This window comes from Thalassobacillus devorans MSP14 (assembly GCF_000496835.1).
Taxonomy (GTDB): Bacteria; Bacillota; Bacilli; order Bacillales; family Halobacillaceae; genus Thalassobacillus; species Thalassobacillus devorans_B.
In genome coordinates, this window is record NZ_AWXW01000027.1 from 1 (window position 1) to 56,607 (window position 56,607).

Here is a 56,607-nt window from a genome sequence, read left to right on the forward strand (position 1 = left end):
AGCTGGATTGATTCGTGAACAATCGTTGAGCCGTTGAATGTTACTTATCTAGTTTTGAGGGTTTACCTCAATTGCATCATAAAGGTCTAGTGGCGATAGCGGAGAGGTCACACCTGTTCCCATGCCGAACACAGCAGTTAAGCTCTCCAGCGCCGATGGTAGTCGGGTTTATCCCCGTGAGAGTAGGACGCCGCTAGGCAACCAAGAAACCCGGAAGTCTTCCAAGGCTTCCGGGTTTGTTTTGTATTAAAAAAAATCTTGCATACAATGCTATACTATTCATACTTATATATAATCAGCTGATGGATAGTAGTCGGAGGTGATGGGTGATAATGGAAGCAATAACATTTTTAGATGACGACTTTAATATATATTTAGTCCGACTGTTAATTGCCCTCTTGTTATCTGGATTAATTGGTTTTGAAAGGGAATTGAAAAATCATTCCGCTGGATTCAGGACTCATATTTTAGTAGGAGTCGGAGCGTGTTTGATGATGCTCCTATCCTTATATGGTTTTGAACAATTTATGGACGCATATAAAAATGTACGGTTCGATCCTGCAAGGATTCCTTCTTATGTAATCAGTGGCATTGGTTTTTTAGGTGCAGGTACGATCATTGTCAATGGTATGACCATCAAAGGGTTGACTACGGCAGCTTCGATATGGACCGTAGCGGCTATTGGATTGGTAATTGGGGCTGGTATGTATGATGCTGCCATTTTGACGACCATATTAGTACTGCTCAGCTTAGTCGTATTAAACCAAATAGAAGAGAAAATCATGGCCGGGCGGGGAAAGAACTTTGTACGTCTGAATGTAGATGGAGAAGTGAATATTGGGGAAATTGTCGCTACCTTTGATGAATTCGGAATTAATGTAAAACGTTTGTCGATTGAAAACGAGCGGACAGGAGAACGGACGCTGTTTATAGAATTAGAAAGAGGGCAAAAGTTTGATCAAGCTGTCTTATTTGATTGTCTTTCTAAAATAGATCATGTCAAATTGGTATATGAGCGTAAAACATGACTTTTCATCTTAAGCTGTACTGCATAACTGTAGTACGGCTTTTTTCTACATAATCCCCTATAAATTTGTGTTTTAAAATCTCCTTGTTTAGGGGAACATGGATGATAGGAAAAAATTATAAACATTTTAGTTGCGTCCAGACAAAAATTGAGTATAATAAAATTAAAGTCAAAGATAGTCAAAGTCAAAAGAGGAGGAGGGAAGATGCGGAATATATCCGACATCATTGAAGCATATTTAAAACAGATACTTGAAGCTAATCAACAAGAAGTCATTGAGATTAAGCGCAGCGAAATAGCAGAACAGTTTCAATGTGTTCCCTCTCAGATCAACTATGTGATTAAGACTAGGTTTACTGTGGAAAAAGGTTATATAGTGGAAAGTAAACGTGGCGGCGGAGGCTATATCCGTATAATGCGGGTCAAACATCAGGATTATACGAAATTATTAGATGAAATCCTGGAAATCATTCAGCCAAAAGTTACACAGACTGCTGCCATTGACATCATAGAACGATTACTAGAAGACGAAATTATTACTGACCGGGAAGCTAAGCTGATGGTCAGCGCAATGACTCGTGAGGTATTGGCATTTCATCTGCCATTACGCGATGAAGTGAGATCGAAAATATTAACGGCGATGCTCACTACTTTAAGGTATAAAATGTCATAAAGGGAAAGGGGAGAAGTTAAGATGGAGTGCCAGGAATGTCATCAACGGCCGGCGACCGTCCATTTGACGAAAGTGATCAATGGAGATAAAACCGAAGTTCATGTATGTGAGCAGTGTGCCAAGGAAAAAGGTTACGGCGAAAGTTCTTTTTCACTTAACGACTTACTGTCTGGTTTATTCAACTTTGATCATGCATCTTCTCTTGGCAGCGGGACAGCGCCATCGTCCAAACAACCAGCCCAACAGCTGCAATGCCCTAAATGTGGACTCACCTATCAGGAATTTACAAGGATCGGTAAATTCGGGTGTGCAGAATGTTATAAAACATTTGATGATAAACTTAATCCGATTTTCCGTCGGGTACACAGTGGCAACACCGAGCATAACGGTAAGATTCCAAAACGTGAAGGTGGGAATCTCCACTTAAGAAAAGAAGTTGAACAGAAAAAGCATTTGTTGCATCAGTTAATTGAAAAAGAAGAGTTTGAAGAAGCAGCAAAGGTACGCGATCAAATTCGGAAGTTGGAGAAAAAGCTTCAAAACGAACAAGGGGGGGATGAATGATGTCTCTCCAGAATTTTATGAATGAAGCGATCAGCCCCTGGATGAAAGAAGAAGGTCCTGATAGTGACATTGTGTTAAGCAGCCGGATTAGGCTGGCGAGAAACTTCGCTCAAGTAACTTTTCCAATTATCGCTAAAGAAGAAGACCTTAAACCAATTCTTGATTTTTTTGAGCAGAAATATGCCCATCAATCATTCAAGGAATATAAAAACTTTGAATTAGTGGCAATGAATAACCTTAAGCCGATTGAAAAGCGGGTACTGGTAGAAAAGCATTTGATCAGTCCTCATCTTGCAGAGCATTCCGATCATTCTGCGGTGTTGATTTCAGAAAATGAGCAGATATCTGTCATGATTAATGAAGAAGATCATCTTCGCATCCAGTTATATTATCCCGGCTTTCAATTAGAACAAGCCTTAAAACGTGCTTCAGAGCTGGATGATTGGCTGGAAGAAAAAATAAACTATGCATTTGATGAGAATCGCGGTTATTTGACCGCTTGCCCTACAAATGTAGGCACAGGGATGCGTGCTTCTGTGATGATGCACCTGCCTGCGCTTGCAATGACCCAGCAAGTGAATCGTATGATTCCTGCTATTAACCAGCTCGGGCTGGTAGTAAGGGGCATCTATGGGGAAGGAAGCGAGGCTTTAGGTAATATCTTTCAAATTTCCAATCAGATTACCCTTGGTAAATCAGAAGAGGATATTGTAGAAGATTTGCAAAGCGTTGTAAGACAGTTAATCGATCAGGAACGGCGTGCACGTGAGACACTGATGCAGCGTTCTGGTATTCAGCTGGAAGACCGGGTCTTCCGTTCTTATGGAGTCCTAAAGAATAGCCGAATTATTGAGTCTAAAGAGGCTGCGAAATGTTTATCCGATGTTCGTCTTGGAATCGATTTAGGTTTTATTAAAAATATATCCAAAAATATATTGAATGAGTTGATGATTTTAACACAACCTGGCTTTTTACAGCAGTATGCTCAGGAAACACTTACACCAGACCAAAGAGATATACGCAGAGCATCCTTGATACGAGAGCGACTACAACTGGAAAAAAAGTAAACTATTAATAAGGAGGTCATGTCCCATGATGTTTGGACGATTTACAGAAAGAGCACAAAAAGTATTAGCACTTGCACAAGAAGAAGCAGTACGGTTAGGTCATAACAATATTGGAACCGAGCATATCCTTCTCGGTTTAGTTCGAGAAGGAGAAGGGATTGCAGCGAAAGCCTTAACAGCTTTAGGTTTAGAAGCGGAAAAAATCCAAGGGGAAGTAGAACAGCTGATTGGCCGAGGAGAAAAGGTTTCTCAAACGATTCACTATACGCCACGCGCTAAAAAGGTAATTGAACTTTCTATGGATGAAGCTCGTAAGCTTGGCCATTCCTATGTAGGAACCGAGCATATCCTGCTTGGACTGATACGTGAAGGTGAGGGCGTCGCAGCACGTGTGCTGAATAACTTAGGAGTAAGCTTAAATAAAGCACGTCAGCAAGTATTGCAACTGCTAGGCAACAATGAATCATCAAACGGACAAAACCGCCGGGGCGGATCCAGCCAGGCTGCCAATGCCAACACCCCGACGCTTGATTCTTTGGCCCGTGATTTAACGGCAATTGCTAAAGAAGGAAATATCGATCCGGTCATCGGCCGTGGGAAAGAAATTGAACGCGTTATCCAAGTATTAAGTCGCCGTACCAAAAACAACCCGGTTCTTATTGGTGAGCCTGGTGTTGGTAAAACTGCTATAGCAGAAGGGTTAGCACAACAGATTATCAGTAATGAAGTACCTGAGATTCTTCGTGATAAACGAGTAATGACGCTTGATATGGGAACCGTAGTTGCTGGAACGAAATATCGTGGGGAATTCGAAGACCGTTTGAAAAAAGTGATGGAAGAAATCCGCCAGGCTAATAATATCATTTTGTTTATTGATGAGTTGCATACGTTGATTGGTGCTGGTGGTGCAGAAGGCGCAATTGATGCTTCAAATATCCTTAAGCCATCACTGGCCCGAGGAGAACTACAGTGCATTGGTGCCACTACACTGGATGAGTATCGTAAATATATTGAGAAGGATGCCGCACTTGAACGACGTTTCCAGCCGATTCAAGTGGATGAGCCGACTTCTGAGGAATCCGTTCAAATTTTACAAGGGCTCCGTGACCGTTACGAAGCACACCATCGTGTAACGATTACGGATGAAGCGATCGAATCTGCAGTCAAACTATCTGATCGTTATATCACGGATCGCTTCTTGCCGGATAAAGCGATTGACTTGATTGATGAGGCTGCTTCTAAAGTCCGCTTGCAATCCTATACTGCTCCGCCAAACCTTAAAGAATTGGAGCAGAAACTGGAAGAGGTACGCAAGGAAAAGGATGCTGCCGTACAAGGACAGGAGTTCGAAAAAGCAGCTTCCCTTCGAGACAGTGAACAACGTCTGCGTGATGAACTGGAGCAGACTAAAAATGAATGGAAAGAAAAGCAAGGTCAGGAAAGCTCTGAAGTATCTACAGAAGACATTGCAGCGGTCGTTTCTACCTGGACCGGTGTTCCAGTTTCTAAGCTGGCGAAAGATGAAAGTGAGCGCCTGCTGAACATGGAAGATACGCTTCACAAGCGTGTAATCGGACAGGAAGAAGCGGTGAAATCCATTTCTAAAGCCATTCGCCGTGCACGCGCTGGCTTGAAAGATCCTAAACGTCCGATTGGTTCCTTCATTTTCTTAGGACCAACTGGGGTAGGTAAGACAGAACTTGCCCGTGCGCTTGCTGAAACGATGTTCGGCGACGAAGATGCGATGATCCGTATCGACATGTCTGAATATATGGAAAAACACAGTACGTCTCGTCTGGTAGGTTCACCTCCAGGATATGTCGGACATGAAGAGGGCGGACAGCTGACAGAAAAAGTCCGCCGCAAGCCATATTCCGTCGTGTTATTGGATGAAATTGAAAAAGCTCATCCAGAAGTGTTCAATATCCTGTTACAAGTATTAGAAGATGGACGACTGACAGATTCCAAAGGCCGTGTCGTTGACTTCCGTAATACGGTTCTGATTATGACTTCCAACGTAGGTGCCCAGGAGTTGAAACGCAATAAATTTGTCGGATTCAGCCTGGGTGATGAGGATCAAAGCCATGCTGATATGAAATCTAAAGTTCTGGATGAATTGAAGAAAGCATTCCGTCCAGAATTCCTTAACCGTATTGATGAAACAATCGTCTTCCATTCTCTGGAGAGAAAACACATGACAGACATTGTAACGCTTATGGCTGAGGAGCTGCGTAAGCGTCTCAAAGAACAGGATATTGACTTCACCTTATCTCAAAAGGCAATCGAAAAAATTGCCAGCGAAGGTTTCGATCCAGAGTATGGTGCACGACCATTGCGCCGTTCGATCCAGAAAAATGTCGAGGATCTATTATCTGAAGAACTATTAAAAGAAAATATTGAAAAAGGGCAGAAAGTAGATATCGATATTAGTGATGAAGATAAATTTGTCGTTCATGCCAAATAATAGTATTTTAAAAATCGGAAGGTGTTTGCCTTCCGATTTTTTTCTGTTTTCGCTATGCTTTCATTATGGATATTTAAAAAAGTTTAGCTTCTCTGTAACTTTCTCATAATCATTTTCGTATACAATAATTGAAGTAAGGGGAGATCACCTTGGCAAAAAAGAAAAGTAAATTTGTTTGCCAGGAATGCGGCTATGAATCAGCGAAATGGATGGGCAAATGTCCGGCCTGTCACCAATGGAATACCTTAGTGGAAGAGGTAGTTTCTAAGGATCCATCACGTCACGTATTCCAGGCAGACAGTGGCAGCAAGTCTAAAAAACCAGAAAAAATCACTGCTATCCATTCTGAAAAAGAGCCGCGTATCACCACAAATATGCCCGAGCTGAATCGTGTGCTCGGCGGTGGAATTGTGCCGGGGTCTCTGGTTTTAATAGGGGGAGATCCGGGAATTGGTAAGTCAACTTTGTTGTTACAAGTATCTTCACAACTAGCCGACAAAGGTATGCCGGTTTTATATATATCCGGGGAGGAATCAGCACGGCAGACAAAATTACGGGCTGACCGGCTGTCCATAAATTCGGAAGAACTTTATGTCCTCCCTGAAACAAACCTGGTTGAAGTGGTCAATCAGATTGAAGCGATTGAGCCTGATTTTGTGGTCATCGACTCCATTCAGACGATTTACCGGGAAGAAGTGACATCCGCTCCCGGGAGTGTTTCCCAAGTGCGTGAATGTACCAGTGAGCTGATGCGGGTCGCCAAAAGCAAAGGCATTCCGATTTTTATTGTAGGACATGTAACAAAAGAAGGTTCTATCGCAGGACCGAGATTGTTAGAACATATGGTGGATGCTGTTTTATATTTTGAAGGGGAACAGCACCACACTTTCCGAATCTTGCGAGGAGTAAAGAATCGTTTTGGCAGTACACATGAGATGGGTATTTTTGAAATGAAAGAAAAGGGGTTGGAGGAAGTCGATAATCCTTCTGAAATTTTTCTGGAAGAACGCTCTCAGGGTGCAGCCGGATCAACGATTGTAGCATCCATGGAGGGTACAAGACCCGTTTTAGTTGAAATCCAGGCCCTTATATCCCCCACCACCTTTGGTAACCCTAGACGTATGGCTACCGGGCTTGATCACAACCGTGTACCATTACTGATGGCGGTACTGGAAAAGCGGGTAGGTCTTCTTCTACAGAATCAGGACGCTTATTTAAAGGTAGCGGGAGGCGTGAAGCTGGACGAGCCGGCTATCGACCTCGCTGTCGCTATCAGTATTGCATCGAGTTTCAGGAACCAGGCTTCTAAAGCTGATGATGTGGTGGTAGGGGAAGTGGGACTGACTGGTGAAATCCGGCGTGTCGCCCGTATTGAACAACGTGTACAAGAGGCTGCTAAACTAGGCTTTAAGCGTGTGATCATACCTCAAAAAAATCTTGATGGCTGGACGCCTCCAGCCAATATTGATGTGATAGGAGTCAACACGGTACAAGAAGCATTAAACGTAACGTTAGGGGAGAGATAGATGGAATGGCATGAAATGAAAGAGTCGGTTATCGGGGATATCCTGCAGTTTGTCGCCCCGGGGACTCCAATTCGTGAAGGGATTGATAACGTCCTGCGAGCGAACACGGGGGGACTGATCGTAGTAGGATATGATGAAAAGATGCACAATATTGTCGATGGCGGTTTCCACATCCACTCTGTTTTTACTCCTGCCCATCTGTATGAGCTGGCAAAAATGGACGGGGCTATCATACTGGATGATGAAGGTGAATATATTTTATATGCTAACGCACAGTTAATTCCGGATTCTGACATCACTTCCACGGAGACCGGAATGCGCCATCGGACTGCGGAGCGGGTAGCCAAACAGACTGGTCATCTGGTCATCGCCATCTCTCAGCGGAGAAATGTCATCACGCTTTACCAAGGCAATCTGCGGTATTCGTTAAAAGATATCGGTGTAATTTTGACTAAAGCGAACCAAGCCATTCAGACGCTTGAAAAGTATAAAAAAGTACTGGATCAGGGGATTACAAACCTTGGAGCGCTTGAATTCGAAGAGATGGTCACTTTTTCAGAGGTAATTCAAGTCATTCATCGTATTGAAATGGTGCTTCGAATCAAGACAGAAATATTAAATTATGCAAACGAACTGGGAACTGAAGGACGATTGGTCCAATTACAATTGACTGAGCTGGTGTCTAATATTGAAGAAGAAGCGACACTTCTTCTCAAAGATTACAGTAAGAACCCGGATTATGAACCTTCCTATTTACTGAAGAAAATGCAAGAAGCTACAGATTCAGAATTGATGTCGGGGGAGCAGATCCTTAAACTGCTGGGGTATCCTGCTACTCAAAAAATGCAAGATTCCATTATTCCAAGAGGGTACCGTATTTTGAAAAAGATTCCCCGTCTTCCTCCTTTAATCATTGAACATCTTGTAGAACGTTTTACGACACTTAATAACATAGTGATGGCTTCTACTAAAGAGTTAGTCAAGGTCGATGGTATTGGAGATGTTCGTGCAAGTAAAATAAGAGATGGGCTGGAACGTGTGCAGGAACAGTTATTCGTAGACAGACACATTTAGGGTTTGACATGCATCTAGTCAATGTGGTAGAATTTTATGTTAAAAAATTGACTATATTTGTAAATTATGCTACGTTAGAAAATATATATTTGTTGAAGATTATATGGTTATAGGAACCCAAATTTGGTCATACTGTTGGCTAGGAGGTGAAGAGAGTGCTTAAAAGAATTGTGCAATTATTTATTATTATTGCAGGTGCTACATTAGGGTATTTGTATATTCCTGACTTGATGAAGCTTTTTACTGACCAGGGCTGGGTGCAATCTGCTTATGTGGGCGCTGTTTTAGGAGCACTTATTTTATTTTTATTAACATTTTGGCTGGTAGATTATATTGTGAATTTATTGAGGTGGTTTGAAGATACGCTTGTCAAAGCCCCACTGGCTGACTTGTTATTAGGCAGTTTCGGTTTAATCATCGGCCTTGTTATTGCATTCCTGATCAACATGATTATCCAGGATATCCAAATCCAGGTGGTCAGTCAGGTTGTGCCGATTTTCCTGACCTTTTTCCTTGGGTACTTCGGGTTCCAGGTAGGTTTTAAGCGGAAGGATGAGATACTGGCTTTATTCAATAATACGGGAAAGAAAGAAAAGAAAAGGCCGGAAGATGAAAGTTCTTACGATCCGAATGCAGAGATTCCTAAACCAAAAATACTGGACACAAGCGTGATCATTGATGGGCGGATTGCTGATATCTGTCAAACCAGCTTTCTTGAGGGGACCATTGTCATTCCGCAATTTGTTCTCGAAGAACTCCAGCATATTGCTGATTCATCTGATGGGTTGAAACGGAATCGCGGTCGACGCGGGCTAGATATACTGAATCGCCTGCAGAAAGATCTGCCTGTCAATGTCGAAATTTATGAAGGCGACTTTGAAGAAATCCAGGAAGTGGACAGTAAACTTGTAAAGCTTGCTAAAGTGATGGATGGGGTTGTCGTTACAAACGATTTTAATTTGAATAAAGTTTGCGAGTTTCAGAACGTGGCAGTTTTGAACATCAATGACCTTGCTAATGCCGTCAAGCCGGTTGTACTGCCTGGGGAAGAAATGAAAATCCAGGTAATCAAAGATGGTAAGGAGCAGAATCAGGGAGTGGCATATCTGGATGATGGTACCATGATCGTTGTCGAAGAAGGCAAGAATTACATTGGTGAAACCATCGATGTCATTGTCACCAGTGTTTTACAGACATCCGCCGGCCGAATGATTTTTGCTAAACCTAAACCACTTGAAAAAGCCTTGTAAAAAGGGTATAAACAAATAAGGATAAACAAAAGTGATAACAGCTATGTTATCGCTTTTGTTGTTTACAAACGGTTAGGATGGATGCGTGATGATCAACTATACAGCCATCGTACTTGCGGCTGGCCAGGGGAAGCGGATGAAAGCAGGAAGAAATAAACAATTCCTGCTGTTGAAGGAAAAACCTCTGATTATACATACTTTATCTGTCTTTGATACAGATGAGTGGTGCAAGGAAATTATTTTGGTCATTAATAAAAATGAACGGGAAAGCATGCAGTCATTGATTAGATCTTACCCCTTCCACACAACGATCCGGTTTGTTGAAGGCGGAAAAGAACGTCAGGATAGTGTCTACGAAGGCCTGCAATATGTTTCGGATAAAGGTATTCCTGTCCTTATCCACGATGGAGCCCGGCCTTTTGTAGAACATCTGCATTTACATGAATTGGCAGAAATGACACGTCAGCACGAGGCTGCTTTGCTTGCTGTACCAGTTACCGATACGATCAAGCAGCGGGATGGAAATAAACTTAAGACGCTGGAACGGGATAGTCTGTGGGCTGCACAGACGCCGCAAAGCTTTTCCTATCCATTGATACTCGAGGCTCATGAACAGGCGAAAGCTACTGGCTATTACGGTACGGATGATGCCTCACTTGTGGAGCGGATGGGAAGAGATGTAGCGGTGGTACAAGGAAGCTATGATAATATGAAATTGACAACACCGGAAGATAAGGTGAAAGCCCAGTCGCAGCTGTCAAAATACAACCAGACAGGGGATGAAGGAATGTTTCGGATAGGACAAGGGTTTGATGTACATCAATTAGCCGAAGGAAGAAAATGCATCATAGGCGGAGTGGAAATTCCTCATGAGAAAGGCTTGCTTGGACATTCCGATGCTGATGTATTACTTCATACCGTTGCTGACGCTTGTTTAGGGGCGATAGGAGAAGGGGATATCGGGAAACATTTTCCTGATACAGATGAAGCATTCAAGGATGCTGATTCCTCCGAACTGCTTCAACAAGTTTGGGGCTTTGTACAGGATAAAGGCTATCGACTTGGTAACCTGGATTGTACGGTCATTGCCCAGGCTCCAAAAATGGCCCCTTATATTTATGAAATCAGAGAAAATATAGCAGCTTTACTATCGACGGATATAACCCGTATTAACGTAAAAGCGACTACCACGGAAAAACTTGGTTTTCCTGGAAGAGGAGAAGGAATTGCTGCCCAGGCAGTTGTACTTTTGCAGAATGATAACTAATCAGCAGGAAAAAATGATAAAATAGGACAAGGTAACGAACGTCCTTTAGTGGAGCGGAAATCAGAAAGGGGTAAACATACTATGAGTAACGAAGTACGTGTGCGTTATGCACCAAGTCCGACAGGGAACCTTCATATCGGGAATGCTCGTACGGCATTGTTCAATTATTTATATGCACGTCATTTAAATGGAAAATTCATCATCCGGGTGGAAGACACCGATGAGAAGCGTAATGTCGAAGGCGGCGAAAAAAGCCAGCTGGACTATTTGAAGTGGCTTGGCATCGAGTGGGATGAAGGTGCCGATGTTGGAGGGGAATACGGTCCATACCGTCAAATGGAACGTCTTGATATTTATCGTAAATATATTGATGAACTATTGGAGCGCGATCTTGCGTATAAGTGCTATATGACCGCTGAGGAGTTAGAGCAGGAACGTGAAGAGCAGCGTTCGAAAGGACAAGTCCCTAAGTATTCTGGTGCTCATGCTAATTTGACCCAGGAACAATGTGAACAATTCGAATCGGAAGGACGCGAGCCAAGTATCCGACTTCGTGTGCCGAAAGATCATACCTATAAGTTTGATGATATTGTACGTGGTGATATCAGTTTTGATTCCAGTGATTTCGGTGATTGGGTCATCGTGAAGAAAAATGGCATACCGACCTATAATTTCGCCGTTGCTATTGATGATTATCTGATGGGCATATCTCATGTACTGCGTGGAGAAGAGCATATATCTAACACACCGAAACAGATGATGGTCTATGATGCGTTCGGATGGGAGCCGCCTAAGTTCGGGCATATGACTTTAATACTGAATGAAAACCGTAAGAAGTTGAGTAAGCGCGATGAGCATATTCTGCAATTCATCGAACAGTATAAGAACCTTGGTTATTTGCCAGAAGCATTATTCAATTTCATTACGTTACTGGGATGGTCTCCAGTAGGGGAAGAAGAAATTTTCACCAAAGATCAATTCATCCAGATGTTCGATCCTGAGCGCCTGTCGACTTCGCCGGCGGTATTTGATCCAGCTAAATTGAAATGGATGAACAATCAATACATCAAATCAGCTGATTTCGACCAGGTGGTCGACCTTACGTTGCCTCATTTGATCCAGGCTGGACGTCTTCCGGAAGATATGGATGGGGAAGAGCGGAAGTGGGCGCTGGAACTAATCAGCCTTTATCATGAACAATTAAGCTACGGTTCTGAAATCGTCGAACTGACAGAGTTATTCTTCAAACAGGAGATCGAGTATGACAGTGAAGCGATGGAAGTCCTGGAAGGAGAACAGGTTCCTGAAGTTCTGGAAACGTTCAAGCAGAAACTTGCAGAGCTTGAGGAAGTGAACCCGCAGAATATCAAAGCCCAAATCAAAGCGGTACAAAAAGAGACTGGTCACAAGGGCAAAAAGCTATTCATGCCGATTCGTGTTGCTACGACAGGACAGACCCATGGACCAGAACTTCCAGACGCTATTCATTTACTTGGCATCGATACCGTAACAGTACGTTTGAACGACGTACTGAAAAAGCTGGAAGCCTAAATGATTCACAAAGGATCAGGATTGTAATATAGTAATAATACATTTAAAGGCTTCGTATGATATAAAACGTTGATGAGGAAAAGTAGAAAACGGACACCTTACACAGAGATGACCACCTTGGCTGAAAGTGGTTTTAAGGGCTGTTTTTGAAAATGCCCCTCTGAGTCTTTCGTCGAAATAATAAGTAGACGAAAGCGGGTTCTCCCGTTACAGGGATCAAGTTGGAGAAAGTTATTTTCTCAAACAGAGTGGAACCGCGCCTGAAGCGTCTCTGTGCTGATAAGCATAGAGACGCTTTTTTATACTTTAAGAAAGTTTAAGTTTTAAAGGATTAAAGTATAAGAAAATGCTAAGGCTTTCGCCAAAAGTACCTGGCGACAGACCAAGTTTTCTAATATTAGTCAAGGAGGTCAAGTATGGGGCTATTCAAGATGTTCAAGGAAGATGTCGAAGTCGTGTTTGATCAGGACCCGGCTGCACGTACGTATTTTGAAGTCATTCTTACCTATTCCGGGTTGCATGCTATTTGGTCACACAGGGTGGCCCATGCTTGTTATAAGCGGAAGTTTTTCTTCATCGCCCGCGTCATATCCCAGGTAAGCCGTTTCTTTACCGGGATTGAGATACATCCAGGAGCAACAATCGGACGCCGCTTTTTCATCGACCATGGTATGGGTGTAGTTATTGGGGAAACCTGTGAAATAGGGGATAATGTGACCATTTTCCAGGGAGTTACTCTTGGCGGCACAGGAAAAGAAAAAGGGAAAAGGCACCCTACGCTGCTTGATAATTCCCTTGTTGCTACAGGTGCAAAAGTGCTCGGTTCGATTACAATCGGGGAAAATTCCAAAGTCGGGGCAGGTTCTGTAGTGCTGAAAGATGTACCTGATAATTCTACTGTTGTAGGAATCCCGGGACGTGTCGTCATCCAGGACGGAGTAAAAGTAAGGGAAAAAGACTTGGATCACCATAAGCTTCCTGATCCTGTTTATGATCGGTTGAAGTTGATGGAGGAAGAAATCATGCGGCTAAGAAAACAGATTGACGATAGCGAAGGAGCGATTCACGATGGCCATAAAAATTTATAATACCCTTAAGCGGAAGAAAGAGGTATTCACCCCCCTGGAAGAAGGGAAGGTGAAAATGTATGTATGCGGTCCGACCGTATATAACTACATCCATATCGGGAATGCCCGCCCGGCTATCGTATTTGATACCGTGCGCCGGTATTTTGAATATAAAGGATATGAGGTAGACTACGTCCTCAACTTTACGGATGTTGATGATAAATTGATAAAAGCGGCAAATGAATTGGGAGAAGAAGTACCGACTATTGCTGACCGATTCATTTCTGCCTATAAGGAAGATGTCAAAGCGTTCGGTGTTAAAGAGGCGGTCCATCATCCCCGTGTTACAGAAAATATGACCGAAATTATTGCTTTCATCGAAGGGCTGATTGAAAAAGGGCATGCTTATGAATCCGATGGGGATGTCTATTTCAAAACACGTTCCTTTGAGGGGTATGGCAAGCTTTCCCACCAATCGGTCGAGGAACTGCGCACCGGCGCAAGAATCCAGGTAGGGGAAAAGAAAGAAGACCCTCTCGATTTCACATTATGGAAACAGGCAAAGCCAGGAGAGATTTCCTGGGACAGCCCGTGGGGAAAAGGCCGTCCTGGCTGGCATATCGAATGCTCGACGATGGCTAAAAAGTATTTGGGAGAAACGATCGATATCCATGCCGGCGGTCAGGACTTGACTTTCCCCCACCATGAGAATGAAATTGCCCAATCGGAAGCTCATAATTGCCAGACCTTCGCTAATTACTGGATGCACAACGGGTACATTAATGTTGAAAATGAAAAGATGTCCAAGTCGTTAGGGAACTTCGTCCTGGCCCATGACTTGATTCAAAAACACGACCCCAATATCATCCGCTTCTTTATGTTGAGTGTTCATTATCGTCATCCTATCAACTTCAGTGACGCGTTATTAGAAGGGGCGAAAAACAGTTTTGACCGTATCCGGAATGCTTATGAAAATCTGCAGCATCGAAAAAAAGCGAGTCTGAATTTACAGGAACACAACGAGTGGCTGGATAAAGTGAATGATCATAAACAGCGTTTTGAAGAAGAAATGGACGATGATTTCAATACAGCAAACGCCATTTCAGTTTTATTCGATTTGACCAAAGATGCCAACCTCTACTTACAGTCGCAGCAAACTTCCACAGAAGTAGTGGAAGCATTCGAGGAAGCGCTTGTTAACCTTACGGGAATTTTGGGCCTTGAATTAAAGCAGGAGGAATTGGTCGATGAAGAAGTCGAAGCAATGATTCAAAAGCGTATCGAGGCCAGAAAGAACCGGAATTTTGAACTTGCCGATCAAATCCGGGACGACTTGAAAGCACGGAATATCATTTTGGAAGATACACCGCAAGGCACACGCTGGAAACGAGGTTGAATGATGGCAGAGATAGAAGTGAAGCAAATGAAAAGCCTTGCCCTTGCCTATATGGGTGATGCCGTCTATGAAATGTATGTACGGCATCACTTGTTAAAGCAGGGGGCTGTGATGCCGAATCAGCTGCACCGCTCTGCAGTCCGCTTCGTCGCGGCTACATCCCAGGCATCGGTTGTACAAGCCTGGCTTACTGATGAATTTTTAACAGGAGAAGAACAAGCGGTCGTAAGAAGAGGGCGAAATGCTAAATCGGGCTCCATCCCCAAAAACACCGATGTACAAACTTATCGGTACAGTACGGGGTTTGAAGCCTTGCTAGGTTACCACTATTTATCTGGAAATACAGACCGGCTGGATCAATTGGTGGCGGATGCCATCCGGCAAGTAGAAGAAAGGAGTTGATAGTATGAGTGAGGAATGGATCATTGGAAAAAATCCCGTGTTTGAAGCACTGAAATCAGGCCGCACGATCAATAAAGTGTTTGTTTCCGATCAACTGCAGCATCAAGCCTTTCAAAAAATCCAGCATCTGGCAAAAGAGAATGGTGCGCTTGTTCAAAAAGTGCCGAGAAAGAAGATCGACCAGCTGGTAGACGGGAACCACCAAGGGGTAGCCGCTTCTGTTGCCGCCTACGATTACAGTTCATTAGATGACTTATTTGCAAAAGCCGAAGCATTGGGAGAAGCGCCTTTTTTCATCATCCTTGATGAAATCTCAGACCCTCACAATCTTGGTTCTGTGCTAAGAACTGCCGATGCAGTCGGAGCGCATGGCGTGATTATTCCAAAGCGTCGTTCTGTGGGATTGACAGCGACCGTAGCAAAAACATCCGCAGGGGCGATTGAGTATATTCCGGTTGCCCGAGTCACCAATCTATCCCGCACCATCGACGAATTGAAGGAACGACACGTATGGGTTGCAGGTACCGATGCGGAAGGTATCGAAGATTATCGTCAATTAGATGGGGAGATGGCGATTGCGCTTGTCATCGGTAGTGAAGGCAAAGGAGTCAGCCGCATTATCAAAGAAAAGTGTGACTGGACAATTAAGCTCCCGATGAAAGGGAAAGTAACTTCGTTGAACGCCTCTGTAGCTGCTTCTCTGCTGATGTACGAAGTCTATCGCAAAAGAAACCCTTTAGGTAGATAACTATGATTGTATTACTTGTTGATGGTTATAACATGATAGGTGCCTGGCCCGAGTTGAAAAAATACAAAGATAAAGACCTCGCCCAGGCGCGTGATCTGCTGATTGACATGATGGCTGAGTATCAATCCTATACCGGCGATCGTGTCATCATCGTATTTGATGCTTATCATGTCAGGGGGCTGGCAAACAAAGAAAATAGCCATCGCGTTGAAGTCATTTTCACCCGGGAAAATGAAACTGCTGATGAACGAATCGAGAAACTGGCGGGTGATCTGAATGACATCCGAACACAAGTTTATGTGGCAACCTCCGATTATGCTGAGCAACGGACAATTTTTGGGCAGGGAGCTTTAAGGAAGTCGGCGCGAGAGCTTTATATTGAAGTGAAAAACATCGAGAAAAGTATAGAAAAGGACGTAGAATCTCATAAACAAATTAAATATCAGCCAAAGATTCCGATAAAAAAAGAGGTGCTGGATGTATTTGAGAAGTGGCGCCGAGGTGATAAATGAGCCAAGAGCCTTGTTGACGTTTTGGAAAGGCTTACTGTATAATATTTCTATATTCAGGGCACTACGGGTCGGGGGGAATCCTGAGTGAGCATCGTTCAAAAAGAGTTGCACACCTATGATTATGAAAAGCTGGAAGATGAAGAAATTATTGAGCGGATCAACGAGGGTCAAAGCCAGGCGCTCGACTATCTGATCAATAAGTACAAGAACTTTGTCCGCGCGAAAGCCCGGACCTATTTTCTGATTGGTGCAGATCGTGAGGATATTGTGCAGGAAGGAATGATTGGTCTTTATAAAGCCATTCGGGATTATAAAGAGGACAAGCTCTCATCCTTTAAAGCCTTCGCTGAATTATGTGTCACCCGCCAAATCATCACCGCTATCAAAACTGCCACTCGTCAAAAACATATTCCGTTGAATTCGTATGTTTCTTTGGACAAGCCGATTTATGATGAAGAATCCGACCGTACCCTATTGGACGTCATTGCCGGTTCAAAAGCTATTGATCCGCAAGAATTGATCATCAATAAGGAAAGATTCGGAGACATGGAAGATAAAATTTCAGAATTGTTAAGCGACTTAGAAAGGAAAGTGCTGACCCTTTACTTGGACGGCAGATCTTATCAGGAAATCTCCGCTGAATTGGACAGGCACGTGAAGTCGATCGATAATGCTTTGCAGCGAGTGAAACGAAAGCTGGAGAAATACCTGGAAGTAGCTGAAATCATATTATAACCCTGCATTGACATGACTTGACAGGCGTGCTACATTTATGAGAGTGAAAATCCTCTTGATTCAGGGGTGTATGATGAGAAAAAAAGTAGTCTTAGCCTGTACTGTATGTATGAGTAGAAATTATAGTTCATATAAAAACACGTCGAACCAGGCGGAACGGCTGGAGGTTCGTAAATTTTGTAAAAAATGCGGTAAGCATACATTGCACCGGGAAACAAAATAGAGAAAGAAGCCGACAGGCGCAACGTTGGGGGAGGTTTAGCATGTTTAAGTTCTTGAAGAACGTGTCGCGTGAAATGCAGAAGGTCAGCTGGCCAAAAGGTCAGGAGCTTGTGCGCTACACAATTACTGTGTTAACCACTGTGGCATTTGTTTCTGTATTCTTCGCAGTTGTTGACTTGGGCATTTCTTGGGGTCTTGAATTCTTCTTCCCTGAATAATGCCGTCGGATTTATGCTATAATGGTGAATAAGATTTACGTTTAAAAACCCGTTCCGCGGGTTTTTTCAATGCTTAAATTTTTTAAAAAATAATTTGAAGATAAGGGAGGGAAGGGCAAGGAGCTTGTCCTGTATACATGGAAAAAAGATGGTATGTGGTTCACACCTATTCCGGTTACGAAAATAAAGTAAAAACAAATTTAGAAAAACGCGTCGAGTCAATGGGGATGGAAGATAAAATTTTCCGTGTCCTTGTACCAGAAGACGAAGAAACAGAAATAAAAAACGGGAAACGCAAGGTAGCAAAGAAGAAGGTGTTCCCTGGTTATGTGTTAGCTGAAATGGTGATGACCGATGATTCCTGGTATGTTGTGCGTAACACTCCCGGTGTAACCGGGTTTGTCGGGTCTACAGGCTCCGGTTCAAAGCCGATCCCTCTCTTGCCTGAAGAAGTCGATACGGTATTGAAACGAATGGGAATGAAAGAGAAGGTCGCAGACATCGATTTCGAATTGAAGGAAAGCGTCCAAGTGACAGACGGGCCATTCGCTAATTTCACTGGTACGATTGAACATATTGACTTGGATAAACAGAAGGTGAAAGTTCACGTCAACATGTTTGGGCGGGAGACACCAGTAGAGCTGGACTTCTCGCAAATTGAAAAATTATAACTCTACCCTTGCAAACAGGTCGTAAAGATGCTAAAATTTTTATGTTCTTTATGTGCCTCGGACAAAGAGGAAGTTAACATATTGTAATTTGAGTGGGAGGGCATCGCCCCATTACCACATCACGGACTTAAGGAGGTGTGTCTCGTGGCTAAAAAAGTAATCAAAGTAGTAAAACTTCAAATCCCTGCAGGTAAAGCGAACCCAGCACCACCTGTTGGACCAGCACTAGGTCAAGCGGGTATCAATATCATGGGTTTCTGTAAGGAATTCAACGCTCGCACACAAGAACAAGCGGGAATGATCATTCCAGTTGAAATCACGGTATTTGAAGACCGTTCATTTACATTCATTACGAAAACTCCGCCAGCTGCAGTGCTTCTTAAGAAAGCAGCGGGCATTGATACTGCGTCAGGCGAACCGAACCGCAACAAAGTTGCGACGCTCAATCGTGACAAAGTAAGAGAGATTGCGGAAACTAAAATGCCTGACTTGAATGCTGCTGACGTTGAAGCTGCTATGCGTATGGTAGAAGGTACAGCGCGTAGTATGGGTATCGTTATCGAAGACTAATCCCACAGCGTCGCTCTATTGGAGTAAAAGGTTGCGAGAATGGAGCTTGTTTCATTCCGCAACCTTTATTCGTGGGAGGTATAACCGTTAAAACCACAACGAGGAGGAAATAATAATGGCTAAACAAAGCAAAAGATATCAAGAAGCTCAAAAGCTTGTTGATCGTGAAAAAGCATATGAAGTAAAAGAAGCAGTCGAATTAGTGAAAGAAACAGCTAAAGCGAAATTTGATGAGACAGTAGAAGCTGCTTTCCGTCTGGGTGTAGACCCTAAGAAAGCTGACCAGCAAATCCGTGGCGCAATGGTATTGCCGCATGGTACAGGTAAAACCCAGCGTGTTCTTGTTTTCGCTAAAGGTGAGAAGGCGAAAGAAGCAGAAGCTGCCGGTGCTGACTACGTAGGCGATCAGGATATGATCAATAAAATCAACCAAGGCTGGTTCGATTTTGACGTAGTAGTAGCTACTCCGGACATGATGGCTGAAGTAGGTAAATTAGGACGTGTGCTTGGACCAAAAGGTCTAATGCCTAACCCTAAGACTGGCACTGTCACTTTCGAAGTAGAAAAAGCTGTCCAGGAAATCAAAGCTGGTAAAGTGGAGTACCGTGTTGACAAGTCAGCTAACATCCACGTACCAATCGGTAAGGTTTCTTTCGATACAGACAAACTGGTTGAAAACTTTGAAGCCATCACAGATACTCTTGTAAAAGCTAAGCCGCAGGCTGCTAAGGGAACTTACATGAAGAATTCCGCTATTGCTTCTACAATGGGTCCTGGGATCAAAGTAGACGTATCCAGCTATATCCGTAAATAATTCACTGTTGACTTTTAATTGCATTAAGCATATAATGAGTGATGTTGTTTAAATAAATACGTTATACCGTAGACAGCAGGTGCGTACCAACGCTTAATTTCCTGCCGAGGTGTGTGAATAAACGAAACGATTGTCCGTATATCGATCGTTTCTCACCAAAAGCCTCCATGTCTACATGGGGGCTTTTTCATCTTTAACACTTGCCATTTAAAGTGAACCTGGCGCCTGACGGTATGATGAAAAGTCAATAGGAGGTGGAATGATGAGCAAAATTATCGAACACAAAAAACAGATTGTATCTGAAATTGCTGACAAGCTTCGCAACAGTAAATCTACCATCCTTGTAGATTACCGCGGACTTGATGTTGCAGAAGTGACTGAGCTTCGTCAACAGCTTCGTGAAGCAGGCGTTGATTTCAAAGTGTACAAAAACACAATGACTCGCCGTGCTACTGAAGAAGCAGAGCTAACGGAGCTTAACGAAACGTTGGTGGGCCCTACAGCTATTGCTTTCAGTGATGAAGATGTAGTAGCACCTGCAAAAATCCTTAACAACTTCGCTAAGGATCATGATGCACTGGAGATCAAAGGCGGCGTCATCGAAGGTAACGTAGCCAGCCTTGAGCAAATCAAGGAACTTGCAGATCTTCCAAACTACGAAGGTCTTGTGTCTATGCTACTCAGCGTACTTCAAGCACCTGTCCGCAACTTCGCTTACGTTACAAAAGCAGTTGCAGAACAAAAAGAAGAACAAGGCGCGTAATAGCGTTTTATGCTTACGGTTAAATAATAAAACTAACAATTTTAAGGAGGAACTTAATCATGAGTCATGAACAAATTATTGAAGCGATTAAAGAAATGTCAGTTCTTGAGCTTAACGATCTAGTTAAAGCTATTGAAGAAGAATTCGGAGTAACTGCTGCAGCACCAGTTGCAGTCGGTGGCGGCGGTGCAGCTGAAGCTGCTGAAGAACAAACAGAATTCGACGTGGTACTTGAGAGCGCTGGAAGCTCCAAGATCAAAGTCGTAAAAGCTGTTCGCGAAATTACTGGTCTTGGACTTAAAGATGCTAAAGATCTAGTTGATAACGCTCCTGGCGCTATCAAAGAAGGCATTTCTAAGGAAGACGCTGAAGAAATCAAAGGTAAGCTGGAAGAAGCAGGCGCTTCTGTAGAAGTTAAGTAATTTCATGCTTGAGAGGTAAAGCTCGCTGTTCATCGGCGAGCTTTCTTTTTCTTAAACTATAAAGACTCAGGTTTTCCTGCATAAGCATGTGGTGATAAGCCGGTTTTAACGAAATTGACCATTTACTCCAGTCAGAAGCAGGTGCATGAAAATGAGCGAACACTATTATTCCAATAAAACGAATGCTCCTAGTGAAGAGCGTACATGGAAATACACGCTCCGGGGAGAGACTTTACGTTTTACAACGGATAATGCGGTTTTTTCGAAAAAGGAAGTAGACTTTGGTTCCCGTGTGTTAATCGAAGCTTTTCAAGCCCCCGAAGTCGATGGCAGCTTTTTAGATCTGGGTTGTGGCTATGGACCGATTGGCCTGACTTTGGCAAAAACCTATCCTGGACGGAAAATTTATATGGTAGATATAAACGAACGTGCGGTGGAGTTGTCACGGAAAAATGCAGAACAAAATGAAATCTCCAATGTAGTTGTTGAAGTCGGCGACCGTTTGAAAGAGGTTCGGGATGTTAACTTTGCAGCTGTGTTGACCAACCCTCCTATTCGGGCAGGGAAGAAAGTGGTTCACGCTATGTTTGAAGAAGCTTATCAGTCTTTGGTGGATAGGGGCGAACTATGGGTGGTCATTCAGAAAAAACAAGGCGCTCCTTCTGCACGCAAAAAGCTGGAAGAACTATTCGGCGAGGTAGAAGTGGTAGAGAAGCAAAAAAGATACTATATCTTCCGAGCTAAAAAAGTTTGACTGGGTTAACCGTTTATGCTATTATTGGAAAATGCCTATATATGCACTCCTGTGTCAAGGTTTTTTTTCGTGTTTTATGTATAAATTTAGTGAACACGGTTCACAATGGTAAAATCGCAGAAAACAACAGGGTGACATACGGTTTTTTTCTATAATAGAAGAACATTTCTTTTTTGTCTAACGTTAGAGAGAAATGAAGTTTCTTGTTTTTAGATCCCATCCGCTTCAGCGGGTGACTATATAAATCAGCTTGTGGTCGACATCTGCTTCCATAAGCTTGTTCGGCATGTCTGCCGGACCCTTTTTACGTAAGATTGAAAGTGGGAAGTACAGAATTACTGCTCAATGCTTTTCGGGTGGCTGTAACACTTCCGCTTTTATTATTAAAATGCTTGATTTGAGGGGTGAAGCAGTTGACAGGTCAACTAGTTCAGTATGGACGACACCGCCAACGCAGAAGTTATGCGCGCATCAGTGAAGTACTAGAATTACCTAACTTGATTGAAATTCAGACCGCTTCTTATGAGTGGTTTTTAGAGGAAGGTCTGAAAGAAATGTTTCAGGATATTTCTCCAATCGAGGATTTCACCGGTAATCTATCGCTGGAATTTGTAGATTATAGTTTAGGGGAGCCTAAATATCCTGTAGACGAATCGAAAGATAGAGACGTCACCTACAATGCTCCTTTGCGTGTGAAAGTCCGTTTGTTGAATAATGAAACAGGCGAAGTAAAAGAGCAGGAAGTATTCATGGGTGATTTCCCATTGATGACAGATACAGGTACATTTGTCATTAATGGTGCAGAGCGTGTCATCGTATCACAGCTTGTCCGCTCACCAAGCGTATATTTCAATAAAAAAATCGATAAAAACGGTAAAAAAGGCTATACGGCCACCGTCATTCCAAACCGTGGTGCATGGTTAGAGTTCGAAACGGATGCAAAGGATGTCGTCCACGTTCGTATCGATCGTACTCGGAAGCTGCCAATTACGGTTCTTTTGCGTGCGCTCGGCTTTGGAACAGACCAGGAAATCATTGATCTTATCGGAGACAATGAATATTTGAAAAACACTTTAGAAAAAGACAATACCGAGAATAGCGAAAAAGCGCTTCTTGAAATCTATGAACGACTTCGCCCTGGTGAACCGCCAACAGTGGAAAATGCGAAGAGTTTACTGGTTTCCAGATTCTTTGATCCGAAGCGTTATGACCTGGCTCGTGTAGGCCGTTATAAAATGAACAAAAAGCTTCATATTAAAAACCGTTTGTTCAACCAAACATTAGCGGAAACTTTAGTAGATGAAGAAACTGGTGAAGTTCTAGCTGATAAAGGAGACAAAATTGATCGCCGTTTATTGAACAAACTACTTCCTTACCTGGAAGGTCAGGATGAAAATACTGGAGAACAAATTCTGGAACCTCATGAAGGGGTGCTGGAAGACCCGATTAAAGTACAATCCATCAAGATTGTCGATCCTACCGACCCGGAAGGGGAACGTTCTATTAATGTGATCGGCAATTCCAATATTGATAAAAATGTCAAAAACATCACTCCTGCTGACATTCTTTCATCCATCAGCTATTTCTTCAACTTGCTTCACCAGGTTGGGGATACCGATGATATTGACCATCTGGGGAACCGTCGCTTACGTTCGGTCGGTGAGCTGCTGCAAAACCAATTCCGTATCGGGTTATCCCGCATGGAGCGTGTAGTACGCGAACGTATGTCTATCCAGGATACGTCTTCGATTACACCGCAGCAGTTGATCAATATCCGTCCGGTTATTGCGTCAATTAAAGAGTTTTTCGGAAGCTCACAGCTTTCTCAATTTATGGACCAGACCAATCCATTAGCAGAGCTTACGCACAAACGCCGTCTGTCTGCATTGGGACCTGGTGGTCTGACGCGTGAGCGCGCCGGCTTTGAAGTGCGTGACGTACACTATTCCCACTATGGGCGTATGTGTCCGATTGAAACGCCGGAAGGCCCAAACATCGGTCTGATCAACTCACTTTCCTCGTATGCGAAAGTAAATGAGTTCGGTTTTATTGAAACGCCTTACCGTAGAGTCGATCCGGATACCAACAAGGTTACTGCTCAAATCGACTACTTGACTGCCGATGAAGAAGATAACTACGTGGTGGCCCAGGCAAACGCTAAGTTGGAAGAGGATGGCTCTTTCACCGATGCCGAGGTTATTGCCCGTTTCCGTGGTGAAAACACTGTGGTCAGCCGCGACCGTCTTGATTACATGGACGTATCACCGAAACAGGTCGTTTCTGCTGCGACAGCATGTATTCCGTTCCTGGAAAATGATGACTCCAACCGTTCCTTGATGGGTGCGAACATGCAGCGTCAGGCAGTACCACTATTGAACCCGGATTCGCCAATTGTCGGGACCGGCATGGAATATGTTAATGGTAAAGACTCTGGTGCGGCAGTCATCAACCGTCATGAGGGGATTGTTGAACGTGTGGAAGCGAAAGAAATCCAGGTGCGTCGCATCTCTGAAGTTGATGGTAAAGAAGTAGAAGGTGACCTGGATCGTTACCGCCTGCAAAAATTCATTCGTTCCAACCAGGGAACTTGTTATAACCAGCGCCCAATTGTATCTAAAGGAGACCGTGTGACGAAGGGTGAAATCCTTGCTGATGGACCTTCCATGGATAAAGGGGAACTGGCCTTAGGACAGAACCCGCTTGTAGCATTTATGACATGGGATGGTTACAACTACGAGGATGCGGTCATCATGAGTGAACGCCTGGTAAAAGATGATGTTTATACTTCTGTTCATATTGAAGAGTATGAGTCAGAAGCTCGTGATACAAAGCTCGGACCTGAAGAAATCACACGCGACATTCCAAATGTCGGAGAAGAAGCATTAAAAGACTTAGACTCCCGCGGTATCATCCGTGTTGGTGCCGAAGTCAGCGATGGTGATTTGTTAGTAGGTAAAGTAACTCCAAAAGGGGTAACGGAATTATCTGCGGAAGAACGTCTGTTACATGCGATTTTCGGGGAAAAGGCCCGTGAAGTTCGTGATACCTCGCTTCGTGTACCTCATGGTGCAGGTGGTATTGTATTAGACGTGAAAATCTTCAACCGTGAAGACGGAGACGAACTTCCTCCTGGTGTCAACCAGCTGGTTCGTGTCTATATCGTACAAAAGCGTAAAATCTCTGAAGGGGACAAGATGGCCGGACGACATGGTAACAAAGGTGTCATATCCAAGATCTTGCCTGAAGAAGATATGCCATTCCTTCCAGATGGCACACCAGTCGATGTCATGTTAAACCCGCTCGGTGTTCCTTCCCGTATGAATATCGGCCAGGTGCTTGAATTGCATTTGGGAATGGCTGCTCGTCAGCTCGGCATCAAAGTTGCGACACCTGTATTTGACGGTGCGCGTGAAGAAGATGTTTGGGAAACACTTGAAGAAGCTGGAATGCCGCGTGATGCGAAGACCATCCTTTATGATGGACGTACAGGCGAACCTTTCGATAACCGTATATCTGTCGGTGTCATGTATATGATTAAGCTGGCACATATGGTTGATGATAAACTTCACGCCCGTTCCACCGGACCTTACTCCTTGGTTACACAACAGCCATTAGGTGGTAAAGCACAGTTTGGCGGCCAGCGTTTCGGTGAGATGGAGGTATGGGCACTGGAAGCTTACGGTGCAGCATATACCCTGCAAGAAATCCTTACCGTCAAATCGGATGATGTTGTCGGTCGTGTCAAGACTTATGAAGCTATCGTCAAAGGTGAAAATGTTCCAGAACCTGGTGTACCAGAATCCTTCAAAGTTCTTATTAAAGAGCTGCAAAGCTTGGGTATGGACGTGAAGATTCTGGCAGGTGACGAATCAGAGATCGAAATGAGAGATATTGAAGAAGAAGAAACGAAAGCTTCTGAAAACCTGAATCTCGATCCGGAAGAATAAAAACTCTTAGCAACAGTCCTGATGTTCTAAGCTTAGGGAAACCTGGATACTAAAAGGGAGGTAGGCCCCTTGCTAGATGTAAATAATTTTGAGTATATGAAAATAGGCTTGGCATCACCGGATAAGATACGTTCTTGGTCATTCGGTGAGGTCAAGAAACCGGAAACGATTAACTATCGTACGCTGAAACCGGAAAAAGACGGCCTGTTCTGCGAGCGCATTTTCGGTCCTACAAAGGACTGGGAATGCCATTGCGGAAAGTACAAACGTGTACGCTACAAAGGTGTGGTTTGCGACCGTTGTGGAGTAGAAGTGACGAAAGCTAAAGTCCGTCGTGAGCGTATGGGGCACCTTGAACTAGCTGCCCCTGTCTCTCACATCTGGTATTTCAAAGGAATTCCAAGCCGTATGGGTCTTGTTTTGGATATGTCTCCGCGTGCATTGGAAGAAGTTATCTACTTTGCCGCTTACATTGTGACAGATCCGGGTGAAACGGCTCTTGATAAAAAGCAGCTGTTATCAGAAAAGGAATACCGTGCGTATCGTGAAAAATACGGTAAAAACTTCGGAGCCCAAATGGGGGCGGAAGCTATCCGTAAGTTGCTTTCAGATATCAACCTTGATAAAGAAGTAGATATGCTGAAAGAAGAGCTGAAGACTGCCCAGGGGCAACGTCGCACACGTGCAATCAAGCGTCTGGAAGTTTTGGAAGCATTCCGTCACTCCGGAAATGACCCATCCTGGATGATTCTTGATGTTTTACCTGTTATTCCACCGGAACTTCGTCCGATGGTACAGTTGGATGGTGGACGTTTTGCGACATCTGACCTTAACGATCTGTACCGTCGTGTCATCAACCGTAACAACCGTTTGAAGCGACTATTGGATCTTGGTGCTCCAAGCATCATTGTTCAAAACGAAAAACGGATGCTGCAAGAAGCCGTCGATGCTTTGATTGATAACGGCAGACGTGGCAGACCGGTAACTGGTCCCGGTAACCGTCCATTGAAATCCCTCTCTCATATGTTGAAAGGGAAGCAAGGACGTTTCCGTCAGAACTTGCTCGGTAAGCGTGTCGACTATTCCGGTCGTTCGGTTATCGTAGTTGGACCTAACCTGAAGATGTACCAGTGTGGTCTTCCAAAAGAAATGGCACTTGAACTATTCAAACCATTTGTTATGAAAGAATTGGTAGAACGTGGATTAGCTCACAACATTAAGTCTGCTAAACGGAAAATCGAACGTATCCACCCAGAGGTATGGGACGTACTCGAAGATGTAATCAAGGAGCATCCGGTCTTATTGAACCGTGCCCCTACGTTGCACCGTCTTGGTATTCAAGCTTTCGAACCAGTACTGGTCGAAGGAAGAGCGATCCGCTTGCACCCGTTAGTATGTACAGCCTATAACGCCGACTTTGACGGTGACCAGATGGCGGTACACGTACCATTATCTGCTGAAGCTCAAGCTGAAGCACGAATCCTGATGCTTGCAGCACAAAACATCCTGAACCCTAAGGATGGTAAGCCTGTTGTTACACCATCACAGGACATGGTATTGGGTAACTATTACCTGACTATGGAACGCCCTGGTGCAGTCGGTGAAGGCATGGTCTTCAAAGACTTGAATGAAGCACTGCTTGCATATCAGACCGGCTATGTGCATCTGCATACACGCGTAGCAGTTTACGCAGGTTCCTTAGATAATGAAACCTTTACAGAAAAGCAGAATCAACAATTGTTGTTGACGACTGTAGGTAAATTGATATTTAACGAAATGCTCCCAGCTTCATTCCCATATATGAATGAACCAACACAGGAGAACCTGGAAATCAAGACTCCGGAGCATTACTTTGTAGAAAAAGGTACCAACATCAAAGAGGAAATAGCGAAACGCGAACAAATACTTCCGTTCAAAAAAGGTATCCTTGGAGATATCATCGCGCAGGTATTTAAACTGTTCTCGATCAGTGAAACTTCCAAAATGTTGGACCGTATGAAAGACTTAGGTTTCTCTTATTCTACAAAAGCTGGTATGACGGTCGGTGTCTCCGATGTTGTCGTATTACCAGAAAAGCAGAAAATTTTAGATGAAGCCCAGTCGAAAGTGGATAAAGTCTTGAAACAATTCCGTCGTGGTTTGATTACCGAAGAAGAACGTTACGACCGCGTCATTGAAGTTTGGTCTAAAGCCAAGGATGATATTCAGGAGCGCTTGATGAAATCCTTGAATCCACGTAACCCGATCTTTATGATGAGTGACTCTGGTGCTCGTGGTAACGCATCTAACTTCACCCAGCTTGCGGGTATGCGAGGTCTAATGGCCAACCCGGCTGGACGAATCATTGAGTTACCGATCAAATCCAGTTTCCGTGAAGGTTTGACCGTACTCGAGTACTTTATTTCCACTCACGGTGCTCGTAAAGGTCTTGCGGATACCGCATTGAAAACAGCCGACTCCGGTTACTTGACTCGTCGTCTGGTTGATGTTGCCCAGGATGTTATCATTCGTGAAGACGATTGTGGTACAGACAGAGGACTGACAGTCAGCTCCTTGACAGAAGGTACAGAATTAATCGAACCATTGATTGATCGTTTGATCGGGCGTACGTCCTACCAGACGGTACGTCACCCAGAAACAGACGAAGTGCTTGCTACACGTAATGAAGTCATTTCTGAAGATGCCGCAAAAGATATTATCGAAGCTGGCATCGAAGAAATGGTCATCCGTACAGCCTTCACTTGTAATACGAAGCATGGGGTTTGTAAGAAGTGTTACGGTCGTAACCTGGCTACTGGTGACGAAGTGGAAGTTGGGGAAGCAGTCGGAATCATCGCTGCCCAGTCCATTGGCGAACCAGGTACACAGCTTACCATGCGTACGTTCCATACAGGCGGTGTTGCAGGAGACGATATTACACAAGGTCTTCCTCGTATCCAGGAATTGTTCGAAGCCCGTAACCCTAAAGGGCGTGCCGTTGTTTCTGAAATTTATGGCACAGTCCAGGAAGTCAATGAGGTCAAGGAAAAACAGGAGATTGTCGTACAAGGCGATGTAGAGACTCGTACGTATACTGCCCCATATGGTGCCCGTATGAAAGTGGCAGTCGGCGATCAGGTTTCTGCCGGTCAGGAACTTACGGAAGGTTCTGTTGATCCGAAAGAACTCTTAACCATCAGCGGTCTTGATGGCGTTCAGGAATATCTCCTGAAAGAAGTTCAGAAAGTCTACCGCATGCAAGGGGTTGAAATCGGAGATAAACACGTCGAAGTTATGGTTCGTCAAATGCTTCGCAAAATCCGTGTTCTTGATTCTGGTGATACGGAAGTATTACCTGGTTCACTGCTTGAAATTCATCAATTCCGCGATGCGAACCAAAAAGCATTGCTGGAAGGTGGACAGCCGGCAGTCGGCCGTCCGGTTCTGCTTGGTATCACGAAGGCATCGCTTGAAACAGATTCCTTCTTATCTGCTGCTTCCTTCCAGGAAACGACACGCGTTCTTACAGATGCAGCAATCAAAGGTAAGCGTGATGAACTACTCGGACTTAAAGAGAATGTCATCATCGGTAAGCTAGTACCAGCTGGTACCGGCATGACTCGCTACCGTAAAATCCAGGCTGATAGAGAAGGGGAAAACCCCGGTCAGGCTGAATTGGATCAATTGACTCAATAAATACAAAGTTAGCAAATAACTTGGGTAAATAATCAGGGAGCCCCTTGAAAAAATCACCTCGAATAATGTTGACATGCATAATCGGGAGTGATAATATAATCAAGGTGCTTCCATTTATCCTTGTTACTTTGGAGGATATGCTTAAATGTCTTATGAAAAAGTAGCACAGGCTAATTCTAATATCGTTATTGGAACGAAACAGACACTAAAAGCCATGAAAAATGGTGGAGTGGAAGAAGTCTTCGTAGCTGATGATGCTGATCGGCACGTGACAGAAAAAGTTATGCGCCTGGCCGAAGAATTGAACATTCCCTGCCAGCGGGTTGATTCTATGAAAAAACTAGGCGAAGCCTGCGACATTGATGTCGGTGCAGCTACAGTGGCGATAAAGCAATAAAGTTTTGGCGGTCAATCGCGAAAGCTTTGTTTTTTGCCTTATTATGAACCACCTGGATGTGTGGTATTGAAAAAGTGAGGAAGGGAGGACATAAAACATGCCTACTATTAACCAATTAGTTCGTAAAGGACGCGTGAGCAAGGGTCGTAAATCCGACTCTCCTGCGTTGAATAAAGGTTACAACAGCTTCAAAAAATCATTGACAGACCTGTCTTCTCCGCAAAAACGTGGAGTATGTACTCGTGTTGGTACAATGACGCCGAAAAAACCAAACTCTGCATTGCGTAAATATGCGCGTGTACGTTTGACTAACGGTATCGAAGTTACTGCATACATTCCTGGTATAGGCCACAACCTGCAAGAGCACAGTGTTGTTCTTATCCGCGGCGGACGTGTAAAGGACTTACCTGGTGTACGTTATCATATCGTTCGTGGTGCGCTTGATACTGCAGGAGTCGAAGGACGTATGCAAGGCCGTTCCAAGTACGGAACAAAGCGCCCTAAAAAATAATAGCCAAAGAGTGGCTTGATTATAAAATTCATCATGGAAGGAGGGGGACATATGCCACGTAAAGGTCCAGTAGCTAAGCGTGATGTGTTACCAGATCCGCTTTACAAATCTAAACTTGTTACTCGTTTGATCAACCAGATCATGGTTGACGGACAACGCGGTAAAGCCCAGAAGATTCTTTATAAAGCTTTTGATCTTGTTCAGGAACGTAGCGGTAATGACCCTATGGAAGTTTTCGAACAAGCAATGAAAAATGTTATGCCAGTACTTGAGGTGCGCGCTCGTCGTGTTGGTGGTTCAAACTACCAGGTACCAGTTGAGGTACGTCCAGAACGTCGTCAAGCACTTGGGTTGCGTTTCATCGTTAATTACTCTCGCCTGCGCGGAGAAAAAACGATGGAAGAGCGCCTGGCTAATGAAGTGTTAGATGCAGCAAACAACACAGGTGCATCTGTCAAAAAACGCGAAGATATGCACAAAATGGCAGAAGCGAACAAAGCATTCGCTCACTATCGCTGGTAATGCCAAACCAACTACAAAACTTATATTCAGGAAGGAGAAAGATTCATGCCTAGAGAATTCTCCTTGGAGAAAACACGTAATATCGGTGTCATGGCTCACATTGACGCCGGTAAGACAACTGCTACTGAGCGTATCCTTTTCTATACAGGACGTATCCATAAAATTGGGGAAACTCACGAAGGTGCTTCCCAAATGGACTGGATGGAGCAGGAGCAAGAGCGCGGTATCACCATTACATCCGCAGCAACCACTGCTCAATGGAAAGGTCATCGTATCAACATCATTGATACACCAGGACACGTGGACTTCACAGTAGAAGTTGAGCGTTCCCTTCGTGTACTTGATGGATCTGTAGCCGTCCTTGATGCTCAATCAGGTGTTGAGCCTCAAACAGAAACAGTATGGCGCCAGGCTACGACATACGGCGTTCCGCGTATCGTATTCGTAAACAAAATGGACAAAATAGGTGCAGATTTCCTTTACTCTTTAAGCACCCTTAAAGATCGTCTTGGAGCGAATGCAGCAGCTGTCCAGCTTCCAATCGGTGCAGAAGATGAATTCGAAGGAATCATCGACTTGATTACGATGGAAGCATACTACTATATGGATGATTTGGGTACGCGTGCGGAAGCTCGTGAAATTCCTGACAGCCATAAAGAACAAGCGGAAGAGTACCGCAGCAAGTTGATTGAAGCTGTAGCAGATTTTGATGAAGACTTAATGATGAAATTCCTCGAAGGGGAAGAAGTCACTAATGATGAATTGAGATCAGCTATCCGCCAAGCAACATTGAGTGTGGAATTCTACCCTGTATTCTGTGGTTCTGCTTTCAAAAACAAAGGTGTCCAGCTATTGATTGATGGAGTTATTGATTACCTTCCATCACCATTAGATGTACCTCCAATTGAAGGTCATGTACCACAAACAGAAGAAGAAGTTGTCCGTAAAGCGGATGACAAAGAGCCTTTCTCCGCCTTGGCGTTTAAGGTTGCAACAGACCCGTATGTAGGTAAGCTTACTTTCTTCCGGGTATATTCCGGAACTTTGAAAGCTGGTTCATACGTGAAGAACTCTACGAAAGATAAGCGTGAGCGTGTAGGTCGTATCCTGCAGATGCACGCAAACTCTCGTGAAGAGATCTCTGAAGTATATGCAGGGGATATCGCGGGTGCTGTAGGTCTGAAGGATACTGGTACTGGTGACACATTGTGTGACGAGAAGAGTCTGGTAATCCTTGAGTCTATGGAATTCCCTGAGCCTGTTATCTCCGTTGCAATTGAACCAAAATCAAAGGCAGACCAGGATAAAATGGCTGTTGCCCTTGGTAAGCTGGCAGAAGAAGATCCGACTTTCGTAACTGAGACAGATACCGAAACTGGTCAAACGATCATTAAAGGTATGGGTGAACTTCACCTTGACATCATCGTCGATCGTCTCCGCCGCGAATTCAAAGTTGATGCTAATATCGGTGCTCCACAGGTTGCCTACCGCGAAACATTCCGCGGAAGCGCTGAAGTCGAAGGTAAATTCGTACGTCAGTCTGGTGGACGTGGACAATACGGTCACGTTTGGGTCAAATTCGAGCCAAACGAAGAAGGTGCAGGCTTTGAATTTGAAAATAAAATTGTCGGTGGTGTTGTTCCGCGTGAATACATCCCATCCGTAGAACAAGGGATTAAAGAATCCTTGGAAAACGGTGTATTAGCCGGATATCCGATGGTAGACATCAAAGCAACACTTTATGATGGTTCTTACCACGATGTCGACTCCAACGAGATGGCGTTTAAAGTTGCCGCTTCCATGGCACTTAAAGAAGCTAAGAACAAGTGTAAGCCAGTTCTTCTTGAGCCGTTGATGAAAGTAGAAGTTGTCATTCCTGAAGAATACATGGGTGATATCATGGGTGACGTCACTTCCCGTCGTGGCCGTGTAGAAGGAATGGAAGCTCGCGGTTCAGCTCAAGTGGTTAAAGCATTCGTACCACTATCTGAAATGTTCGGTTATGCAACAGCGTTGCGTTCCAACACACAAGGTCGTGGAACTTACTCCATGCATTTTGACCATTATGAAGAAGTACCGAAGAGCATTTCTGATGAAATCATCAAGAAAAATGCCGGTCAGTAATTGATTTTATTGACTAGATAAAGTATAAATTATATTGTAAGCTTAGAGGCAGCAGCATGTTGCTTCTGAGCTTCCTATAAAAAAGTTAAACCATAACAATTTGTTATTTATTTAAAGGAGGAACTATAAATGGGTAAAGAAAAATTTGATCGTTCCAAGTCCCACGTCAACATTGGTACTATTGGACACGTTGACCATGGTAAAACAACTCTAACTGCAGCAATCACTACAGTACTTCACAAGAAATCCGGTTCAGGTACTGCAATGGCTTATGACATGATTGACGGTGCTCCAGAAGAGCGTGAGCGTGGTATCACAATCGCTACTGCACACGTTGAGTATGAAACTGACACTCGTCACTATGCACACGTTGACTGCCCAGGTCACGCTGACTATGTTAAAAACATGATCACTGGTGCTGCGCAAATGGACGGTGCCATCCTGGTTGTATCTGCAGCTGACGGTCCAATGCCACAAACTCGTGAGCACATCCTTCTTTCTCGTCAAGTAGGTGTACCTGCGATCGTAGTATTCCTAAACAAAACAGACATGGTAGACGACGAAGAGCTTCTTGAACTAGTAGAAATGGAAGTTCGCGATCTATTGACTGAATATGAATTCCCTGGTGATGATGTACCAGTAATCAAAGGTTCTGCTCTTAAAGCCCTTGAAGGCGACGACGAGTACGAAGCTAAAATCTTCGAACTAATGGATGCTGTTGATGAGTACATCCCAACTCCTGAGCGTGACACTGACAAGCCATTCATGATGCCAGTAGAGGACGTATTCTCTATCACTGGTCGTGGTACAGTTGCAACTGGCCGTGTAGAACGTGGTCAAGTTAAAGTCGGTGACGAAATCGAAATCATCGGACTAATGCCAGAAGCTAAGAAAACAACTGTAACTGGTGTAGAAATGTTCCGTAAGCTTCTTGACTATGCAGAAGCTGGTGACAATATCGGTGCGCTACTTCGTGGTGTATCCCGTGAAGACATCAACCGTGGTCAAGTACTTGCTAAGCCAGGTTCTATCACTCCACACACGAAGTTCCGTGCAGAAGTTTATGTACTATCTAAAGAAGAAGGTGGACGTCACACTCCATTCTTCACTAACTATCGCCCACAGTTCTACTTCCGTACTACTGACGTAACTGGTGTTTGCCAGTTGCCTGAAGGAGTAGAGATGGTAATGCCTGGGGACAACGTTGAAATGACAGTTGAACTTATTTCTCCAATCGCTATCGAAGATGGAACTAAGTTCTCTATCCGTGAAGGTGGCCGTACAGTAGGCGCCGGCGTTGTTGCTGAAATCACTGAGTAATAACGACATTAACTATAAAAAGACAGCGATCTTAGCATCGCTGTCTTTTTTGCGTTTAGTGATGATCGAAAACTCTTAAACGCTTATACTTTGTTATACCTCATAATGAATATTCCATTTAAGCTCCCAATTGCTGAAGACTCAGTTTCGAGATGGTTGGGGCCGTTACCATGGCGGAATGGAATGGTCCGGGAAACAACTCGCTTTCCAGCTGCATCGCCTAGACACTCGCGACATAAGCAGTCCATCAACGGGAAGAAAGAACACTTCCCTTTTGCTGTTCTGCTTATGCGTGTCGTGTCTCCCAAGGCGATTACGCATTTATTTCTTTCCTGCGGGGGACCTGGCAAGCTTCCTCGGGCTAAAGCCCTGTGGGATCTTGCCTAGCCCCTTCTCCCGCGGGAGTCTCGCCGTTTCCCTTCCCATCCAGCCATTTGTATAATAAACGGCCCCTCCAAAAATAGAAAGAATGAAGCTGAAACCTTCATCTTGAGGCATTTTACACAGGAGGTAAAGGCACTAAAATCTTCAATCACAGGGCAGTTTTCTTAGGCTGATTTCGAGAACTTCCCATGACAAGGGGCGTAGGGAAACGGTGAGACTCCTGTGGGAGCTGAGTGATAGATGAGGCCCCGCAAGGCGAAGCCTGAGGAGACTCAGCACACGCCCACGGAAAGCGAATCGTTTCCCGCAGCCCCTTACCTCCATCAATATCTCGAAATCAAGTCTTCCATAATCCGGCCCTATTGTTGAATAAGCATATCACGGCGGCACTTTTCTCCGTCAATAATTGCTTTATTATTATATAGAAGAAACTCGTCAAAAACTCCTTTCCAAGTATTACTTACGAAGAATTTGAAGCATACTGGCAGTAAGGGTTGAAATGAGTAAAAGATGTTAGTATAATGATTTGAGTGTTGCTTCATAGATTCGTTGAATTTATGCTTGCATTCGCCAATATTCTTCTATATAATGAATAATGTTGGTCATAAAAGGCGATGAAGCGAAAGGTTGTTGGCACACCCGGCCCCTTTGCCATGGCGGGTGAGTCGAGGAATTTTCGCGGAGAAAGTCTATTTTAAAAAATGGGCGAAAAGGAGGGAAAATAATGGCAAAAGAGAAGATTCGTATTCGTTTAAAAGCGTATGATCATCGTATTCTTGATCAATCCGCTGAAAAAATCGTGGACACTGCGAAGCGTTCAGGTGCTAATGTATCTGGTCCAATCCCGCTTCCGACAGAAAAGAGCATTTACACAGTTTTGCGTGCGGTGCATAAGTACAAAGATGCTCGTGAGCAATTCGAAATGCGCACACACAAACGTCTAATCGACATCATTAATCCAACACCACAAACTGTAGATTCACTAATGCGTTTAGATCTGCCGTCTGGTGTAGATATCGAAATCAAACTATAATAGAAACTTTTAAATTAATAGGAGGTGTAACGGATGGCGAAAGGAATCTTAGGACGCAAAGTCGGCATGACTCAGGTTTTCTCTGAAAACGGCGAGTTGATCCCAGTTACAGTGGTTCAAGCCGAGCCGAACGTTGTTCTTCAAAAGAAGACAATGGAAAACGACGGTTATGAATCCCTGCAATTGGGCTTTGCTGATCAAAAGAAGAATCGCGTGAACAAAGCTGGGCAAGGACATGCTGATAAAGCAAACACCACCCCTAAGCGCTACGTTCGTGAAATCCGTAATGTAAATCTTGACGATTATGAAGTAGGTCAAGAAGTTAAGGTAGATATTTTCGAAGCTGGAGACATCATTGATGTCACTGGAACATCCAAGGGTAAAGGTTTCCAAGGTGCAATTAAGCGTCACAACCAATCCCGCGGACCAATGACACACGGCTCTCGTTATCACCGTCGTCCAGGGGCAATGGGTGTAATTGATCCAATGCGTGTATTCAAAGGTAAAAACCTTCCTGGTCAAATGGGTAATGAGCAAGTGACATTGCAAAATCTTGAAGTAGTACAAGTGGACGTAGATCGCAACTTGTTGCTTATCAAAGGTAATGTACCTGGCCCGAAAAAATCTTACGTTAAAATTTCAAGTGCAATCAAGGCTAGCAAATAATTAAAGGAAGGGAGGATTAGTCATGCCTAAAGTAGCACTATTAAACCAAAGTGGCTCTCAGGTAGGCGATGTGGAATTGAACGATGCCGTGTTCGGTATTGAGCCAAATACACACGTACTACATGAAGCAGTAGTTATGCAACGCGCATCTTTGCGTCAAGGCACACACAAAGTCAAGAATCGTTCAGAAGTGAGTGGCGGAGGCCGTAAACCATGGCGTCAAAAAGGTACAGGGCGTGCACGTCAAGGGTCTATCCGTTCCCCGCAATGGGTTGGCGGTGGAACTGTATTCGGTCCTACACCACGCAGCTACAGCTATAAGCTTCCAAAGAAAGTACGCCGTCTAGCACTTCGTTCTGCTCTTTCTTCTAAAATTAATGAAGAAAACGTAGTAGTGTTAGAGTCTCTTTCTTTCGATGCTCCAAAGACTAAAGAAGCAGTCAACATCCTTAAAGCTCTGGATGTCAACACAAAAGCGTTGATCGTCACAGCGGATGAAGATGAAAACGTAACTCGTTCAACAAACAACATTCCTAACGCTAAGACAGTAACTGTCGATCAGTTGAATGTATTGGATTTGTTGGCGCATGACAAGCTGATCCTGACGAAGGAAGCAGCTGACAAAGCAGGGGAGGTGCTTGCATAATGAAAGACGCTCGTGATATCATTAAGCGCCCTGTCATTACGGAACACTCTGCTGACCTTATGGGAGAAAAGAAATATACGTTTGAAGTAGATACCAAAGCGAACAAGACACAAATCAAGCATGCCGTAGAGGAAATCTTCGATGTGAAGGTTGAGCGTGTCAACACGTTGAACCTTAAAGGTAAGTTCAAGCGTATGGGTCGATATGGTGGCTACCGTTCTGACCGTAAGAAAGCAGTTGTCACTTTGACTGAAGATAGTAAAGAACTAGAATTCTTTGAAGGTGTATAAATAAAAACTCATTAGTGAAGGAGGGAAAAACGATGGCGATTAAAAAATACAGACCAACCACGAATGGTCGCAGATTTATGACTGGTTCTGATTTTGCTGAAATCACAACCGATAAGCCAGAAAAATCCTTGCTATCACCGTTGCACAAACGCGGCGGCCGTAACAACCAAGGTAAATTAACAGTTCGTCATCAAGGCGGCGGTCATAAGCGTCAATACCGTATCATCGACTTTAAGCGTGACAAAGATGGAATACCAGGACGCGTTGCTACAATCGAATACGATCCAAACCGTTCCGCTAACATTGCTTTAATCCACTATGTAGATGGTGAAAAGCGTTACATCCTTGCTCCAAAAGGATTGCAAGTAGGTAATGAAATCATGTCTGGTGAAGGTGCTGACATCAAAGCTGGTAACGCACTTCAATTGAAAGACATCCCGGTTGGTACAATCATCCACAACATTGAGCTTAAACCAGGACGCGGCGGCCAAATGGCACGCTCTGCCGGTGCGCAGGCTCAAGTGCTAGGCCGCGAAGATAAGTACACACTTGTACGTTTGACTTCTGGTGAAGTTCGTTTGGTTCTAAGCACTTGCCGTGCGACTATCGGCCAGGTAGGTAACCTGCAGCATGAACTGATCAACATTGGTAAAGCAGGACGTTCCCGTCACCTAGGCAAGCGCCCTACAGTACGTGGTTCTGTTATGAACCCTAGTGATCACCCACACGGTGGTGGTGAAGGACGCGCGCCAATCGGACGTAAGTCACCAATGTCTCCATGGGGTAAACCTACGCTTGGTCTTAAGACTCGTAAGCGTAACAAACCTACAGATAAGTATATTGTACGTAAACGTAAAAAATAACGGGGTTGATCGACGGGGGATGAAACCCGTCTCTCAATCACGAAGGGAGGTTTATGTATGGGTCGCAGCCTAAAAAAGGGACCTTTCGTAGATGACCATTTAATGAAAAAAGTTGAGAAATTGAATGAAGACGACAAAAAGCAAGTGGTTAAAACCTGGTCACGTCGTTCTACTATTTTCCCTAATTTTGTCGGACACACAATCGCAGTTTATGATGGACGTAAGCACGTACCAGTCTACGTTACAGAAGACATGGTAGGTCATAAGCTTGGCGAATTCGCGCCATCCCGTACGTTCAAGGGTCACTCCGGCGACGATAAGAAAACAAAACGCTAAATGAGAGGAGGCACTCTACATGCAAGCTAAAGCCGTTGCAAAAACCGTTCGTATTGCTCCTCGTAAAGTTCGTATTGTTATCGATTTGATTCGAGGAAAAAACGTTGGCGAAGCGATCGGTATTTTAAATAATACTCGTCGTGGCGCTTCTCCGGTTGTAGAAAAAGTATTGAAATCTGCTATCGCTAACGCAGAGCATAACTATGAACTAGATCCAGAAAACTTATATATTTCTGAGGCGTTTGTAAACGAAGGTGTAACAATGAAACGTTTCCGCCCACGCGCAATGGGACGTGCAAGCCAAATCAACAAACGCACCAGCCATATTACAGTTGTCGTATCAGAAAAGAAGGAGGGATAATCAGTGGGTCAAAAAGTTAATCCGGTAGGTCTTCGTGTAGGCGTCATCCGCGATTGGGAATCCAAGTGGTACGCTGGTAAAGACTATGCAGACTTACTACATGAAGACATTAAGATTCGTGAATATGTTGAACAACGTCTGAAGGATGCTGCAGTATCAACGATCGAAATTGAACGTGCAGCAAACCGCGTGAACATCACCATCCACACAGCTAAGCCTGGTATGGTTATCGGTAAGGGCGGCTCTGAAGTGGAAGCACTTCGTAAGTCATTGAACAACCTTACTGGCAAGCGAGTTCACATTAACATTGTAGAAGTTAAAAAAGCTGACTTGAATGCAACATTGGTTGCTGAAAATATCGCACGTCAATTGGAAAACCGTATTTCTTTCCGTCGTGCTCAAAAACAAACAATCCAACGTGCTATGCGCGCAGGTGCTAAAGGTATCCGTACACAAGTATCCGGACGTCTTGGCGGCGCAGACATCGCTCGTGCAGAACATTATAGTGAAGGTACCGTTCCACTACACACACTTCGTGCAGATATCGATTACGGAACTGCAGAAGCAGACACCACATACGGTAAGCTTGGTGTTAAAGTGTGGATCTATCGTGGAGAAGTCCTTCCAACTAAAAACAACAACTAAGGAAGGGGGAAAAGCATTATGTTAATGCCTAAACGTGTCAAGTATCGTCGTCAACACCGTACTAGTTTGAAAGGCCGTGCAAAAGGCGGAACTTCAGTAGCATTCGGTGAATATGGTTTGCAAGCTGTAGAGCCTGCATGGATTACTAGCCGTCAAATCGAGGCAGCGCGTATCGCGATGACTCGTTACATGAAGCGTGGCGGTAAGGTTTGGATTAAAATCTTCCCTGACAAACCTTATACTGCTAAACCCCTAGAGGTCCGCATGGGTTCCGGTAAAGGTGCTCCAGAAGGATGGGTTGCAGTAGTAAAACCTGGGAAAATCATGTTTGAAATCGCAGGTGTATCAGAAGAAGTAGCACGCGAAGCGTTGCGCCTTGCTTCTCACAAACTGCCGATCAAGACTAAATTCGTAAAACGTGAAGAAATTGGTGGTGAAATCAATGAAGGCTAATGAAATCAGAGAATTAACCACTGCCGAAATTGAACAAAAAGTTAAATCTTTAAAAGAAGAACTTTTCAACCTACGTTTCCAGCTGGCAACAGGTCAACTTGAGAACACAGCACGTATCCGTCAAGTTCGCAAGTCCATTGCAAAAATGAAGACCGTTGTTCGCGAAAGAGAGCTAGGCGTAAATAACTAATAGTTGAGAGGAGGTTACCCTCACATGAGTGAACGTAACAATCGTAAGGTTTACACTGGTCGTGTAGTATCTGACAAGATGGACAAAACCATTACGGTAATGGTTGAAACGTATAAATTCCACCAGCTTTATGGCAAGCGTGTCAAATACTCCAAGAAGTTCAAAACACATGACGAAAACAACCAAGCTAAAAACGGCGATATCGTACGTATTATGGAAACTCGCCCGCTATCAGCTACAAAGCGTTTCCGTTTGGTTGAAATCGTTGAAGAGTCAGTAATTATCTAATTAAAGTTCGCTCGGAAGGATTCCGAAGGGAGGTTACAACGATATGATCCAACAAGAGAGTCGTTTAAAAGTCGCAGACAACTCTGGTGCTCGTGAAATCCAGGCAATCAAAGTGTTAGGTGGTTCCGGACGTAAGACTGCCAACATCGGTGACGTCATCGTTGCTACGGTAAAACAAGCAACACCAGGAGGCGTTGTTAAAAAAGGTGAGGTAGTAAGAGCAGTAATCGTACGTTCTAAGAGCGGAGCTCGCCGTAAAGATGGTTCTTACATTCGATTTGATGAGAACGCAGCCGTAATCATTCGTGACGATAAAGGACCACGCGGAACTCGTATCTTCGGTCCAGTTGCTCGTGAATTACGTGATGAAAAATTCATGAAAATCGTATCTCTAGCTCCAGAAGTACTATAAAGAATGAATCGCGTTGTTAAGGAGGTGCGTCAAGCATGCATGTGAAAAAAGGCGATAAGGTAATGGTCATTTCCGGTAAGGACAAAGGCAAGCAAGGCTCTGTACTTGAAGCTTACCCGAAAAATGAACGTGTACTAGTCGAAGGGATCAACGTGGTTAAAAAACACGCGAAACCTTCTCAAGATAACCCACAAGGTGGAATCCTCAACCAGGAAGCACCTATCCATGTATCTAATGTGATGCCGATCGATCCGAAATCCGGCGAACCAACACGCGTTGGATATAAGGAAGAAAACGGAAAGAAAGTTCGTATCGCTAAAAAGTCTGGTGAAACGTTAGGTAACTAATTAGCGACGAAAGGAGGGCCATACGATGAACGAACTAAAGAAAAAGTATCAAGAAGAAGTAGTGCCATCTTTGATGGAAAAATTCAATTATGACTCTATCATGCAAACACCTAAAGTTGAGAAAATTGTAGTCAACATGGGTGTAGGTGATGCAGTACAAAATGCGAAAGCTTTGGATACTGCTGTTGAAGAATTATCACTTATCACTGGTCAAAAACCAATGGTGACACGCGCGAAGAAATCAATCGCTGGCTTCCGCCTTCGTGAAGGAATGCCAATCGGCGCGAAAGTCACACTTCGCGGTGAGCGCATGTATGAATTCTTGCAAAAGTTGATTGCTGTTTCCCTGCCACGTGTACGTGACTTCCGTGGTATCTCTAAGAAAGCATTCGACGGCCGAGGAAACTACACGCTTGGCGTAAAAGAACAATTGATTTTCCCAGAGATTAATTATGATAAAGTCAACAAAGTGCGTGGAATGGATATCGTTGTAGTAACTACAGCGAACACTGATGAAGAAGCGCGTGAACTCTTAGCTCAGTTTGGCATGCCGTTTCAAAAATAATGAGCTAACAAAGGAGGGAAAATTGTGGCTAAAAAATCAATGATCGCGAAACAAAAGCGACCACAGAAATATAAAGTTCAGGAATATACACGTTGTGAGCGTTGTGGACGTCCTCATTCCGTACTACGCAAATTCAAACTTTGCCGTATTTGCTTCCGTGAACTTGCATATAAAGGACAAATTCCTGGCGTCAAAAAAGCTAGCTGGTAAAGAGCCCGATAGGGAAGGAGGTAACAAGTTATGACAATGACAGATCCGATTGCAGATATGCTGACACGTATTCGTAATGCCAACATGGTTCGCCATGAGAAGTTGGAGCTTCCAGCTTCAAACTTGAAGAAGGAGATCGCTGATATCCTTAAACGTGAAGGTTTTGTACGTGATTTTGAATATGTAGAAGACAATCATCAAGGAATGCTACGTATTTTCCTGAAATACGGACAAAACGACGAACGTGTTATTACTGGACTGAAACGCATCAGTAAACCAGGATTGCGTGTTTACGCAAAAGCAGAAGAGCTGCCTAAAGTATTGAATGGTTTAGGTGTAGCTATCGTTTCCACATCAAAAGGTGTATTGACCGATAAAGAAGCACGTGAGCAGGCTATTGGCGGCGAAGTGCTTGCCTATATCTGGTAATCTTATATAGAAGACAGGAGGTGCAAAGTTATGTCTCGCGTAGGTTTTAAATCATTAGAACTTCCAGAAGGTGTTGAGGTTAAAAATAACAACAACACGGTTACAGTGAAAGGTCCTAAAGGGGAACTTACTCAAACGTTCCATCAGGATATGACAATCAAACTCGAAGATAATGTTCTTACAGTAGAGCGTCCAAGCGAAAGTAAAGAACATCGTGCCCTTCATGGAACAACTCGCAGCCTGATCGGAAACATGGTTGAAGGAGTATCCAAAGGTTACGAAAAAAGTCTTGAAATCATCGGGGTAGGTTACCGTGCGACAAAACAAGGTAACAAAGTAACTATCAATGCTGGTTATTCCCACCCTGTAGAAGTAGAACAGCGCGATGGTATTGAAATCGATGTTCCTTCCAACACCAAGGTTGTAGTGAAAGGTATCGATAAGGAATTGGTTGGAGCTGTAGCTGCCAACATTCGTGCGATTCGTCCGCCAGAGCCTTACAAAGGTAAAGGTATCCGTTATGAAGGCGAATATGTACGTCGTAAAGAAGGTAAAACTGCTAAGTAAGGGCAAGTAAGCAACAGAAAGGAGTGACCTTGATGATCACTAAGCCTGATAAAAATGTGACACGGAAGAAAAGACATGCTCGTGTACGTCGCAGCATTTCTGGAACTGCTGCACGCCCACGTTTGAACGTATATCGCTCTAACAAGCACATCTACGCTCAATTGATCGATGATGTGAACCAGGTGACTGTAGCTAGTGCTTCTACCAACGATAACGGTGTCGAAGTTGAAAGCACTGGAAACGTGGAAGCTGCTAAGAAAGTCGGAGAATTGATTGCACAACGTGCACAAGAAAATGGATATAAGAACGTCGTATTTGACCGTGGCGGTTACTTATATCATGGACGTGTAAAAGCATTAGCAGAAGCCGCTCGTGAAGCCGGCCTTGAATTTTAATCGTTAAAGGAGGGACATATATGCGAACAAATATCGACCCTAGTAAACTAGATCTAGAAGAACGCGTGGTAACAGTAAACCGTGTAGCAAAGGTAGTTAAAGGTGGACGTCGTTTCCGCTTTGCGGCATTGGTTGTTGTAGGTGATAAAAATGGTCACGTCGGATTCGGTACTGGTAAAGCCCAAGAGGTACCAGAAGCGATCAAAAAGGCGATTGACGATGCGAAGAAAAACTTGATCAGTGTACCAGTCGTTGGTACGACTATTCCACATGAAATCCATGGACAATTCGGCGCTGGAAACATTCTATTGAAGCCGGCTGCAGAAGGTACCGGAGTAATCGCTGGCGGCCCTGTCCGTGCCGTACTTGAGCTTGCAGGTGTAGGCGATATCCTGTCTAAATCACTGGGATCCAACACACCAATCAACATGGTACGTGCAACAATCAGCGGCCTGAACGAGCTTAAGCGTGCGGAAGATGTAGCTAAACTACGTGGAAAGTCTGTAGAAGAACTGTTAGGATAAGGAGGGAAATAACATGGCTAAAAAGTTGGAAGTTACCCTCACGCGCAGTGTGATCGGCAGACCTGAAGACCAACGTCTAACTGTCAAAACACTTGGCTTGAATAAAATTCGTCAATCAGTGGTACTAGAAGACACTCCGTCTAATCGTGGAATGGTCAACAAAGTATCCCACTTGGTTGCAGTTAAAGAAGTAGAATAAACATTAAGCGCAAAGAGGAGGTGCTCGCATGAAACTACATGAATTGAAGCCATCAAAAGGTGCTCGTAAAGAACGTAACCGTGTCGGACGCGGAATGGCTACAGGGAATGGTAAAACTTCCGGACGTGGTCATAAAGGACAAAAAGCTCGTTCCGGCGGTGGTACTCGTCCAGGGTTCGAAGGTGGACAAATGCCATTGTTCCAACGTCTTCCTAAGCGTGGATTCACTAACATCCATCGTAAGGAACTCGCTATCGTAAACCTTGATGCACTTAATCGCTTTGATGAAGGCACAGAGGTTACTCCTGAGCTTTTACTTGAAACTGGCGTGGTAAGTAATGAAAAAGCTGGTATCAAGATTCTTGGTAACGGATCAATCGAGAAAAAACTTACAGTAAAAGCTCACAAGTTCTCTGCTTCAGCTAAAGAAGCAATTGAAGCAGCGGGCGGTCAAACTGAGGTGATTTAATGTTCCGGACAATCTCCAATTTTATGCGCGTGGGTGATATTCGGCAAAAAATCATATTCACACTATTGATGTTGATTGTATTCCGTTTTGGTACTTTTATCCCTGTCCCATTCACGGATAAAAACGCCATTAATTTTATGGATGAACAGAATGCCTTCGGGTTCCTGAATACTTTCGGGGGCGGTGCGTTACAGAACTTTTCCATTTTTGCTATGGGGATCATGCCCTACATTACTGCTTCCATCATCATGCAATTATTGCAGATGGATGTAGTTCCTAAGTTTGCGGAATGGAAGAAGCAAGGGGAAGTGGGCCGCCGGAAATTGGCTCAGTTCACCCGTTATGGAACCATCGTTCTGGCATTTATTCAGGCGATCGGAATGTCGATCGGATTCAACGCTATGACGCAGGGGCAGTTAATCCAGAACCCTGGAGTAGGTAAGTTCCTTGTTATTGCGTTGGTACTGACCGGCGGTACGGCATTCTTGATGTGGCTTGGGGAACAAATCACTGCCAACGGAGTTGGAAACGGGATTTCCATCCTGATTTTTGCGGGTATCGTAGCTGCTATTCCCCAAGGTGTGAATCAGTTGTATGATAAGTACCTTGCTGATCCTGGTGAACAATTGTTTATCAACATCGTAATCATGGCAATCATTCTACTAGTAATCGTAGCTGTTGTAGTAGGAGTCATCTTCATTCAACAGGCACTACGTAAAATTCCAGTCCAATATGCCAAACGCCTTGTAAACCGTTCACCTGTAGGTGGTCACTCTACGCATTTGCCGATTAAAGTGAATGCGGCTGGGGTAATCCCGGTCATTTTTGCAATTTCCTTTATCATCGCTCCGCGTACTATTGCTGGATTCTTTGAAGGAAGTGAAGTTGCAAGCACGATTGAATATATTTTCAACTATCAAAACTGGCCTGGAATGGTCATTTATGTTGCTTTGATCATTGCCTTCACGTACTTCTATACTTTTGTTCAAGTCAACCCTGAACAAATGGCAGAAAACTTGAAGAAGCAAGGCGGATATGTTCCTGGCATCCGGCCAGGACATAATACTGAAACTTATTTGACACGAGTAATGTATCGTCTTACTTTCGTAGGCTCGATTTTCCTTGCTGCCGTATCGATTCTGCCGATCATACTTGGGTCATTGGCAAACCTGCCACCTAGCATCCAAATTGGTGGTACCAGCTTACTCATCGTCGTAGGGGTTGCCCTTGAAATGATGAAACAGCTGGAAAGTCAATTAGTGAAACGTCACTATAAAGGTTTTATCAAATAAACATCCTGCGTGATTGTGATTGCATATGGATGACAACATGAGAGCGAGGGGAATAAGTTGAATTTAATTCTGATGGGTCTTCCTGGTGCCGGCAAGGGCACTCAGGCTGAAAAGATAGTCGAAAAATATAACATCCCTCATATCTCAACTGGAGATATGTTCCGTTTAGCTATCAAAGAAGGAACAGCATTAGGTAAAGAAGCAAAATCATTCATGGACAAAGGCGAATTGGTTCCGGATGAGGTTACTATCGGAATTGTTCGTGAACGTCTTAGCAAAGATGATTGTCAAAAAGGTTTCTTGCTGGATGGTTTTCCAAGAACTATCGCTCAAGCCGAAGCCCTCGAAAATCTGTTGAAAGATATGAACGAATCATTAGATTATGTTCTTCATATTGATGTTCCGACCGATCAACTGGTAGAACGTTTGACAGGAAGACGTGTTTGCCCGACATGTGGTGCAACTTACCACGTCATCTACAACCCTCCCGAAGTGGAAGGGAAATGTGACAAGGATGGTTCTGAGTTGATTCAACGGGAAGATGACCAGCCAGGAACTGTCCGTAAACGTTTGGACGTAAATATTGAGCAAACACAACCAATGTTGGACTTCTATAAGGAAAAAGGCTATTTAGTAACAATTGAAGGTGACCAGGATATCAAACAAGTATTCAAGGACATCGATGCAAAGCTCGGAGGCTTATCTAAATGATCATCACTAAGACACCACGGGAAATTGAAATCATGCGTGAAGCGGGCAATATTGTCGCCCATACGCACCAAGAGTTGAAAAAACACATTCAACCAGGTATCACTACTGGAGAATTGGACCGTATTGCAGAGGAGTTCATCAGCAGTAGGGATGCAATTCCTTCCTTTAAGGGGTATAATGGTTTCCGTGGTAGTATTTGCGCCTCGGTCAATGAAGAGCTTGTTCATGGAATTCCGGGGGACCGGAAATTGAATGAAGGAGATATCATCAGCATTGACATCGGTGCTAAATACAAAGGATATCATGGCGATTCTGCCTGGACTTATCCAGTCGGTGAAATTGATGAAAAGACAGAGGATTTGCTGAGAGTTACTGAAACATCCTTGTTCAAAGGGCTTGATGAAGCAAAACCAGGTGTACGCCTTTCAAATATATCGCATGCCATTCAAAGTTATGTTGAGTCGTTAGGATACTCTATTGTCCGTGAGTATGTAGGACACGGAGTTGGCCAGGAACTTCATGAGGATCCACAGATCCCTCATTATGGTCCACCAAACAAAGGGCCAAGGTTGAAGCCTGGTATGGTATTAGCGGTTGAGCCTATGGTGAATGCAGGGAAAAGGTATGTCAAAACACTTGCAGATAATTGGACGGTCGTCACTCAAGATGGTAAGATGTGTGCGCACTTCGAACATACCATCGTTATTACTGAAGAAGGTTATGAGATTTTAACCAAAGCCTAAGTGAAGGTGATCGTGATTGAACGAAACTGAGTCGAGTCCACGAATAGGTCAAGTTGTTCGTATTGTACAGGGACGTGAAGCAGAGCAGTATATGGTTGTCATCGGTTTACTTGACGATCGTTTTTTGCTGCTTGCTGATGGGGAGAAACGAAAGTTTGATCGACCAAAGAAAAAGAATCTGCAGCACGTGGAGCTGATGGATTTCGTTTCTCCAGAAGTCCAACACAGCCTTCTAGAAACTGGTCGCGTCACAAATGGTAAGCTGCGTTTTGCCGTAACCAAATTTATCAATGAAGTAGTGACTGATTTGAAGAAGGGAGATCAACTCGATGGCGAAAGACGATGTAATTGAAGTGGAAGGGACCGTCGTTGAAACTCTACCGAACGCAATGTTTAAGGTAGAGCTTGAGAACGAACACACAGTTCTTGCACATGTTTCTGGTAAAATTCGCATGCATTTTATTCGAATCTTGCCTGGAGACAAAGTGACGGTTGAGCTTTCCCCATATGATTTGACAAGAGGACGAATTACGTACCGTTATAAATAGCATGAAATGCTCCGATCTAAAAGGAGGTATGGATCATGAAGGTAAGGCCTTCTGTAAAACCAATTTGCGAAAAATGCAAAGTTATCCGTCGTAAAGGTAAAGTAATGGTAATTTGCGAAAATCCTAAGCATAAACAAAAACAAGGTTAATTCTGAAGGAGGTGCACGTAACCTATGGCACGTATTGCAGGTATTGATATTCCTCGTGACAAGCGCGTCGTTGTTTCTTTGACTTACATCTATGGCATTGGTAAATCCGCTGCTAAAGATGTGCTGGCAAAAGCCGGTGTTTCTGAAGATACCCGCGTCCGCGACTTGACTGAGGACGAACTAGCTAAAATCCGTAAAGCAATTGAAGACTATAACGTTGAAGGTGATCTTCGCCGTGAAGTTTCTCTTAACATCAAACGTTTGATTGAAATCGGTTCTTACCGTGGGATCCGCCATCGTCGCGGCCTTCCAGTACGCGGACAGAAGACGAAGAATAACTCCCGTACTCGTAAGGGACCACGTCGTACCGTTGCTAATAAACGTAAATAATCGCTTGATAAAGGAGGTAAATACAACAATATGGCACGTAAAACTAACACTCGTAAACGTCGTGTGAAAAAGAATATTGAGAGTGGTGTGGCTCATATCCGTTCCACTTTCAACAATACGATCGTTACTATCACCGATGTGCAAGGTAACGCAGTAAGCTGGAGCAGTGCTGGTTCCCTGGGTTTTAAGGGTTCTCGTAAATCTACTCCATTCGCTGCTCAAATGGCTTCTGAAGCTGCAGCTAAAGCAGCACAAGAGCATGGTTTGAAAACATTGGAAGTAACCGTTAAAGGCCCAGGTGCTGGACGTGAAGCTGCCATCCGTGCACTTCAGGCAGCAGGCTTGGAAGTCACAGCTATTCGTGATGTAACACCTGTACCTCACAATGGTTGCCGTCCGCCAAAACGTCGTCGTGTATAATTTTTCTGTATAGAATTTGTAACCCTGTCTATAATGGGTTATGATAGCTATTTAACAGCAACGCATGTATAACTGATAATACGGAACGTTAATTGTTCTAAATCGGGGACTGCCTACCTGAGGAATTTCGGTTAGACAGGAGGTCTAACCGAGGTTTCGACGTTTTGAAGGAGGGTTTTGTTTAATGATCGAAATTGAAAAGCCGAAAATTGAAACGGTTGAGATCAGCGATGACGCCACTTTTGGGAAATTCGTTGTCGAACCGCTCGAACGCGGGTATGGTACAACACTAGGTAACTCCTTACGTCGTATCCTACTATCCTCGCTTCCTGGCGCTGCTGTCACATCTGTTCAGATGGAAGGGGCTCTTCATGAGTTCTCCACTATTGATGGGGTTGTAGAAGATGTTACCACTATCATTCTGAACCTGAAGCAGTTGGCTCTGAAGATTTATTCTGATGAGGAAAAGACTTTAGAAATTGATGTACAGGGTGAAGGGAAAGTAACTGCTGCTGACATTACGCATGATAGTGATATCGAGGTATTAAATCCTGATCTTCATATTGCAACGCTTGGTCCGAATGCCAACCTGCAAATGCGTATCACAGCTGAACGTGGTAGGGGATATCGCCCGGCAGAGGGGAACAACCACGAAGATTTACCCATCGGAGTCATTCCTGTTGATTCCATCTTCACACCAGTGTCACGTGTAACTTACCAGGTGGAAAATACACGTGTCGGTCAGTCTGCAAACTTTGATAAGCTTACGCTTGATGTATGGACAGATGGAAGCATCCGTCCAGAAGAGGCTGTATCTCTAGGTGCTAAAGTCTATATGGAACACCTCAATATCTTTGTAGGCCTGACTGATGAAGCTCAAAAAGCGGAAATCATGGTTGAGAAAGAAGAGGACCAAAAAGAAAAAGTGCTTGAGATGACTATTGAAGAACTTGATTTGTCTGTACGTTCTTATAATTGTCTGAAACGTGCTGGAATCAATACAGTCCAGGAACTGGCTCATAAGTCAGAAGAAGACATGATGAAGGTTCGTAACCTCGGGCGTAAGTCGCTTGAAGAAGTAAAATACAAGTTAGATGAACTCGGACTTGGTCTAAGAAAAGACGATTGATCGATAGATTGCATCTAAGAGAGTCCAAACAAGGGAGGGATAATCAATGGCTAGAAAATTGGGTCGTACTACAGATCAGCGCTTAGCGTTGCTGCGCAACCTGGCGACAGATCTAATTATCCATGAACGTATTGAAACGACTGAAGCAAAAGCAAAAGAGCTTCGTTCTGTCGTGGACAAAATGATCACACTTGGCAAGCGTGGAGACCTGCACGCTCGTCGTCAAGCAGAAGCGTATCTATACAGTGCTTCAGCTGATGAAGAAGGGGATCAGTCAGCACTACAAAAACTATTCTCTGACATCGCTCCGCGCTATGAGGATCGTCAAGGTGGTTACACTCGTGTCCTGAAACTTGGCGAACGTCAAGGAGATGGCGCGAAAATGGCGATCATTGAATTAGTTTAATGAATAACAAGGGTGCAAAAGGGCAGGACGGAATCTCAGCTAGAGGTTGGTTCCAGCCCTTTTTTGTTTTGCACCATTACAGGAATTTCCCGATCTTCCAAGGAAATCAGACATTATTTCCGGGGAAATAATGTATTAGCCGAGCAGAGGGGGAGAAAGTTTGTCGCACTTTATCGAGTTTAGAAATGTATCTTTCCGTTATAGAGAAGACCAGCCGTGGGTATTGGTAAATGTAAGCTTTACCGTCCAGGCGGATGAATGGTTAGCAATCATCGGTCATAATGGTTCAGGAAAATCAACGATAGCTAAGTTAATGAATGGTCTTCTCTTGCCCCAACAAGGAGAAATATTTGTAGACGGAATAGCAGTCAATGAGGAATCAATCTGGGATATACGAAAAAGAGTCGGGATGGTGTTTCAAAACCCTGATAATCAATTTGTTGGTACGACGGTAAGGGATGACGTGGCCTTCGGTATGGAGAATCACGGATTGCCCCGGCAATTGATGTTAAAAAGAGTCCAAAGCAGCTTAGCAGCTGTTGGCATGAGTGATTATCAGGCCCATGAACCTCACCGCCTTTCTGGCGGGCAAAAACAGCGTATAGCGATAGCTAGTGTTTTGGCAGTTGCTCCTCAGCTGATTATTCTTGATGAAGCGACTGCTATGCTTGACCCAAAAGGAAGACTGGAAATTATGGAGACGATCAGACAGGTGCAGGAAACTCAGGACCTTTCTTTAATCACAATTACCCATGACCTGAAAGAAGTAATAAAAGCGGATCGAGTATTAGTCATGAATCAAGGACGGACATGGCTGGAGGGTACTCCTCGAGAGGTTTTTGCAGCGAAAGATGCTTTAAGGGATATTGGCTTAGATACTCCTTTTGTGACCAAACTGGCTGCTGAATTGACTGCGGCCGGTTTAACGATACAGCGTGAGCCACTTAATCACCAGGAGTTATTGGAGGAATTATGGACATTACATTCAAAGATGTAAGTTATATTTATCAACCCAATACGCCGTTTGAGCATCGCGCTTTAAGTAATCTATCGTTTCACATCAGGTCAGGCTCTTTTGTGGCGGTTATTGGGCACACAGGCTCTGGCAAATCTACCCTGCTTCAGCATTTGAATGGTCTTTTGCGTCCAACGGCAGGTGAAGTCGACATTGGCAGTTACAAAATAAGTGCTGAGGGGAAAACGAAAGATATAAAAAGTTTGCGTGAAAAGGCAGGCGTTGTCTTCCAATATCCTGAGCACCAATTATTTGAGGAAACCGTCGAGAAAGATATCGGATTCGGACCGCTTAACTTTCATGTTGAACAAGAAGAGATCAAGCGGAGAACTCAAGAAGCGATTGAGGCTGTTAATTTGCCAGAGGAACTTTTACAACGTTCTCCTTTCGACTTAAGTGGGGGGCAAATGAGGAGAGTAGCTATAGCGGGAGTATTAGCTATGGAGCCGGAAGTATTAGTATTAGATGAGCCCACAGCAGGTCTGGATCCTCGCGGTCAAAGGGAAATTATGGATATGTTCTCTGCTCTTCACAAGGAAAAGAAACTTACTACCGTCCTTGTTACTCATAGCATGGAAGATGCACTTCGTTATGCTGATCATATCATTATTTTGAAGGATGGCAGAAAGCATATGGAGGGGCCTCCTTTAGAAGTTTTAGTACGTAAGGAAGAGTTGGAACAGGTGCAATTGGATGTTCCGGAAGTCATCCAATTTTTAAGTGGAGTCGAAGAGAAATTGGGATATTCAATCTCCTATCATAATCAGGACATAGCACAATTAGCAAAGGAATTGGTTGCTATGGTAAAAGGGGGGAGATGACCATGAGTAGCAGTATGATCATTGGTCAATATGTACCCGGGAATTCCGTTATTCATCGTCTTGACCCCAGGACGAAAATCGCTATCATTTTTTTCTTTGTGCTGATCGTATTCTTTGCTAATTCTGTTATGAGTTATGGGCTGCTTACCTTATTTGCGGCAGGGAGCGCCATTTCCACTAAAATACCGGCAAACTATTTAATCAAAGGCCTGCTGCCGGTTTGGTTTTTGATTGTATTTACTTTTCTATTGCATTTATTCGTCACTAAAGAGGGAGAGGTATTTTTCAGTTTTCTTTCTTTTGAGTTTTATACGGGTGGACTTATTCAAGGTTTAGCTATTTCCCTGCGTTTCTTTTTGTTGATTTTAGTGACCTCGCTGCTTACCTTAACCACAACTCCCATTGAAATTACGGATGCAATTGAAAGTATGTTAGGACCTTTGAAAAAAATACGCTTTCCTGTCCATGAGCTTGCATTGATGATGTCGATTTCGCTCCGGTTCATCCCCACTTTGATGCAAGAAACAGAAAAGATATCAAAGGCGCAGGCATCTCGCGGGGTCGACTTTCGAACAGGTCCTGTCAAAGAACGTATCAAAGCTGTAGTACCACTGCTTGTCCCGTTGTTTGTCAGTGCGTTTAAACGGGCTGAGGAACTAGCCATGGCAATGGAAGCAAGGGGGTATCAGGGTGGTGAAGGAAGGACGAAACTGAGGGAGCTGCATACCGGCAGGCTGGATATTTATGCGTATTTTTTGTTTGTCCTTGTTATCATAGGTTTATTTATAACCCGATCCTAGGATGGAGGAAGCTTTATGCAAAAGGTGAAGTGCATCATCCAATACGATGGAACAGCGTTCGCGGGCTATCAAGTGCAGCCGAATGGCCGTACCATCCAGGCTGAAATCGAAGCTGCGTTAAAGAAAATGCATAAAGGTGAAGTGGTGAAAGTTATTGCTTCTGGCCGTACTGATGCAGGTGTCCACGCGGTCGGTCAGGTTATTCATTTTACCTCTGACCTTGATATTCCGCTGAATGGCTGGAAGCGGGCGTTGACTGCCATGCTTCCAGCAGATATCTGTGTAGCTGATGTTGATTATGCAGATGCTGAATTCCATGCACGCTATGATACTACCGGAAAAGAATACCGCTATAAGGTGTTGAACCAAAAGGAAGCAGATCTATTCCGTCGTCATTACAGTTATCACGTACCAAAGCCACTAAATATTGAAGCGATGAGAAAAGCATGTGGCTATTTGAAAGGAGAACATGATTTTACTTCTTTTTGTTCAGCACGAACAACGGTCAAAGGTGATAAAATAAGGACGATTACCAAAGCGGATATTGTTGTCGAAGGAAATGAGCTTACATTCATTTTCCTAGGCAATGGTTTTCTTTACAATATGGTCCGGATTCTTGTTGGCACATTACTGGAAATCGGTAATGGAGAACATGCCCCTGAAGAGGTTAAGGATATGCTTCGTGCTAAAGACCGAAGTGCTGCAGGGAAAACAGCGCCGCCCCATGGCTTATTTTTATGGAAAGTCTTTTACTAAAAATGATTTAAATAGAATTTATAAAAAACAACTGTCCCTGGTGTAACATTTGCTTGACATTAAGGGTGTAAGTATTATAATATGTTCTATGGCATTTTATTTCTATACCACGATTAGCCCCGGAAACTAATCGTATCGAGATAAATGAAGCTCTGTGAAACATTTAAACAATTCAGGAGGGAAACCGACATGCGCACAACTTTCATGGCTAATGAAGGTAACGTTGAACGTAAATGGTATGTTGTGGATGCAGAAGGCAAAACACTTGGTCGTCTATCAAGTGAAGTAGCTGCTATCCTACGCGGTAAGCATAAACCAACTTATACACCGCACTTTGACACTGGTGATCACGTAATTATCGTCAATGCAGAAAAAATCGAACTTTCAGGTAAGAAACTTAACGATAAAATTTACTACCGTCACACAAATCATGTAGGCGGCTTGAAATCCCGTACAGCTAACGAAATGCGTACAAAATACCCTGAGCAAATGCTTGAAATTGCAATCAAGGGTATGCTGCCTAAAGGAAGCCTGGGACGTAAAATGGGTAAGAAGCTTCACGTGTATGCTGGCCCAGAGCACAAGCACGAAGCACAACAACCAGAAGTTTACGAACTTCGCGGATAATCTAAGGAGGTAATGAAGAGTGGCACAAGTACAATACAACGGTACTGGACGTCGTAAAAAGTCAACTGCACGTGTACGCCTTGTTCCTGGTAACGGTCGTGTAGTAGTCAACAACCGTGACGCGGAAGACTACTTCCCGTATGAAACCCTTCGTACAATTCTAAAGCAGCCTCTTGCTGTTACAGAAACTGAAGGTAACTATGATGTATATGTAAACGTTGATGGTGGTGGATTCACCGGCCAGGCTGGTGCTGTCCGTCATGGTATCGCTCGTGCACTATTACAAGCGGACCCTGACTACCGTACACCATTGAAGCGTGAAGGTCTATTGACACGTGACAGCCGCATGAAAGAGCGTAAGAAATACGGTCTTAAAGGCGCACGTCGTGCACCACAGTTCTCTAAGCGTTAATTATTTTATATTCCAAAAAGACTTCCAACCAGCTGGTTGGAAGTCTTTTTTTACTGTCTGGGAATTTATATAATTTAATGATTGTGGATAACATTTAGTAGTAGGCTGCATCCAGCTCCAGCGCCTATCCCTCCTCGTTGGCTCTCTGCTTCCATATGGGAGCAGGCCATACAACTTGCTTTTCGGCAATTTTCCGGGGCCATATGATTCGGTATTGCTGTTCCAGAATCTGCACTAGTAGCCCATCAGCCAATACATTCTGGCCTTCCGAATTGAATCTTACGCCTTTCCACGGCATGATTAATTGATCACCAGGGGTAATTGTTCTCATTAGAGCCTTTTTTATCTTATCGTTGTCACTACTTCCGGCCCGTTTAATTGCGTTTAGAAGGACCATCATTCCGGTAAAGCTTCTTGCATTGGTTTCTTTCATATCTTCTCCATACTTATTTCGGTAAAGAAGGTTCACTTCTGTTACCAGTGGATTAAACTGCCCTAATCCAAGTGCCCAGGAAGCCCGGCTGATGATATAGTTACCATCCACACCCACTTCCTCAAGAAATTCGGGCACAACATATCCAGCATTTTGAACTACTAGCCCATCTGGAAACCAATCTAACACTTTCATTGTATTAACCACTTCTATGGCATCACTCAGAAATTGCTGCCCTAAAACCACCTGAGGTTTTTGCAATCGTAATCGCTCTATTGTATTTAATAAAGAGGAGTTTGTGCTGTATAGCTCAAAAGCAGCTAACTTTGCCCCGAATTTTCGAATAGCACTGATTTCAACTGCTGATGCTTCGCGACCGAATTCGGAGTCTTCGGATAAAATTCCGAAACTCTCAAGATTTTCACCACGGCTTCTTAAGTATCGAAATAATTCAAAAAAAAGTTCAGTATAAAGGATATCGTCGGCCCCTGTTCGAAAAAAGAACTTTAAACCTCTTCTAGTCAATGAAGGAGCAGAAGATTCGGGGCTTAAATATGGTATCTGCTTTGCTTCAGCTATAAGTGAACTCGCATCCGTTACACTGCTTTGGTATGCTCCTATTAAGGCCGAAACCCCTTCCGCCTCGATAAGACGCGAAGCTTCCGATACGCCTTTAGAGGGGTCTCCTGCTGAGTCGCCGAATAGCAGCTTGACTTTAATATTTCTTAATGGCGGCCATCCAAAGGCGCTGTTTAGGGTTGGAGATAGATTGCGTTTGTCATTAACTATATCCAACGCTAATTCAAGGGCATTTTTAATATCTTTTCCGATAGATGAAAGCGATCCGCTTAACGGGTATATAGCTCCAATCTTAATAACATTAGTCATGTGCTCCCTCCTTTTTATTCCATTCGGTGAAAACAGTACTTCATATATTTATGAAACTTTGGAATTGTTCATACTTTAAAATTAGAGAAGGCCACATATCGGTATAAACTATTCTTATATTTTAGTGGCGGGATCCACTATAGCTGGATAGACGAGCATATTTTCCTGTCTTGTCCCATATAGTTGAAAGAGAATGTTATGGGAGAGGGTGGGTAGACGTGTACCATCGTCTGAAGGTGTTCACATGGTTATGTGGTTTGGCATTATTGATTTTTTTAATTGCTTATCCCGTACAGGAAGCAAAAGATACCTGGCAGACTTGGTCTCTTCCGTTAGCCGGGAAAGTGATAGTCCTTGATCCGGGGCATGGCGGAGTTGATGGAGGGGCGGAAGGCTCTGACGATACACAGGAAAAAGATATTGCCCTGAACATCTCTAAATATTTGCAGGATTATTTACAGCAGGCAGGCGCACTGGTGTATCTGACGCGTAATGATGATCGTGATCTGGCGGCGGAGGATACTAAAGGTTTGTCCAGGAGG

General features: G+C 43.9%; 70 protein-coding genes, 1 rRNA gene and 2 other annotated features (1 of these 73 only partly in view). Of the genes, 70 read left to right on the top strand and 1 reads right to left on the bottom strand.

Annotated features, from left to right (window positions below; all coding sequences use genetic code 11):
• Positions 1-85: 85 nt before the first annotated feature.
• From rrf to rpsI, 69 genes are all read left to right on the top strand, one after another.
• Positions 86-199 (top strand): 5S ribosomal RNA (gene rrf / locus P855_RS0100005).
• A gap of 133 nt (positions 200-332) precedes the next feature.
• Positions 333-1,028, top strand: a complete 696-nt coding sequence (locus P855_RS0100010) for an MgtC/SapB family protein (protein WP_028781682.1) — start codon at positions 333-335, stop codon at positions 1,026-1,028.
• Between the two features lie 204 nt (positions 1,029-1,232).
• Positions 1,233-1,700, top strand: coding sequence for a CtsR family transcriptional regulator (locus P855_RS0100015; RefSeq protein WP_028781683.1), 468 nt, complete (start codon positions 1,233-1,235; stop codon positions 1,698-1,700).
• A 21-nt stretch (positions 1,701-1,721) separates the two neighbouring features.
• Positions 1,722-2,264, top strand: coding sequence for a UvrB/UvrC motif-containing protein (locus tag P855_RS0100020; protein WP_028781684.1), 543 nt, complete (start codon positions 1,722-1,724; stop codon positions 2,262-2,264).
• Positions 2,264-3,331 (top strand): protein arginine kinase, encoded by a 1,068-nt coding sequence (locus tag P855_RS0100025; RefSeq protein WP_028781685.1) that lies wholly within the window; start codon positions 2,264-2,266, stop codon positions 3,329-3,331. The genes P855_RS0100020 and P855_RS0100025 overlap by 1 nt, the downstream gene beginning before the upstream one ends.
• A 25-nt stretch (positions 3,332-3,356) precedes the next feature.
• Positions 3,357-5,795 carry an ATP-dependent protease ATP-binding subunit ClpC gene (clpC, locus tag P855_RS0100030; RefSeq protein WP_028781686.1) on the top strand — a complete coding sequence of 813 codons (2,439 nt, stop codon included), beginning with the start codon at positions 3,357-3,359 and terminating at the stop codon, positions 5,793-5,795.
• 149 nt (positions 5,796-5,944) lie between these two features.
• The gene (gene radA / locus P855_RS0100035) at positions 5,945-7,321 is read left to right on the top strand and encodes a DNA repair protein RadA (protein ID WP_028781687.1); all 1,377 of its coding nucleotides are present in this window, start codon (positions 5,945-5,947) and stop codon (positions 7,319-7,321) included.
• Complete coding sequence (gene disA / locus P855_RS0100040; RefSeq protein ID WP_028781688.1) at positions 7,322-8,395, top strand: DNA integrity scanning diadenylate cyclase DisA; 1,074 nt, start codon at positions 7,322-7,324, stop codon at positions 8,393-8,395. It abuts the gene before it with no gap.
• 155 nt (positions 8,396-8,550) lie between these two features.
• Entirely contained in the window at positions 8,551-9,645 is a 1,095-nt protein-coding gene (locus P855_RS0100045; RefSeq protein WP_028781689.1) for a PIN/TRAM domain-containing protein, read from the top strand.
• 88 nt (positions 9,646-9,733) lie between these two features.
• Positions 9,734-10,912, top strand: a complete 1,179-nt coding sequence (locus P855_RS0100050) for a bifunctional 2-C-methyl-D-erythritol 4-phosphate cytidylyltransferase/2-C-methyl-D-erythritol 2,4-cyclodiphosphate synthase (RefSeq protein ID WP_028781690.1) — start codon at positions 9,734-9,736, stop codon at positions 10,910-10,912.
• A gap of 81 nt (positions 10,913-10,993) precedes the next feature.
• Positions 10,994-12,463 (top strand): glutamate--tRNA ligase, encoded by a 1,470-nt coding sequence (gltX, locus tag P855_RS0100055; protein ID WP_028781691.1) that lies wholly within the window; start codon positions 10,994-10,996, stop codon positions 12,461-12,463.
• A gap of 60 nt (positions 12,464-12,523) precedes the next feature.
• Positions 12,524-12,739, top strand: a binding site (T-box leader).
• A gap of 140 nt (positions 12,740-12,879) precedes the next feature.
• Positions 12,880-13,551: a serine O-acetyltransferase gene (gene cysE / locus P855_RS0100060; RefSeq protein ID WP_028781692.1), complete on the top strand. Its 672-nt coding sequence runs from the start codon at positions 12,880-12,882 to the stop codon at positions 13,549-13,551.
• A complete protein-coding gene (gene cysS, locus P855_RS0100065; protein ID WP_028781693.1) occupies positions 13,532-14,926 on the top strand; it encodes a cysteine--tRNA ligase in 1,395 nt (464 codons plus the stop codon). The genes cysE and cysS overlap by 20 nt, the downstream gene beginning before the upstream one ends.
• Complete coding sequence (locus P855_RS0100070; protein WP_037985509.1) at positions 14,927-15,328, top strand: Mini-ribonuclease 3; 402 nt, start codon at positions 14,927-14,929, stop codon at positions 15,326-15,328.
• 4 nt (positions 15,329-15,332) lie between these two features.
• Positions 15,333-16,076, top strand: coding sequence for a 23S rRNA (guanosine(2251)-2'-O)-methyltransferase RlmB (gene rlmB, locus P855_RS0100075; protein WP_028781695.1), 744 nt, complete (start codon positions 15,333-15,335; stop codon positions 16,074-16,076).
• A 2-nt stretch (positions 16,077-16,078) separates the two neighbouring features.
• Positions 16,079-16,588: an NYN domain-containing protein gene (locus P855_RS0100080; protein WP_028781696.1), complete on the top strand. Its 510-nt coding sequence runs from the start codon at positions 16,079-16,081 to the stop codon at positions 16,586-16,588.
• Between the two features lie 84 nt (positions 16,589-16,672).
• Complete coding sequence (sigH, locus tag P855_RS0100085) at positions 16,673-17,323, top strand: RNA polymerase sporulation sigma factor SigH (protein ID WP_028781697.1); 651 nt, start codon at positions 16,673-16,675, stop codon at positions 17,321-17,323.
• A gap of 73 nt (positions 17,324-17,396) precedes the next feature.
• Positions 17,397-17,546 (top strand): 50S ribosomal protein L33, encoded by a 150-nt coding sequence (gene rpmG / locus P855_RS21645; RefSeq protein WP_084315588.1) that lies wholly within the window; start codon positions 17,397-17,399, stop codon positions 17,544-17,546.
• Between the two features lie 40 nt (positions 17,547-17,586).
• Complete coding sequence (gene secE / locus P855_RS0100090; RefSeq protein ID WP_028781698.1) at positions 17,587-17,763, top strand: preprotein translocase subunit SecE; 177 nt, start codon at positions 17,587-17,589, stop codon at positions 17,761-17,763.
• 137 nt (positions 17,764-17,900) lie between these two features.
• Complete coding sequence (gene nusG, locus P855_RS0100095) at positions 17,901-18,434, top strand: transcription termination/antitermination protein NusG (RefSeq protein WP_028781699.1); 534 nt, start codon at positions 17,901-17,903, stop codon at positions 18,432-18,434.
• Positions 18,435-18,578: 144 nt separating this feature from the next.
• Positions 18,579-19,004: a 50S ribosomal protein L11 gene (gene rplK / locus P855_RS0100100; RefSeq protein ID WP_028781700.1), complete on the top strand. Its 426-nt coding sequence runs from the start codon at positions 18,579-18,581 to the stop codon at positions 19,002-19,004.
• A 115-nt stretch (positions 19,005-19,119) separates the two neighbouring features.
• Complete coding sequence (gene rplA, locus P855_RS0100105) at positions 19,120-19,818, top strand: 50S ribosomal protein L1 (protein WP_028781701.1); 699 nt, start codon at positions 19,120-19,122, stop codon at positions 19,816-19,818.
• 48 nt (positions 19,819-19,866) lie between these two features.
• Positions 19,867-20,016: a sequence feature (ribosomal protein L10 leader region), on the top strand.
• Between the two features lie 64 nt (positions 20,017-20,080).
• Complete coding sequence (gene rplJ / locus P855_RS0100110; RefSeq protein WP_028781702.1) at positions 20,081-20,581, top strand: 50S ribosomal protein L10; 501 nt, start codon at positions 20,081-20,083, stop codon at positions 20,579-20,581.
• Positions 20,582-20,640: 59 nt separating this feature from the next.
• Positions 20,641-21,003, top strand: a complete 363-nt coding sequence (gene rplL / locus P855_RS0100115) for a 50S ribosomal protein L7/L12 (protein WP_028781703.1) — start codon at positions 20,641-20,643, stop codon at positions 21,001-21,003.
• A gap of 151 nt (positions 21,004-21,154) precedes the next feature.
• Positions 21,155-21,757 (top strand): class I SAM-dependent methyltransferase, encoded by a 603-nt coding sequence (locus P855_RS0100120; protein WP_028781704.1) that lies wholly within the window; start codon positions 21,155-21,157, stop codon positions 21,755-21,757.
• Positions 21,758-22,170: 413 nt separating this feature from the next.
• On the top strand, positions 22,171-25,704 hold the full coding sequence (gene rpoB / locus P855_RS0100125) for a DNA-directed RNA polymerase subunit beta (RefSeq protein WP_028781705.1): 3,534 nt from the start codon (positions 22,171-22,173) through the stop codon (positions 25,702-25,704).
• A gap of 69 nt (positions 25,705-25,773) precedes the next feature.
• A complete protein-coding gene (gene rpoC / locus P855_RS0100130; protein WP_028781706.1) occupies positions 25,774-29,379 on the top strand; it encodes a DNA-directed RNA polymerase subunit beta' in 3,606 nt (1,201 codons plus the stop codon).
• Between the two features lie 145 nt (positions 29,380-29,524).
• On the top strand, positions 29,525-29,776 hold the full coding sequence (locus P855_RS0100135; protein ID WP_028781707.1) for a 50S ribosomal protein L7ae-like protein: 252 nt from the start codon (positions 29,525-29,527) through the stop codon (positions 29,774-29,776).
• Between the two features lie 97 nt (positions 29,777-29,873).
• Positions 29,874-30,287: a 30S ribosomal protein S12 gene (gene rpsL / locus P855_RS0100140; protein WP_028781708.1), complete on the top strand. Its 414-nt coding sequence runs from the start codon at positions 29,874-29,876 to the stop codon at positions 30,285-30,287.
• A 51-nt stretch (positions 30,288-30,338) separates the two neighbouring features.
• Complete coding sequence (gene rpsG, locus P855_RS0100145) at positions 30,339-30,809, top strand: 30S ribosomal protein S7 (RefSeq protein WP_028781709.1); 471 nt, start codon at positions 30,339-30,341, stop codon at positions 30,807-30,809.
• A gap of 45 nt (positions 30,810-30,854) precedes the next feature.
• Positions 30,855-32,933 (top strand): elongation factor G, encoded by a 2,079-nt coding sequence (fusA, locus tag P855_RS0100150; protein ID WP_028781710.1) that lies wholly within the window; start codon positions 30,855-30,857, stop codon positions 32,931-32,933.
• A 129-nt stretch (positions 32,934-33,062) separates the two neighbouring features.
• On the top strand, positions 33,063-34,253 hold the full coding sequence (gene tuf / locus P855_RS0100155) for an elongation factor Tu (protein WP_028781711.1): 1,191 nt from the start codon (positions 33,063-33,065) through the stop codon (positions 34,251-34,253).
• Positions 34,254-35,361: 1,108 nt separating this feature from the next.
• Positions 35,362-35,670: a 30S ribosomal protein S10 gene (rpsJ, locus tag P855_RS0100160; RefSeq protein ID WP_028781712.1), complete on the top strand. Its 309-nt coding sequence runs from the start codon at positions 35,362-35,364 to the stop codon at positions 35,668-35,670.
• A gap of 33 nt (positions 35,671-35,703) precedes the next feature.
• A complete protein-coding gene (rplC, locus tag P855_RS0100165) occupies positions 35,704-36,336 on the top strand; it encodes a 50S ribosomal protein L3 (protein ID WP_028781713.1) in 633 nt (210 codons plus the stop codon).
• A 22-nt stretch (positions 36,337-36,358) separates the two neighbouring features.
• Positions 36,359-36,982, top strand: coding sequence for a 50S ribosomal protein L4 (gene rplD / locus P855_RS0100170; protein ID WP_028781714.1), 624 nt, complete (start codon positions 36,359-36,361; stop codon positions 36,980-36,982).
• The gene (rplW, locus tag P855_RS0100175; RefSeq protein ID WP_028781715.1) at positions 36,982-37,272 is read left to right on the top strand and encodes a 50S ribosomal protein L23; all 291 of its coding nucleotides are present in this window, start codon (positions 36,982-36,984) and stop codon (positions 37,270-37,272) included. Before rplD ends, rplW begins: the two co-directional genes overlap by 1 nt.
• 32 nt (positions 37,273-37,304) lie before the next feature.
• Entirely contained in the window at positions 37,305-38,135 is an 831-nt protein-coding gene (rplB, locus tag P855_RS0100180) for a 50S ribosomal protein L2 (protein ID WP_028781716.1), read from the top strand.
• Between the two features lie 57 nt (positions 38,136-38,192).
• Positions 38,193-38,471: a 30S ribosomal protein S19 gene (rpsS, locus tag P855_RS0100185; RefSeq protein ID WP_028781717.1), complete on the top strand. Its 279-nt coding sequence runs from the start codon at positions 38,193-38,195 to the stop codon at positions 38,469-38,471.
• Positions 38,472-38,490: 19 nt separating this feature from the next.
• Positions 38,491-38,832: a 50S ribosomal protein L22 gene (gene rplV / locus P855_RS0100190; RefSeq protein WP_028781718.1), complete on the top strand. Its 342-nt coding sequence runs from the start codon at positions 38,491-38,493 to the stop codon at positions 38,830-38,832.
• A gap of 3 nt (positions 38,833-38,835) precedes the next feature.
• Positions 38,836-39,477: a 30S ribosomal protein S3 gene (gene rpsC, locus P855_RS0100195; protein WP_028781719.1), complete on the top strand. Its 642-nt coding sequence runs from the start codon at positions 38,836-38,838 to the stop codon at positions 39,475-39,477.
• Positions 39,478-39,495: 18 nt separating this feature from the next.
• Positions 39,496-39,930, top strand: a complete 435-nt coding sequence (gene rplP, locus P855_RS0100200; RefSeq protein WP_028781720.1) for a 50S ribosomal protein L16 — start codon at positions 39,496-39,498, stop codon at positions 39,928-39,930.
• Positions 39,920-40,120 (top strand): 50S ribosomal protein L29, encoded by a 201-nt coding sequence (gene rpmC / locus P855_RS0100205; protein WP_028781721.1) that lies wholly within the window; start codon positions 39,920-39,922, stop codon positions 40,118-40,120. Before rplP ends, rpmC begins: the two co-directional genes overlap by 11 nt.
• A 24-nt stretch (positions 40,121-40,144) precedes the next feature.
• Positions 40,145-40,408, top strand: a complete 264-nt coding sequence (rpsQ, locus tag P855_RS0100210) for a 30S ribosomal protein S17 (RefSeq protein WP_028781722.1) — start codon at positions 40,145-40,147, stop codon at positions 40,406-40,408.
• A 43-nt stretch (positions 40,409-40,451) separates the two neighbouring features.
• Complete coding sequence (gene rplN, locus P855_RS0100215; RefSeq protein ID WP_028781723.1) at positions 40,452-40,820, top strand: 50S ribosomal protein L14; 369 nt, start codon at positions 40,452-40,454, stop codon at positions 40,818-40,820.
• 35 nt (positions 40,821-40,855) lie between these two features.
• Positions 40,856-41,167: a 50S ribosomal protein L24 gene (gene rplX, locus P855_RS0100220; protein WP_028781724.1), complete on the top strand. Its 312-nt coding sequence runs from the start codon at positions 40,856-40,858 to the stop codon at positions 41,165-41,167.
• Positions 41,168-41,192: 25 nt separating this feature from the next.
• Entirely contained in the window at positions 41,193-41,732 is a 540-nt protein-coding gene (gene rplE / locus P855_RS0100225; RefSeq protein WP_028781725.1) for a 50S ribosomal protein L5, read from the top strand.
• A gap of 24 nt (positions 41,733-41,756) precedes the next feature.
• A complete protein-coding gene (locus P855_RS21650; RefSeq protein WP_082411863.1) occupies positions 41,757-41,942 on the top strand; it encodes a type Z 30S ribosomal protein S14 in 186 nt (61 codons plus the stop codon).
• A 30-nt stretch (positions 41,943-41,972) separates the two neighbouring features.
• Positions 41,973-42,371 (top strand): 30S ribosomal protein S8, encoded by a 399-nt coding sequence (rpsH, locus tag P855_RS0100235; protein WP_028781726.1) that lies wholly within the window; start codon positions 41,973-41,975, stop codon positions 42,369-42,371.
• 30 nt (positions 42,372-42,401) lie between these two features.
• Complete coding sequence (gene rplF / locus P855_RS0100240; RefSeq protein WP_028781727.1) at positions 42,402-42,938, top strand: 50S ribosomal protein L6; 537 nt, start codon at positions 42,402-42,404, stop codon at positions 42,936-42,938.
• Between the two features lie 32 nt (positions 42,939-42,970).
• Positions 42,971-43,333, top strand: coding sequence for a 50S ribosomal protein L18 (rplR, locus tag P855_RS0100245; protein ID WP_028781728.1), 363 nt, complete (start codon positions 42,971-42,973; stop codon positions 43,331-43,333).
• A 20-nt stretch (positions 43,334-43,353) separates the two neighbouring features.
• Positions 43,354-43,857: a 30S ribosomal protein S5 gene (gene rpsE / locus P855_RS0100250; RefSeq protein ID WP_028781729.1), complete on the top strand. Its 504-nt coding sequence runs from the start codon at positions 43,354-43,356 to the stop codon at positions 43,855-43,857.
• 13 nt (positions 43,858-43,870) lie between these two features.
• Positions 43,871-44,056, top strand: coding sequence for a 50S ribosomal protein L30 (gene rpmD, locus P855_RS0100255; protein ID WP_028781730.1), 186 nt, complete (start codon positions 43,871-43,873; stop codon positions 44,054-44,056).
• A 28-nt stretch (positions 44,057-44,084) separates the two neighbouring features.
• Positions 44,085-44,525 carry a 50S ribosomal protein L15 gene (gene rplO, locus P855_RS0100260; protein WP_028781731.1) on the top strand — a complete coding sequence of 147 codons (441 nt, stop codon included), beginning with the start codon at positions 44,085-44,087 and terminating at the stop codon, positions 44,523-44,525.
• Positions 44,525-45,817 carry a preprotein translocase subunit SecY gene (gene secY / locus P855_RS0100265; RefSeq protein ID WP_028781732.1) on the top strand — a complete coding sequence of 431 codons (1,293 nt, stop codon included), beginning with the start codon at positions 44,525-44,527 and terminating at the stop codon, positions 45,815-45,817. The genes rplO and secY overlap by 1 nt, the downstream gene beginning before the upstream one ends.
• A gap of 57 nt (positions 45,818-45,874) precedes the next feature.
• The gene (locus tag P855_RS0100270; RefSeq protein ID WP_028781733.1) at positions 45,875-46,528 is read left to right on the top strand and encodes an adenylate kinase; all 654 of its coding nucleotides are present in this window, start codon (positions 45,875-45,877) and stop codon (positions 46,526-46,528) included.
• Positions 46,525-47,271 carry a type I methionyl aminopeptidase gene (gene map / locus P855_RS0100275; RefSeq protein ID WP_028781734.1) on the top strand — a complete coding sequence of 249 codons (747 nt, stop codon included), beginning with the start codon at positions 46,525-46,527 and terminating at the stop codon, positions 47,269-47,271. Before P855_RS0100270 ends, map begins: the two co-directional genes overlap by 4 nt.
• Positions 47,272-47,287: 16 nt before the next feature.
• A complete protein-coding gene (locus tag P855_RS0100280) occupies positions 47,288-47,623 on the top strand; it encodes a KOW domain-containing RNA-binding protein (RefSeq protein ID WP_028781735.1) in 336 nt (111 codons plus the stop codon).
• Positions 47,601-47,819: a translation initiation factor IF-1 gene (gene infA / locus P855_RS0100285; protein WP_028781736.1), complete on the top strand. Its 219-nt coding sequence runs from the start codon at positions 47,601-47,603 to the stop codon at positions 47,817-47,819. Before P855_RS0100280 ends, infA begins: the two co-directional genes overlap by 23 nt.
• Positions 47,820-47,854: 35 nt before the next feature.
• Complete coding sequence (rpmJ, locus tag P855_RS0100290) at positions 47,855-47,968, top strand: 50S ribosomal protein L36 (RefSeq protein ID WP_003156543.1); 114 nt, start codon at positions 47,855-47,857, stop codon at positions 47,966-47,968.
• A 24-nt stretch (positions 47,969-47,992) separates the two neighbouring features.
• The gene (gene rpsM, locus P855_RS0100295; RefSeq protein WP_028781737.1) at positions 47,993-48,358 is read left to right on the top strand and encodes a 30S ribosomal protein S13; all 366 of its coding nucleotides are present in this window, start codon (positions 47,993-47,995) and stop codon (positions 48,356-48,358) included.
• Positions 48,359-48,388: 30 nt separating this feature from the next.
• Entirely contained in the window at positions 48,389-48,778 is a 390-nt protein-coding gene (gene rpsK / locus P855_RS0100300; protein ID WP_028781738.1) for a 30S ribosomal protein S11, read from the top strand.
• Between the two features lie 184 nt (positions 48,779-48,962).
• Positions 48,963-49,907 carry a DNA-directed RNA polymerase subunit alpha gene (locus P855_RS0100305; RefSeq protein ID WP_028781739.1) on the top strand — a complete coding sequence of 315 codons (945 nt, stop codon included), beginning with the start codon at positions 48,963-48,965 and terminating at the stop codon, positions 49,905-49,907.
• Between the two features lie 46 nt (positions 49,908-49,953).
• Positions 49,954-50,313, top strand: a complete 360-nt coding sequence (gene rplQ / locus P855_RS0100310) for a 50S ribosomal protein L17 (RefSeq protein ID WP_028781740.1) — start codon at positions 49,954-49,956, stop codon at positions 50,311-50,313.
• 160 nt (positions 50,314-50,473) lie between these two features.
• Entirely contained in the window at positions 50,474-51,310 is an 837-nt protein-coding gene (locus P855_RS0100320) for an energy-coupling factor ABC transporter ATP-binding protein (protein ID WP_028781741.1), read from the top strand.
• On the top strand, positions 51,286-52,149 hold the full coding sequence (locus tag P855_RS0100325; protein WP_028781742.1) for an energy-coupling factor ABC transporter ATP-binding protein: 864 nt from the start codon (positions 51,286-51,288) through the stop codon (positions 52,147-52,149). Before P855_RS0100320 ends, P855_RS0100325 begins: the two co-directional genes overlap by 25 nt.
• A gap of 2 nt (positions 52,150-52,151) precedes the next feature.
• Entirely contained in the window at positions 52,152-52,949 is a 798-nt protein-coding gene (locus tag P855_RS0100330; protein ID WP_028781743.1) for an energy-coupling factor transporter transmembrane component T family protein, read from the top strand.
• Between the two features lie 15 nt (positions 52,950-52,964).
• A complete protein-coding gene (gene truA, locus P855_RS0100335) occupies positions 52,965-53,705 on the top strand; it encodes a tRNA pseudouridine(38-40) synthase TruA (protein ID WP_028781744.1) in 741 nt (246 codons plus the stop codon).
• 189 nt (positions 53,706-53,894) lie between these two features.
• Positions 53,895-54,332, top strand: coding sequence for a 50S ribosomal protein L13 (gene rplM / locus P855_RS0100340; protein WP_028781745.1), 438 nt, complete (start codon positions 53,895-53,897; stop codon positions 54,330-54,332).
• Between the two features lie 19 nt (positions 54,333-54,351).
• On the top strand, positions 54,352-54,744 hold the full coding sequence (gene rpsI / locus P855_RS0100345) for a 30S ribosomal protein S9 (RefSeq protein WP_028781746.1): 393 nt from the start codon (positions 54,352-54,354) through the stop codon (positions 54,742-54,744).
• A gap of 124 nt (positions 54,745-54,868) precedes the next feature.
• On the opposite strand, the gene P855_RS20170 is transcribed toward rpsI, so the two are convergent.
• Positions 54,869-56,065 carry an ABC transporter substrate-binding protein gene (locus P855_RS20170; protein WP_037985518.1) on the bottom strand — a complete coding sequence of 399 codons (1,197 nt, stop codon included), beginning with the start codon at positions 56,063-56,065 and terminating at the stop codon, positions 54,869-54,871.
• Positions 56,066-56,283: 218 nt separating this feature from the next.
• Here P855_RS20170 and cwlD point away from each other — a divergent pair, with 218 nt between their 5' ends.
• Positions 56,284-56,607 carry the beginning of an N-acetylmuramoyl-L-alanine amidase CwlD gene (cwlD, locus tag P855_RS0100355; RefSeq protein ID WP_028781747.1) on the top strand. It continues 399 nt past the right edge of the window, so only the first 324 of its 723 coding nucleotides appear in the window; its start codon is at positions 56,284-56,286; its stop codon lies beyond the right edge, outside the window.

Bases quoted from the DNA above. Each gene is read 5' to 3' on its own strand.
- P855_RS0100010 (WP_028781682.1), top strand. From the start codon at position 333: ATGGAAGCAATAACATTTTTAGATGACGACTTTAATATATATTTAGTC.
- P855_RS0100015 (WP_028781683.1), top strand. From the start codon at position 1,233: ATGCGGAATATATCCGACATCATTGAAGCATATTTAAAACAGATACTT.
- P855_RS0100020 (WP_028781684.1), top strand. From the start codon at position 1,722: ATGGAGTGCCAGGAATGTCATCAACGGCCGGCGACCGTCCATTTGACG.
- P855_RS0100025 (WP_028781685.1), top strand. From the start codon at position 2,264: ATGTCTCTCCAGAATTTTATGAATGAAGCGATCAGCCCCTGGATGAAA.
- clpC (WP_028781686.1), top strand. From the start codon at position 3,357: ATGATGTTTGGACGATTTACAGAAAGAGCACAAAAAGTATTAGCACTT.
- disA (WP_028781688.1), top strand. From the start codon at position 7,322: ATGGAATGGCATGAAATGAAAGAGTCGGTTATCGGGGATATCCTGCAG.
- P855_RS0100050 (WP_028781690.1), top strand. From the start codon at position 9,734: ATGATCAACTATACAGCCATCGTACTTGCGGCTGGCCAGGGGAAGCGG.
- gltX (WP_028781691.1), top strand. From the start codon at position 10,994: ATGAGTAACGAAGTACGTGTGCGTTATGCACCAAGTCCGACAGGGAAC.
- cysE (WP_028781692.1), top strand. From the start codon at position 12,880: ATGGGGCTATTCAAGATGTTCAAGGAAGATGTCGAAGTCGTGTTTGAT.
- cysS (WP_028781693.1), top strand. From the start codon at position 13,532: ATGGCCATAAAAATTTATAATACCCTTAAGCGGAAGAAAGAGGTATTC.
- P855_RS0100070 (WP_037985509.1), top strand. From the start codon at position 14,927: ATGATGGCAGAGATAGAAGTGAAGCAAATGAAAAGCCTTGCCCTTGCC.
- rlmB (WP_028781695.1), top strand. From the start codon at position 15,333: ATGAGTGAGGAATGGATCATTGGAAAAAATCCCGTGTTTGAAGCACTG.
- P855_RS0100080 (WP_028781696.1), top strand. From the start codon at position 16,079: ATGATTGTATTACTTGTTGATGGTTATAACATGATAGGTGCCTGGCCC.
- rpmG (WP_084315588.1), top strand. From the start codon at position 17,397: ATGAGAAAAAAAGTAGTCTTAGCCTGTACTGTATGTATGAGTAGAAAT.
- secE (WP_028781698.1), top strand. From the start codon at position 17,587: ATGTTTAAGTTCTTGAAGAACGTGTCGCGTGAAATGCAGAAGGTCAGC.
- nusG (WP_028781699.1), top strand. From the start codon at position 17,901: ATGGAAAAAAGATGGTATGTGGTTCACACCTATTCCGGTTACGAAAAT.
- rplA (WP_028781701.1), top strand. From the start codon at position 19,120: ATGGCTAAACAAAGCAAAAGATATCAAGAAGCTCAAAAGCTTGTTGAT.
- rplJ (WP_028781702.1), top strand. From the start codon at position 20,081: ATGAGCAAAATTATCGAACACAAAAAACAGATTGTATCTGAAATTGCT.
- rplL (WP_028781703.1), top strand. From the start codon at position 20,641: ATGAGTCATGAACAAATTATTGAAGCGATTAAAGAAATGTCAGTTCTT.
- P855_RS0100120 (WP_028781704.1), top strand. From the start codon at position 21,155: ATGAGCGAACACTATTATTCCAATAAAACGAATGCTCCTAGTGAAGAG.
- P855_RS0100135 (WP_028781707.1), top strand. From the start codon at position 29,525: ATGTCTTATGAAAAAGTAGCACAGGCTAATTCTAATATCGTTATTGGA.
- rpsL (WP_028781708.1), top strand. From the start codon at position 29,874: ATGCCTACTATTAACCAATTAGTTCGTAAAGGACGCGTGAGCAAGGGT.
- rpsG (WP_028781709.1), top strand. From the start codon at position 30,339: ATGCCACGTAAAGGTCCAGTAGCTAAGCGTGATGTGTTACCAGATCCG.
- fusA (WP_028781710.1), top strand. From the start codon at position 30,855: ATGCCTAGAGAATTCTCCTTGGAGAAAACACGTAATATCGGTGTCATG.
- tuf (WP_028781711.1), top strand. From the start codon at position 33,063: ATGGGTAAAGAAAAATTTGATCGTTCCAAGTCCCACGTCAACATTGGT.
- rpsJ (WP_028781712.1), top strand. From the start codon at position 35,362: ATGGCAAAAGAGAAGATTCGTATTCGTTTAAAAGCGTATGATCATCGT.
- rplC (WP_028781713.1), top strand. From the start codon at position 35,704: ATGGCGAAAGGAATCTTAGGACGCAAAGTCGGCATGACTCAGGTTTTC.
- rplD (WP_028781714.1), top strand. From the start codon at position 36,359: ATGCCTAAAGTAGCACTATTAAACCAAAGTGGCTCTCAGGTAGGCGAT.
- rplW (WP_028781715.1), top strand. From the start codon at position 36,982: ATGAAAGACGCTCGTGATATCATTAAGCGCCCTGTCATTACGGAACAC.
- rplB (WP_028781716.1), top strand. From the start codon at position 37,305: ATGGCGATTAAAAAATACAGACCAACCACGAATGGTCGCAGATTTATG.
- rpsS (WP_028781717.1), top strand. From the start codon at position 38,193: ATGGGTCGCAGCCTAAAAAAGGGACCTTTCGTAGATGACCATTTAATG.
- rplV (WP_028781718.1), top strand. From the start codon at position 38,491: ATGCAAGCTAAAGCCGTTGCAAAAACCGTTCGTATTGCTCCTCGTAAA.
- rplP (WP_028781720.1), top strand. From the start codon at position 39,496: ATGTTAATGCCTAAACGTGTCAAGTATCGTCGTCAACACCGTACTAGT.
- rpmC (WP_028781721.1), top strand. From the start codon at position 39,920: ATGAAGGCTAATGAAATCAGAGAATTAACCACTGCCGAAATTGAACAA.
- rpsQ (WP_028781722.1), top strand. From the start codon at position 40,145: ATGAGTGAACGTAACAATCGTAAGGTTTACACTGGTCGTGTAGTATCT.
- rplN (WP_028781723.1), top strand. From the start codon at position 40,452: ATGATCCAACAAGAGAGTCGTTTAAAAGTCGCAGACAACTCTGGTGCT.
- rplX (WP_028781724.1), top strand. From the start codon at position 40,856: ATGCATGTGAAAAAAGGCGATAAGGTAATGGTCATTTCCGGTAAGGAC.
- rplE (WP_028781725.1), top strand. From the start codon at position 41,193: ATGAACGAACTAAAGAAAAAGTATCAAGAAGAAGTAGTGCCATCTTTG.
- rpsH (WP_028781726.1), top strand. From the start codon at position 41,973: ATGACAATGACAGATCCGATTGCAGATATGCTGACACGTATTCGTAAT.
- rplF (WP_028781727.1), top strand. From the start codon at position 42,402: ATGTCTCGCGTAGGTTTTAAATCATTAGAACTTCCAGAAGGTGTTGAG.
- rplR (WP_028781728.1), top strand. From the start codon at position 42,971: ATGATCACTAAGCCTGATAAAAATGTGACACGGAAGAAAAGACATGCT.
- rpsE (WP_028781729.1), top strand. From the start codon at position 43,354: ATGCGAACAAATATCGACCCTAGTAAACTAGATCTAGAAGAACGCGTG.
- rpmD (WP_028781730.1), top strand. From the start codon at position 43,871: ATGGCTAAAAAGTTGGAAGTTACCCTCACGCGCAGTGTGATCGGCAGA.
- rplO (WP_028781731.1), top strand. From the start codon at position 44,085: ATGAAACTACATGAATTGAAGCCATCAAAAGGTGCTCGTAAAGAACGT.
- secY (WP_028781732.1), top strand. From the start codon at position 44,525: ATGTTCCGGACAATCTCCAATTTTATGCGCGTGGGTGATATTCGGCAA.
- map (WP_028781734.1), top strand. From the start codon at position 46,525: ATGATCATCACTAAGACACCACGGGAAATTGAAATCATGCGTGAAGCG.
- infA (WP_028781736.1), top strand. From the start codon at position 47,601: ATGGCGAAAGACGATGTAATTGAAGTGGAAGGGACCGTCGTTGAAACT.
- rpmJ (WP_003156543.1), top strand. From the start codon at position 47,855: ATGAAGGTAAGGCCTTCTGTAAAACCAATTTGCGAAAAATGCAAAGTT.
- rpsM (WP_028781737.1), top strand. From the start codon at position 47,993: ATGGCACGTATTGCAGGTATTGATATTCCTCGTGACAAGCGCGTCGTT.
- rpsK (WP_028781738.1), top strand. From the start codon at position 48,389: ATGGCACGTAAAACTAACACTCGTAAACGTCGTGTGAAAAAGAATATT.
- P855_RS0100305 (WP_028781739.1), top strand. From the start codon at position 48,963: ATGATCGAAATTGAAAAGCCGAAAATTGAAACGGTTGAGATCAGCGAT.
- rplQ (WP_028781740.1), top strand. From the start codon at position 49,954: ATGGCTAGAAAATTGGGTCGTACTACAGATCAGCGCTTAGCGTTGCTG.
- P855_RS0100325 (WP_028781742.1), top strand. From the start codon at position 51,286: ATGGACATTACATTCAAAGATGTAAGTTATATTTATCAACCCAATACG.
- P855_RS0100330 (WP_028781743.1), top strand. From the start codon at position 52,152: ATGAGTAGCAGTATGATCATTGGTCAATATGTACCCGGGAATTCCGTT.
- truA (WP_028781744.1), top strand. From the start codon at position 52,965: ATGCAAAAGGTGAAGTGCATCATCCAATACGATGGAACAGCGTTCGCG.
- rplM (WP_028781745.1), top strand. From the start codon at position 53,895: ATGCGCACAACTTTCATGGCTAATGAAGGTAACGTTGAACGTAAATGG.
- P855_RS20170 (WP_037985518.1), bottom strand. From the start codon at position 56,065: ATGACTAATGTTATTAAGATTGGAGCTATATACCCGTTAAGCGGATCG.